Source organism: Iodobacter sp. CM08 (assembly GCF_033446605.1).
GTDB lineage: Bacteria > Pseudomonadota > Gammaproteobacteria > Burkholderiales > Chitinibacteraceae > Iodobacter.
The window spans coordinates 1-54,924 of sequence record NZ_JAWQUO010000032.1; the positions used below are offsets into that span (position 1 = coordinate 1).

The 54,924-nt window shown below is 47.2% G+C and carries 48 protein-coding genes, 1 pseudogene and 1 riboswitch; of the genes and pseudogenes, 27 read left to right on the top strand and 22 right to left on the bottom strand.

Features of this window, described 5'->3' with window-relative positions; all coding sequences use genetic code 11:
- Nucleotides 1-117: 117 nt before the first annotated feature.
- A complete protein-coding gene (locus R6242_RS16635; protein ID WP_318428888.1) occupies nt 118-597 on the bottom strand; it encodes a hypothetical protein in 480 nt (159 codons plus the stop codon).
- 826 nt (nt 598-1,423) lie between these two features.
- Here R6242_RS16635 and R6242_RS16640 point away from each other — a divergent pair.
- Entirely contained in the window at nt 1,424-1,933 is a 510-nt protein-coding gene (locus tag R6242_RS16640) for a DUF6471 domain-containing protein (protein WP_318428890.1), read from the top strand.
- Between the two features lie 402 nt (nt 1,934-2,335).
- On the opposite strand, the gene glmS is transcribed toward R6242_RS16640, so the two are convergent.
- Nucleotides 2,336-4,153 carry a glutamine--fructose-6-phosphate transaminase (isomerizing) gene (glmS, locus tag R6242_RS16645; RefSeq protein ID WP_318428893.1) on the bottom strand — a complete coding sequence of 606 codons (1,818 nt, stop codon included), beginning with the start codon at nt 4,151-4,153 and terminating at the stop codon, nt 2,336-2,338.
- Between the two features lie 240 nt (nt 4,154-4,393).
- Between glmS and R6242_RS16650 the strand changes: the two genes are divergently transcribed.
- Nucleotides 4,394-4,864: an Lrp/AsnC family transcriptional regulator gene (locus R6242_RS16650; protein ID WP_293932977.1), complete on the top strand. Its 471-nt coding sequence runs from the start codon at nt 4,394-4,396 to the stop codon at nt 4,862-4,864.
- Nucleotides 4,865-4,953: 89 nt separating this feature from the next.
- On the opposite strand, the gene R6242_RS16655 is transcribed toward R6242_RS16650, so the two are convergent.
- A complete protein-coding gene (locus R6242_RS16655) occupies nt 4,954-5,712 on the bottom strand; it encodes a M48 family metallopeptidase (protein ID WP_293932976.1) in 759 nt (252 codons plus the stop codon).
- A 1,546-nt stretch (nt 5,713-7,258) separates the two neighbouring features.
- Between R6242_RS16655 and fliW the strand changes: the two genes are divergently transcribed.
- From fliW to tilS, 3 genes are all read left to right on the top strand, one after another.
- Nucleotides 7,259-7,675 carry a flagellar assembly protein FliW gene (gene fliW, locus R6242_RS16660; RefSeq protein WP_318428896.1) on the top strand — a complete coding sequence of 139 codons (417 nt, stop codon included), beginning with the start codon at nt 7,259-7,261 and terminating at the stop codon, nt 7,673-7,675.
- Between the two features lie 139 nt (nt 7,676-7,814).
- Entirely contained in the window at nt 7,815-8,783 is a 969-nt protein-coding gene (locus R6242_RS16665; protein ID WP_318428898.1) for an acetyl-CoA carboxylase carboxyltransferase subunit alpha, read from the top strand.
- Entirely contained in the window at nt 8,752-10,092 is a 1,341-nt protein-coding gene (gene tilS / locus R6242_RS16670) for a tRNA lysidine(34) synthetase TilS (RefSeq protein WP_318428900.1), read from the top strand. The genes R6242_RS16665 and tilS overlap by 32 nt, the downstream gene beginning before the upstream one ends.
- A gap of 65 nt (nt 10,093-10,157) precedes the next feature.
- Here the strand turns inward: tilS and R6242_RS16675 are convergent, their stop codons facing one another.
- Together R6242_RS16675 and R6242_RS16680 are read right to left on the bottom strand one after the other, a co-directional pair.
- On the bottom strand, nt 10,158-11,423 hold the full coding sequence (locus tag R6242_RS16675; protein WP_318428902.1) for a L,D-transpeptidase family protein: 1,266 nt from the start codon (nt 11,421-11,423) through the stop codon (nt 10,158-10,160).
- A 6-nt stretch (nt 11,424-11,429) separates the two neighbouring features.
- On the bottom strand, nt 11,430-12,491 hold the full coding sequence (locus tag R6242_RS16680) for a tetratricopeptide repeat protein (protein WP_318428904.1): 1,062 nt from the start codon (nt 12,489-12,491) through the stop codon (nt 11,430-11,432).
- Between the two features lie 53 nt (nt 12,492-12,544).
- On the opposite strand from R6242_RS16680, the gene R6242_RS16685 reads away from it, so the two are divergent.
- From R6242_RS16685 to R6242_RS16695, 3 genes are all read left to right on the top strand, one after another.
- Nucleotides 12,545-12,913, top strand: a complete 369-nt coding sequence (locus tag R6242_RS16685; protein ID WP_318428906.1) for a DMT family protein — start codon at nt 12,545-12,547, stop codon at nt 12,911-12,913.
- Between the two features lie 141 nt (nt 12,914-13,054).
- Complete coding sequence (gene upp / locus R6242_RS16690; protein ID WP_293938217.1) at nt 13,055-13,684, top strand: uracil phosphoribosyltransferase; 630 nt, start codon at nt 13,055-13,057, stop codon at nt 13,682-13,684.
- A gap of 233 nt (nt 13,685-13,917) precedes the next feature.
- Nucleotides 13,918-15,138: a uracil-xanthine permease family protein gene (locus R6242_RS16695; protein WP_293938219.1), complete on the top strand. Its 1,221-nt coding sequence runs from the start codon at nt 13,918-13,920 to the stop codon at nt 15,136-15,138.
- A 47-nt stretch (nt 15,139-15,185) separates the two neighbouring features.
- Here the strand turns inward: R6242_RS16695 and R6242_RS16700 are convergent, their stop codons facing one another.
- Entirely contained in the window at nt 15,186-15,626 is a 441-nt protein-coding gene (locus R6242_RS16700; protein ID WP_318428909.1) for a hypothetical protein, read from the bottom strand.
- Between the two features lie 144 nt (nt 15,627-15,770).
- Entirely contained in the window at nt 15,771-16,739 is a 969-nt protein-coding gene (locus R6242_RS16705) for a spermidine/putrescine ABC transporter substrate-binding protein (RefSeq protein ID WP_318428912.1), read from the bottom strand.
- 307 nt (nt 16,740-17,046) lie between these two features.
- Here R6242_RS16705 and R6242_RS16710 point away from each other — a divergent pair, with 307 nt between their 5' ends.
- The 4 genes from R6242_RS16710 (at nt 17,047) to R6242_RS16725 (ending at nt 22,787) form a co-directional block, all read left to right on the top strand.
- Nucleotides 17,047-18,738 carry a glutamine--tRNA ligase/YqeY domain fusion protein gene (locus R6242_RS16710; RefSeq protein ID WP_318428914.1) on the top strand — a complete coding sequence of 564 codons (1,692 nt, stop codon included), beginning with the start codon at nt 17,047-17,049 and terminating at the stop codon, nt 18,736-18,738.
- Nucleotides 18,735-19,124, top strand: coding sequence for a hypothetical protein (locus tag R6242_RS16715; protein WP_318428916.1), 390 nt, complete (start codon nt 18,735-18,737; stop codon nt 19,122-19,124). Before R6242_RS16710 ends, R6242_RS16715 begins: the two co-directional genes overlap by 4 nt.
- Before the next feature lie 114 nt (nt 19,125-19,238).
- Nucleotides 19,239-20,312, top strand: a complete 1,074-nt coding sequence (gene hemE, locus R6242_RS16720; RefSeq protein WP_318428919.1) for a uroporphyrinogen decarboxylase — start codon at nt 19,239-19,241, stop codon at nt 20,310-20,312.
- A 291-nt stretch (nt 20,313-20,603) separates the two neighbouring features.
- Nucleotides 20,604-22,787 (top strand): primosomal protein N', encoded by a 2,184-nt coding sequence (locus R6242_RS16725; protein ID WP_318428921.1) that lies wholly within the window; start codon nt 20,604-20,606, stop codon nt 22,785-22,787.
- An 84-nt stretch (nt 22,788-22,871) separates the two neighbouring features.
- On the opposite strand, the gene R6242_RS16730 is transcribed toward R6242_RS16725, so the two are convergent.
- Both R6242_RS16730 and R6242_RS16735 read right to left on the bottom strand, forming a co-directional pair.
- Nucleotides 22,872-23,672: an amino acid ABC transporter permease gene (locus tag R6242_RS16730; protein ID WP_318428924.1), complete on the bottom strand. Its 801-nt coding sequence runs from the start codon at nt 23,670-23,672 to the stop codon at nt 22,872-22,874.
- Nucleotides 23,673-23,764: 92 nt separating this feature from the next.
- On the bottom strand, nt 23,765-24,511 hold the full coding sequence (locus R6242_RS16735; RefSeq protein ID WP_293938233.1) for a basic amino acid ABC transporter substrate-binding protein: 747 nt from the start codon (nt 24,509-24,511) through the stop codon (nt 23,765-23,767).
- 247 nt (nt 24,512-24,758) lie between these two features.
- On the opposite strand from R6242_RS16735, the pseudogene R6242_RS16740 reads away from it, so the two are divergent.
- Nucleotides 24,759-25,732, top strand: a pseudogene (locus R6242_RS16740) (IS1595 family transposase).
- Nucleotides 25,733-25,816: 84 nt separating this feature from the next.
- Here the strand turns inward: R6242_RS16740 and R6242_RS16745 are convergent.
- From R6242_RS16745 to R6242_RS16760, 4 genes are all read right to left on the bottom strand, one after another.
- On the bottom strand, nt 25,817-26,644 hold the full coding sequence (locus tag R6242_RS16745; protein ID WP_318428932.1) for an HDOD domain-containing protein: 828 nt from the start codon (nt 26,642-26,644) through the stop codon (nt 25,817-25,819).
- Between the two features lie 170 nt (nt 26,645-26,814).
- Nucleotides 26,815-28,020, bottom strand: a complete 1,206-nt coding sequence (locus R6242_RS16750) for a branched-chain amino acid ABC transporter substrate-binding protein (protein ID WP_318428935.1) — start codon at nt 28,018-28,020, stop codon at nt 26,815-26,817.
- A 229-nt stretch (nt 28,021-28,249) separates the two neighbouring features.
- Nucleotides 28,250-28,924 carry a RadC family protein gene (radC, locus tag R6242_RS16755; RefSeq protein ID WP_318428938.1) on the bottom strand — a complete coding sequence of 225 codons (675 nt, stop codon included), beginning with the start codon at nt 28,922-28,924 and terminating at the stop codon, nt 28,250-28,252.
- Nucleotides 28,925-29,038: 114 nt separating this feature from the next.
- A complete protein-coding gene (locus tag R6242_RS16760) occupies nt 29,039-31,003 on the bottom strand; it encodes a TonB-dependent receptor domain-containing protein (protein ID WP_318428941.1) in 1,965 nt (654 codons plus the stop codon).
- 177 nt (nt 31,004-31,180) lie between these two features.
- Here R6242_RS16760 and R6242_RS16765 point away from each other — a divergent pair, with 177 nt between their 5' ends.
- From R6242_RS16765 to dut, 3 genes are all read left to right on the top strand, one after another.
- Nucleotides 31,181-32,119, top strand: coding sequence for an AraC family transcriptional regulator (locus R6242_RS16765; RefSeq protein ID WP_318428944.1), 939 nt, complete (start codon nt 31,181-31,183; stop codon nt 32,117-32,119).
- A gap of 322 nt (nt 32,120-32,441) precedes the next feature.
- Nucleotides 32,442-33,623: a bifunctional phosphopantothenoylcysteine decarboxylase/phosphopantothenate--cysteine ligase CoaBC gene (gene coaBC / locus R6242_RS16770; RefSeq protein WP_318428947.1), complete on the top strand. Its 1,182-nt coding sequence runs from the start codon at nt 32,442-32,444 to the stop codon at nt 33,621-33,623.
- A gap of 5 nt (nt 33,624-33,628) precedes the next feature.
- On the top strand, nt 33,629-34,078 hold the full coding sequence (dut, locus tag R6242_RS16775) for a dUTP diphosphatase (protein ID WP_318428950.1): 450 nt from the start codon (nt 33,629-33,631) through the stop codon (nt 34,076-34,078).
- A gap of 64 nt (nt 34,079-34,142) precedes the next feature.
- On the opposite strand, the gene bfr (R6242_RS16780) is transcribed toward dut, so the two are convergent.
- On the bottom strand, nt 34,143-34,610 hold the full coding sequence (gene bfr, locus R6242_RS16780) for a bacterioferritin (RefSeq protein WP_293938249.1): 468 nt from the start codon (nt 34,608-34,610) through the stop codon (nt 34,143-34,145).
- A gap of 11 nt (nt 34,611-34,621) precedes the next feature.
- Entirely contained in the window at nt 34,622-35,092 is a 471-nt protein-coding gene (bfr, locus tag R6242_RS16785) for a bacterioferritin (protein ID WP_293938251.1), read from the bottom strand.
- Nucleotides 35,093-35,442: 350 nt separating this feature from the next.
- Here bfr (R6242_RS16785) and R6242_RS16790 point away from each other — a divergent pair, with 350 nt between their 5' ends.
- Nucleotides 35,443-36,219 (top strand): inositol monophosphatase family protein, encoded by a 777-nt coding sequence (locus R6242_RS16790; protein ID WP_318428954.1) that lies wholly within the window; start codon nt 35,443-35,445, stop codon nt 36,217-36,219.
- Between the two features lie 32 nt (nt 36,220-36,251).
- Nucleotides 36,252-36,449, top strand: coding sequence for a DUF3460 family protein (locus R6242_RS16795; protein WP_318428957.1), 198 nt, complete (start codon nt 36,252-36,254; stop codon nt 36,447-36,449).
- Between the two features lie 73 nt (nt 36,450-36,522).
- Here the strand turns inward: R6242_RS16795 and R6242_RS16800 are convergent, their stop codons facing one another.
- The 3 genes from R6242_RS16800 to purT all read right to left on the bottom strand — a co-directional run bounded on the left by R6242_RS16800 (nt 36,523) and on the right by purT (nt 40,038).
- Nucleotides 36,523-38,154, bottom strand: a complete 1,632-nt coding sequence (locus tag R6242_RS16800; protein ID WP_318428960.1) for a methyl-accepting chemotaxis protein — start codon at nt 38,152-38,154, stop codon at nt 36,523-36,525.
- Between the two features lie 255 nt (nt 38,155-38,409).
- A complete protein-coding gene (locus R6242_RS16805; RefSeq protein WP_318428962.1) occupies nt 38,410-38,799 on the bottom strand; it encodes a group II truncated hemoglobin in 390 nt (129 codons plus the stop codon).
- A gap of 3 nt (nt 38,800-38,802) precedes the next feature.
- Nucleotides 38,803-40,038: a formate-dependent phosphoribosylglycinamide formyltransferase gene (gene purT / locus R6242_RS16810; RefSeq protein WP_318428965.1), complete on the bottom strand. Its 1,236-nt coding sequence runs from the start codon at nt 40,036-40,038 to the stop codon at nt 38,803-38,805.
- A gap of 392 nt (nt 40,039-40,430) precedes the next feature.
- On the opposite strand from purT, the gene R6242_RS16815 reads away from it, so the two are divergent.
- Both R6242_RS16815 and R6242_RS16820 read left to right on the top strand, forming a co-directional pair.
- The gene (locus R6242_RS16815) at nt 40,431-41,228 is read left to right on the top strand and encodes an outer membrane protein OmpK (protein WP_318428968.1); all 798 of its coding nucleotides are present in this window, start codon (nt 40,431-40,433) and stop codon (nt 41,226-41,228) included.
- 468 nt (nt 41,229-41,696) lie between these two features.
- The gene (locus R6242_RS16820; RefSeq protein WP_318428971.1) at nt 41,697-42,116 is read left to right on the top strand and encodes a hypothetical protein; all 420 of its coding nucleotides are present in this window, start codon (nt 41,697-41,699) and stop codon (nt 42,114-42,116) included.
- A 323-nt stretch (nt 42,117-42,439) separates the two neighbouring features.
- On the opposite strand, the gene R6242_RS16825 is transcribed toward R6242_RS16820, so the two are convergent.
- Entirely contained in the window at nt 42,440-42,658 is a 219-nt protein-coding gene (locus tag R6242_RS16825; RefSeq protein WP_318428974.1) for a DUF1653 domain-containing protein, read from the bottom strand.
- A 232-nt stretch (nt 42,659-42,890) separates the two neighbouring features.
- Between R6242_RS16825 and leuB the strand changes: the two genes are divergently transcribed.
- From leuB to R6242_RS16845, 4 genes are all read left to right on the top strand, one after another.
- Nucleotides 42,891-43,955, top strand: coding sequence for a 3-isopropylmalate dehydrogenase (leuB, locus tag R6242_RS16830; RefSeq protein WP_318428976.1), 1,065 nt, complete (start codon nt 42,891-42,893; stop codon nt 43,953-43,955).
- A gap of 274 nt (nt 43,956-44,229) precedes the next feature.
- Complete coding sequence (locus R6242_RS16835) at nt 44,230-45,192, top strand: Asd/ArgC dimerization domain-containing protein (RefSeq protein ID WP_318428979.1); 963 nt, start codon at nt 44,230-44,232, stop codon at nt 45,190-45,192.
- A 484-nt stretch (nt 45,193-45,676) separates the two neighbouring features.
- Entirely contained in the window at nt 45,677-46,339 is a 663-nt protein-coding gene (locus R6242_RS16840; protein ID WP_318428981.1) for a DUF1345 domain-containing protein, read from the top strand.
- Between the two features lie 288 nt (nt 46,340-46,627).
- Nucleotides 46,628-47,674 carry a phospholipase A gene (locus tag R6242_RS16845; protein ID WP_318428983.1) on the top strand — a complete coding sequence of 349 codons (1,047 nt, stop codon included), beginning with the start codon at nt 46,628-46,630 and terminating at the stop codon, nt 47,672-47,674.
- Between the two features lie 132 nt (nt 47,675-47,806).
- Here the strand turns inward: R6242_RS16845 and R6242_RS16850 are convergent, their stop codons facing one another.
- The 3 genes from R6242_RS16850 to R6242_RS16860 form a co-directional block, all read right to left on the bottom strand.
- Nucleotides 47,807-48,301 carry a hypothetical protein gene (locus R6242_RS16850; RefSeq protein ID WP_318428985.1) on the bottom strand — a complete coding sequence of 165 codons (495 nt, stop codon included), beginning with the start codon at nt 48,299-48,301 and terminating at the stop codon, nt 47,807-47,809.
- Nucleotides 48,302-48,581: 280 nt separating this feature from the next.
- Nucleotides 48,582-49,121: an NADPH-dependent FMN reductase gene (locus tag R6242_RS16855; protein WP_318428987.1), complete on the bottom strand. Its 540-nt coding sequence runs from the start codon at nt 49,119-49,121 to the stop codon at nt 48,582-48,584.
- A 113-nt stretch (nt 49,122-49,234) separates the two neighbouring features.
- Entirely contained in the window at nt 49,235-50,227 is a 993-nt protein-coding gene (locus R6242_RS16860) for a sodium:calcium antiporter (protein ID WP_318428989.1), read from the bottom strand.
- A gap of 94 nt (nt 50,228-50,321) precedes the next feature.
- A riboswitch (yybP-ykoY riboswitch) is annotated at nt 50,322-50,435 on the bottom strand.
- Nucleotides 50,436-50,732: 297 nt separating this feature from the next.
- On the opposite strand from R6242_RS16860, the gene R6242_RS16865 reads away from it, so the two are divergent.
- The 3 genes from R6242_RS16865 to R6242_RS16875 all read left to right on the top strand — a co-directional run bounded on the left by R6242_RS16865 (nt 50,733) and on the right by R6242_RS16875 (nt 54,523).
- Nucleotides 50,733-51,803 carry a hypothetical protein gene (locus R6242_RS16865; protein ID WP_318428992.1) on the top strand — a complete coding sequence of 357 codons (1,071 nt, stop codon included), beginning with the start codon at nt 50,733-50,735 and terminating at the stop codon, nt 51,801-51,803.
- A gap of 7 nt (nt 51,804-51,810) precedes the next feature.
- Nucleotides 51,811-53,331: an ATP-binding protein gene (locus R6242_RS16870; RefSeq protein WP_318428994.1), complete on the top strand. Its 1,521-nt coding sequence runs from the start codon at nt 51,811-51,813 to the stop codon at nt 53,329-53,331.
- A 178-nt stretch (nt 53,332-53,509) separates the two neighbouring features.
- Nucleotides 53,510-54,523: a substrate-binding domain-containing protein gene (locus tag R6242_RS16875; protein WP_293935622.1), complete on the top strand. Its 1,014-nt coding sequence runs from the start codon at nt 53,510-53,512 to the stop codon at nt 54,521-54,523.
- The last annotated feature ends 401 nt before the right edge of the window (nt 54,524-54,924 follow it).

Below are 54,924 nucleotides of genomic sequence, written 5' to 3' on the forward strand. Positions count from 1 at the left end.
GAAAAACTCCCGACTTGGCCCAATAGCCGAATTGACGAGCTGCTGCCATTTGTTAAAGATCAGAGCCCACAAGATAACGAAGGCTAAAGCAGCTGGCTAGGTGGGAGGGCTGAGCGCTTACAATGCACTGCGCCCCATTAAAGAGGGGCCGGTAACCGTAAAACACCCTTCACCAATTGCACGTGTAGACTGCGGCATCGGTTTGAGTGCCTGCCCAGAAAATACTTGGCGATTGGAATAAAATGAAACTCGATAACTAGGGTTGTTAAAGTCACGGTCCGCAAATAAGCGCCGAATACTGGCTAAAATGTTAGCCGTGAATTCCATCATTTTTGCATTTGGCAAAAATGCGTCTTTAATATCAAACAAAACATCTAGTTTTGCGGCAGGGTCGATGACTTTGTCGTATTCGCCATACGGAATACTTCTGTACGACAACTCAGCACAAATTTCGTCAAGGCTCCTAAAGCGCAATAGAGCTGAAAGCGAGTCAAAACCGAATGTTCGTTCAAGAGTGGCGCCGGATGGACTGACGTGATTCTGTGAATTTGCTTCTGGGGCCGGTGATGTAACTGGAAGTTGATGAGGCGTATTCATGCTAAGCCTCCCAGTGATTGAGACTGGAAAAGCTTTATTCTTGAAGTTAAAAGCTGCTTGGGCGCGGCTAAACACGCTCCAGAAGATTGGGCCCTTTTGTAGTGGCATTGAATTGCCGCTAATTGACGCGGGAAGGCTAGGTCCGCGTCCTTTGAAATAAAAGACGACATGAGGTTTCTCACACACATCCCCATGCGCACCCCAAAAAGGGGCACCCACGAGTGATTGACAAGACAACCTCGATATGAGAGCCTACACGCGTTGTAGGTGCGCGTAGTTCTCTTACGAGATAGTCACCGGACGGTGGATTGGGGGGGAACCCAATCCACCGTTTTCATTTGTACTGCTTAAAACTGAAACTCTTTAAAAGTGGCGGTTTTAGCTGAGTAAGTGCGCTTTTGCGTGTCCTTTCCTTTGTAAATGTTAAATTGGTATACCATAGAATGCCCTTTTTGCTTGCAAATTGAGTTTTCTCCCTGTTAAAATAGGGGTTCAGCTAGGGCTCTATGTTGAAAATATACGAGCAAGGCTGCCGATACTACTAGAATTAATTTTTCATTTCAAGCACACGTAACTATACGTGTGCTTTGTCACGTCCTTTTAATATGTTTTTACTTGCAAAGCACGGACACCACAAGCATCTAAGTTGGTGTGCGTAGTTTGCAGGTTCCTTGCCTTCAAAAGAAGACTTTAGTTCTTAATTCTTCTACAATTTCACAATACACCTCCTTAGTAAAAACAAGCCTAATTGCCATTCATAAACGGCAATATTTATTGCTGTTTTTACGCTAGTAAACAAGCTCTGACTATGCAAGGATTTTTGTGGATGGAAACGGATACTCGTTGGGTCGAGTTAGCTGCGCGCGTCGTGCGTGTTGCGTTGGCGCGTAAGAACTGTAGTTATGCTGAACTCTCAACAGCCCTTGAGAAAGCAGGAGTCCTTGAGAGTGAACGAGGTCTTGCAACACGAGTTTCGCGGGGTCGGATTAAAGCCGCACTGTTGTTTCAAATTATTGATGTGATTCACGCAAAGCTACCTTTGAATTGGGAAACTTCTATCGTGTGCTGCCTTACTTGGGAGGCTAAGGTTCGAGCAGTAATAAGTATTGAGCTTGCCCGTCATCCTAGTGTGACAATTAATGAATTGGCACAAAGGATGATTCGATTGGGTGCCAATATGACAGAAAAAACTCTGGTGATTCATCTACAGTCAGGAAGTATTTCTTTGCCAGAATTGCTGCAGTGCCTTGTTGCTCTGGGAAGCTCAAGTCTTGAGCTTTATATCGATTATGAAGACTTATTGGCAGTAGCCTACGACAGCGTGACTCCAGTCTGAAATTAATGGGTTTGGTTGTGTTTCAATGCCAAATGATGTTCGATTTGCAATAAAAAAGAGCGATAAATATCGCTCTTTTTTATTGCATAAAATCTGTAGCTTAAGAAGCCGTTATTAGGTGTCACGTTTCTTGCCGTATTTAAGCATAGGGGCAGACTTGAAGTTGGCTTAATAGTTGCACTACCAAGGGTTTGGCGATACTGAAACTACAAAAAAATAGTGGGTTTGAGGGGGTAATGATGAGAGCGCTATCCTGTAAAAGTCCTTGGAAATAAAAGAGTACTATTTCTAGTCTGGATGCGGGTTACAGCCAGAAACTACCCCTTCGTTTTTTTAAAAAAAACGAAGTATAAAAGCACTTCTATTTCTCAAGGACAAATCACAAAAATTAAGTAATCGCCCTCACTCCACCGTAACACTCTTGGCTAAATTCCTCGGCTTATCTACATCCGTCCCGCGTGCTAGTGCCGTGTGGTAGGCCAGTAGTTGTAAGGGCACGGTGTGTAGGATGGGGGAGAGTAGGCCGTAGTGTTCGGGTAGGCGGATGACGTGGACGCCTTCGCTGGCGGTGATGCGGGAATCAGCGTCGGCAAATACATATAGCTCGCCGCCTCGGGCGCGCACTTCTTGCATATTGGATTTTAGTTTTTCGATCAGGGTGTCGTTAGGGGCTACGGTAACCACAGGCATTTCTTTGGTGACCAGCGCCAGCGGGCCGTGTTTTAGCTCGCCAGCGGGGTAGGCTTCGGCATGGATGTAGGAGATTTCTTTGAGCTTAAGCGCGCCTTCTAGGGCAATGGGGTAGTGCAGACCACGGCCTAGGAAGAGGGCGTTTTCTTTGCTGGCAAATTGCTCGGCCCAGGCAATGATTTGTGGCTCTAGCGCCAGCACGGCGCTAATGGCGACTGGCAGGTGGCGCATGGCTTTGATGTGCTCGGCTTCTTGCTCGTCACTGAGTAAGCCTTTTACCTGGGCTAAAGAAAGCGCCAGTAAGAATAATGCGGCCAGCTGGGTGGTAAATGCTTTGGTTGATGCCACACCGATTTCTACCCCTGCATGGGTGATATAGGCTAGCTCGCATTCGCGCACCATAGCGCTGGTGGACACATTACACACGGTAAGGGTGTGCGGCATACCTAAGCTTCTGGCGTGCTTTAGCGCGGCGAGGGTGTCGGCGGTTTCGCCGCTTTGGCTGATGGTGACGACTAGGCTTTTAGGATTGGGCACGCTATCGCGATAGCGGTATTCGCTGGCGATTTCTACATTCACCGGAATTTTGGCGATGGATTCAATCCAGTATTTAGCGGTTAGCCCTGCGTAATAGCTGGTGCCGCAGGCCAAGATGAGTACCGAATCAATTTCTTTGAAGATGCCGTAAGCTTTATCGCCAAATAGCTCAGGCATGATATTGGCTACGCCCTCTAGCGTGTCGGCAATGGCGCGTGGCTGCTCAAAGATTTCTTTTTGCATATAGTGGCGGTAAGGGCCTAGCTCTGCGCCGCCGCTGTGGGCTTGCACGGTGCGTACTTCCCGCGTCACGGGTTTGCCTTCGCTATCTACAATCCAGCATTTCTGTAATTGCAGATCAACCACATCGCCTTCTTCCAGATAAATAATTTGATCCGTGGTGCCTGCGATAGCCATCGCGTCCGATGCTAAGAAGTTTTCTCCTTGGCCAACGCCCACAATCAGCGGCGATCCTAAACGCGCACCCACCACGCGGTGCGGCTCGTCGCGGCAAAATACGGCAATGGCAAATGCGCCGCTCAGGCGTTTGACGGCTTGCTGTACGGAAGCAAATAAATCGCCTTGGTAGAGATGATCGATTAAGTGGGCGATCACTTCGGTATCGGTTTGGCTTTCAAATACATAGCCAGCTGCGGTTAGCTCGGCACGTAGCTCTTCGTGGTTTTCGATAATACCGTTGTGCACCAGCGCAATGCGTTCCTTTGAAAAATGCGGGTGAGCATTGGCTGATGAGGGCACGCCGTGGGTGGCCCAGCGGGTGTGGGCAATGCCGGTAAAGCCGGCTAAGCCAGTCTGATCGATTTGCGCTTGCAGCTCGGTCACGCGGGAGGTGCTGCGCGAGCGCTGCAATTTGCCATCCACATGCAAGGCCACGCCGCAGGAATCGTAACCACGGTATTCAAGCCGCTTAAGCCCTTCTAACAAAATAGGGGTGATATTACGTTGAGCAACTGCGCCGACAATACCGCACATAGAAACCTCGGGGGATAAGATAAATGAAAAGGTTGTAAATCATGTAGGGCAGGCGTACCCCGCGAGTAATGCTGAAAAGACGCGGGTTGCATCCACCCTACATCATGTATGGAGCAATCTTTTCATCCTAAATGGTTTGATGTGAATATATCTTTCAAAATTTAATATATTATGAAATAAATAGATTTCCATCTATTTTTGTAAATTTTTATTTCATATTTATGATAATTGTGAATTTTTATGACATCGATCACGGTATTAGATGAGCTGGATAAGCGTATCTTGCAACAATTACAGCAAGATTCTTCTCTCAGTAATCAAGATTTGGCCGCTAAAGTTCACGCCTCGCCGCCTACCTGTTTGCGGCGGGTTAAGCGTTTATGGGAAGAGGGCGTGATTGCCAAGCAGGTTGCCATCCTTGCCCCAGATAAAGTGGGCGCAGGCTTAACCGCGATTGTAGAAATCACGCTGGATATTCAGACCACGGAAAAGATGCTGGAATTCGAAAAACTAGCTGCAGGGGAGTTTGCGGTGCAGCAGTGCTATCGCGTTTCGCCGGGGCCAGATTTTGTGCTGATTATTCAGGTGGCAGATATGAATGCTTATCACCAACTAGCCCATCGCCTGTTTGCTACGCAATCGAATATTCGCAATGTAAGAAGCTTTTTTTCAATCTTTAGAAGTAAGTTTGAGACGTATCTGGCGGTTTGATGTGGTGTTTGCTTAGGTAGGATATTGCTGTGTTCGTTTTTGTAGGGCAATAAAAAAGAGGATGGCCAAGGCCATCCCCTGATTAATGCTTACTTCTTGCTGCTTTCAATTTTTGCTTGAATGTTTTTAGCGCGATCTGCAGATGCAGGGTGCGAGCTGAGCATGCTGTGCTCGCCGCCACCCAGCTTTTCTAGCTTCTGGAAGGCTGAAGCCAAGGCTTCACGGTTTAATTTTTTCTGAGTTAATACATCAAAAGAAAAATTATCTGCGTCAGATTCTTGCGATTGCGAGAACTGAGCATTTACAAGGCTTTCAGTAAACTCGCCTAGATTAGAGCCGCTTAATTGAGCTACGGTGGCATTGCCCGCCGAGCCTGCTGCGGTGCGTGCTGCTGTAACAGCGTAGGCAGTTTGCATGGCTTTTTTGCTGTGGCCCAGTGCGACGTGGCCCATTTCGTGGCCCAGTACGCCAATCACTTCATCGTCTGTCATTAAATCCATCAGGCCGCTGTAAACACGGATGCAGCCATTGGCCATGGCCCATGCATTCACATCTTTGGTTAGGTAAACCTTGTAATTAACGGGCTGGCCATTGATATCGCTGCCTAGTTTTTTAGCAATAATATCCAAGCGTTTGCTGTATTTGTTTTTGGCTGGAGCAATGGATGATTCAGAATCGCTTTGTACACAGGCTTGATTTGCCAGCGATTTTACATCGGCATCAGATAAGGTAGCTGCTTGCAGGGCTTGTTCGCCTGCTTTCATTAAACCGCCTAAATCAAAGGCCGATGCAGCTGGGGCAAGTAAGCAGGTAAACAGGCCGCTAAGGGCAAGGGCACGTAGTTTCATATTATTTCCTTTGGGGTATTTAAGGTGATGATTTATTTACCAATAAATTGAATGGTAGAGATAAACGCCAGAATTATTATTTTTATACAGCCAAAGTATTATGGCTATTTAAAGAACTGCGGTTTATTTTCCACAAAATAGATGGAATTTATCTGCGGCGGTGCGCAGAGCCATTTGTTTAGGGCGTGATTTATAATACAACGGCATTGTGCTGTATATAGGTAATCCGCTTTATACCTTGAATCCCTAGGAGAAATATTTAGGATTTTTTTTGGCTTATTTTCTGTGATTTTGTAAAGCGACAAATATTTAAAGCAGAATTACTATGGTGATGATATTTTAGATTAATTGCATTTTTGCTGGCAGTTAGCATCATGCGCTTGCTGGATCAGTGCCAATAGATAAATAGTCTGATATATTAATTCCTGATTATGCCTCTTGCTCACATTCATCATAAATAGCGCATATTGGGTGAAATCCTTGTGTTTGTTGAGGATTGTTCGCGGGTTTTATCCCAACCCTATCAACATAAGGGCGCTGTTGATCGTTAAACCTTAAGTAATCAACTTAGATCTATCTATTGCAAGCGTTGAAACATCGTAGGGCGAGCGAAACCCAATCCTATCAACTTAAGGGGAATGTTTTAATTGTTACACAGGCTTCAACTTGGATTGCACTATTGCAAGCATGTTAAAACATTGTAGGGTGGGTGCGTTTTTTGCCCACGCCGCGTATCCGCGTGGGCAAGATAAACCGCCTTGTCCACCCTACATGTTGGTTAAATCTTAAGTTGATAGGATTAGGTTTTATCCAGCTTACAAAAACAAAGTGCGGTTCTAAAAAATTTATTGACATTGGTGTTACTGAGCAAGAGGCATAATCAGGTATTAATTTATAAGGGGCTAGATAATTTCCCCTTCTTGGTTTGGCTCTAGGTTTTTCCAATCGCTAGTCATGACTAATTACTTTAGCGTATCTGGGTTTATGGGCTTACTCTAATCATGACGGCAGACCATGTGGCCGATATCAACAAATTAGTTAATTTATTGATTTGATCAGCATTTCCTTCAGTGCCTTCTAAAAAAATGAGTCGATATCTGGCCTATAATAAGCATTCCTGATTATGTCTCTTGCTCAAAAAAAGCCATATATGACATGTAGGCCAATATTCTGTAGGGGCGCTGCTTGCTGCGCCCTGTTCAGCGAGGGCGCAGCAAGCAGCGCCCCTACGAGTTAACTCGATTCACGTTGATATTCCAGCCCAACGACAAAAAATGAGCAAGAGACATAATCAGGTAAGCATTTACTTGCGGGGCAAGAGCGGTGATGTTTTTGGGCATGAAGAGCGTATTCAATTTTTTTGATTTAGTCTGCAAGTTTGGTTTTTAAGTATGGCCTGAATAAGCCACCTCCCAGTGCATAAGCAGGTAGCTCAACATAAACGCTGCTGGAAGTGATCTACCAGAATAAACTAGAGCAATGTCTTACGCTGGTTGTTGCTTTAGTTGTGTATATATTGTCTTTTAACTTTCTACAGGCTCAGATCATGCAAACATTAAATACGCGTTTTGGTGAAATAGATATTGATCCAGAAACGGTGCTGACTTTCCCTTTGGGGATGCCAGGCTTTGAAAAGTGCACGCGCTATAAGCTGCTGCATGAAGAGCAGCCTAATCCACGTGTGCGTTGGTTGCAGTCTCTGGATGACGCGGATTTAAGCTTTAGCCTAGTGCAGGTGGAGCATCTGGGACTGAGCTATGAAGTGGAGCTGAGCGATGAAGAGTGTGCTTTGATTGAGTTGGAAGATACCGCCGATGCAATTTTGTTACTTTTGCTCTCGCGCCCTTTAGAAGAAGGTCGTGAAATTTCTGCAAACACCCAAGCACCTGTAGTGCTCAACATCAAGAGCCGTAAGGCTTTGCAGAAAGTAGGTATCCGCGCTGATATTGTGTTCCGTAGTTAATTTTTCAAATTTATAGAGATTTAGTGGTGCTTAGCGGTATGAGTATCTTGGGTGCTTGCTCTGCTTGCTGTATGATCCACGAATTTTTCGGGCAGCCTACTTTAAGGTTGTCATTAGTCGCGCGCAGCAGGAGAGCAGCATGAAAACGACCTTCCTCGATTTCGAGCAGCCGATCGCGGAGCTTGAAAACAAAATCGAAGAATTGCGCTTCGTTCAAGACGATTCCGCCGTTGATATTTCTGTAGAGATTGGCCATCTCGAAAAAAAGAGCCGAGAATTAACCAAGACAATTTACTCGAAATTGGCAACTTGGCAGATTTCGCAGGTGGCCCGCCATCCGCAACGGCCTTACACCTTGGATTATATTAAGGCTCTGTTTACCGATTTTGAAGAGCTACACGGTGATCGAAGCTACGCTGATGATGCAGCGATTGTGGGTGGCTTGGCCCGTTTTAATGGTCAATCAGTCATGGTGATTGGGCATCAAAAGGGTAGAGATACTAAAGATCGGCAGTACCGTAACTTTGGTATGCCGCGTCCAGAAGGCTATCGCAAGGCTTTACGCCTGATGAAGCTGGCGGAAAAATTTAATATCCCGCTGATTACCTTTATCGATACCCCAGGGGCTTATCCGGGGGTTGGCGCTGAAGAGCGTGGGCAATCAGAGGCGATTGGTCGTAATCTGTTTGAAATGGCCAAGTTACGTATACCGGTGATTTGTACTGTTATTGGTGAAGGCGGCTCAGGCGGTGCTTTAGCGATTGCGGTGGGAGACGTGGTGCAGATGTTGCAGTACGCCACTTACTCTGTGATTACGCCAGAAGGCTGCGCGTCTATTCTGTGGAAAACCGCAGAAAAAGCTCCCGAGGCGGCTGAAGCTTTGGGGATTACCGCAAACCGTTTAAAAACGCTGGATATCATCGATAAGGTGATTGCTGAGCCTTTAGGCGGCGCTCACCGTGATTATCAGCAAATGATGGTAACGATGAGAAAAAACCTAGCTGATGCTTTGAAGAACTTGCAAGCTAAGTCGATTGATGAGCTGTTAGATGCAAGGTTTGAGCGAGCGATGAGTTATGGCAAGTTTAAGGAAGAGTCTGTTTCCTGATGCATTGTCGCTGCGGGTAGAGCAAATACTCGAACGCCGCTTGTTTTCCATGAGCCCTCCTGATAAACCCATCCTCTGCGTGGGTTTATCAGGAGGGCTCGATTCAGTTGTACTCCTGCATTTGTTGGCTGGTTTATGCCAGCAGCGATTTGTGCTGCGCGCCATTCATGTTCACCACGGTTTATCGGCTAATGCCGATGCTTGGGCGCAGTTTGCACAAGCGCTATGTAATCGGCTGGATGTGGAGTGCGCGGTGGAGCGGGTTTCACTCTTGCCCTATGCAGGAATGGGCGTCGAAGGCGCGGCACGGGCAGCAAGGTATGGCGCTTTTGAGCGGCAAGCTTGCGACGTGCTGCTGTTGGCTCAGCATAAAAATGATCAGGCAGAAACGGTGCTGCTTAATTTGCTACGCGGAAGCGGCTTGCGTGGTTTGGCGGCCATGCCTGAGTGGCGTATGCAAAATACGCAGATGGGTATTTTGCGCCCCTTATTGGATTTTACTCGGCAGGATCTAGCTGATTACGCCAAGCAATATGGTTTGGAGTGGATCGAGGACGAAAGCAATCAGGATTCGCGCTACGATCGAAATTTTTTACGTAATCAAATTATTCCCCAGTTAGAAACGGTGTGGCCTAGTGCAAGCGCTACCTTGGCTCGGGTGGCGCAGCACGCGGCAGAGGCAGATGATTTGTTGCAGGAGCTTGCTGCTGGGGATTTAGAGCATGCCGTGCAGGGTGATGCTTTTGATTTACGCGTGGCTTTATCGCCGCTGCGCTTACGTCATGTTTTGCGTTATTGGTTGACTCGCCACGGTTTGCAGCTGGATACGCGGGCTTTTGAGGAATTGCTGCGGGTGGCGTTTACTGCGGGCGAGGATGCTCAGCCCGCTTTGCATTGGCGTGATCGTGCGATTCGGCGCTATCAGTACCGGCTTTTTATCACTCCATCGCAAATCCCAATCGGTCAGGCGCTTGCATTGCCTTGGGTGATGCAATCTAAGGTGGATGCGTGGCATGGGGTGCTCAGCTGGCAAGCCAGTGAGCAGGGTATCGCGGCAAAACGGCTTAGCCAAGCGGTGTTGGAATTGCGCCCTCGCTTGGGGGGCGAATCATTACGGCTAGTTAAAAATGGCCCAAGCCGCGCTTTAAAACAGCTTTACCAAGAAGCGAAAATACCACCGTGGCAAAGGCAATCTAACCCGCTTATTTATCTAGATGGGGTATTGGCTGCGGTGCCAGGCGTGGGTGTGGCCAGCGTGTTTAGGGCCGAGGGCGAAGCTGGGTTTATGCCTCTGTGGCGCTTGCTGTGAGTGCTGAGCGGGCATAAAAAAGCCCCAAGCGTTAAATGCTCGGGGCTTTTTTTGGTATATGTGGTTTAAGTGGCGGCACCTTCATAAATGATTTTCCATGCGCCATCTTCTTGTTGCCAGTATTGGCGCTTTTTCATCTGATTATCTAGATTGTTGCTGCGATAATCTTGTTTAAAGCTGGTGGTTAAGCGTGGATTAGGCCCGCCGCTGGCAAAGATGCTGAGATCATCAAGCCGAACTTTACTCCAGCTTTTACTTGCGCTCACCGAGGTTTTTTGGCGGCTCCAAGTGGCAAGGTCTTGCCCATCGTCACTCTTAAATTGTTTGCCATATCGGCTTAAATAGGGCTGAGTCTTCAGTGATTCCCATTCTTCGCGCCAGTCGTCAATCAGGCTGAGCGCAGCATCGTGCCTAGATTGCCATTCTACTTTGCTGACCCATTCGGCCTTAGGAACGATCACGACGGGGGTTTGGCCAATTTGAATATATTGCGCGATATCGAGCATTTCTTCATTGGTCATGGCCACGCAGCCATTGGATGCCCAAGGCGCACGCGCGTAAGTGTTGGCTGGAACGCCATGTAGCCAAATGCCAGAACCAGTGCGTCCTTCGCTTTTATCGATCTCATTGGGGAAAGAAATCGGCCATGCGCCTACGCCGTATAAATCAGCCTGAGCGCCACGGGTTTTATCCAGATAAGGGCGTGTCAGGTGGCTGGTCACAAAGTACACCCCGAGAGGTGTGCGTTGATCGCCTTCTTTAAATTTATCTGCCCCTAGCTTGCCGATGGTGGCGTAGTGATCGGTGACATAGCTAGGTACGCCATCTACATTTTTAAACACATACACACGGGATGCCGCAGCATCGACCAAAATGGCATATTGCTGGCCAGGGGCAAACACCAGTAAGTGAGCGGGCAATAAGCTGTGTGGCTCGCTACTTTGGCGGCTACTGATCCGTGCAAGCGCCTCTTTACGTAGATCATCCAGCTTGTCGCTTGAGGGGCTGCTCGCTCCTGCGCCAATATTATTCAGTGGCATAGTGCGCATTGCGTATAGATCGCCAGAAAGCAGATGGGCGAGGCGATAATTGGGGTGTTCTAGCAATAAAGCATTGACGGTGGCGCGCGCATCCGCCAGTTTGCCGTGACGAATATGGTCAATGGCCGCCAAGATTCTTTGCTCAGGCGAGCCAAGGCTCGCGTTGCCTATTTTCTCTTCCAGAAAACGGGGTTTGGCGGGGTCCGAAACAATAGGGCGAGCAGGTGGCGCAAGCATCAGTAGGGCAAGTAGGCAAGCACTACGCTTGCCCCAGATAAACAAACTACGCATACGTGATTAGGAGCCTGTTCGCTCTTCTCGGATCAGCCAACGGCCGCCCGATTTTGCTAGGATTAAAGTTTTACCAGTCGTACTCGATAAGTGACTGGCCTTATAAGACTGGCGAAAGCGTGCTTTGGCCGTACTATCGTCATTGATCTCTATTTTTAAATCAGAGATTTTTACTTCGATTGATTTAGGGCTGTTAATTCGATTACGGCGCTCTGCCCCCCATGCGCTAAATTTTTGCCCGCCAGGGGTCTTAAAATCATTGCCATAAGCGGCTAGATAGCCGTTCACATTTTGCTTACTCCATGCCTGCGCCCAGCCTTCAACCGCAGCGGCAATTTGTTGCTTATCTGCATCATGAGTTTCAAGCTTCGGTGCTGGAGTAGGGGCAAGTGTTGGGGCAGGCGTGGCTTTAACAACTGGTGCTGGTGTGGCAGTTGGCTTGGCAGGCACAGGGCTTGGTGTAGTTAATGGTTTTGCGGTTGGCGTGACTATGGCGACCACGTCCGCTGGTTTAGCCGCTGGGGTGACTATTGCTACTTTGGCGCTAGACGCTTTGCTTGGGGCTATTGGGTTACCAAAAAGGCTGCCTACCATTTTTAATTTGGTTTGCACCGTTGGATTGCTTCCCTCTAATTGCAGTGCTTTGTCATAAGCTTGGGAAGCGAGGCGTGCGTATAGATCACCTAGGTTTTCATGCGCAGTGGCATAAGCGGGGTTGGTTTGTATTGCCATCAGCAGGGCCGCACGCGCTTTATCTAATTGGTTTTGCTGAGCGTAAAGCACTGCTAAGTTATTATATGGTTCAGGAAGCTGTGGGTTGTCTGCAGAAAGCTGAGTAAAGGCTTTGATGCCTTCATCGGTTCTGCCCATTTCTGTCAGAATAATGCCGCGCAAAAAGCGAATGGATGGCTCTTTAGGGGATTTGATCAGGGCTTTATCCGCACGATCCAGCGCCTGCGGTAATTGCTTGGATTTAAGTAACTGCTGAATATCCTCAGCATCCCCAGCGAGCACGTTTAGGGATAAAAAAAGAGGCACAAGGGCTAAGGCAATGCTACGCAGTGTCATATGTGTGTCCAAAACAGTTGGTCAGGCGCTAAACTGGGCGAGTTTAACAAAAAATGAGCGTCCTTGCCGCAATGAACCTGCCCCCATCTATTATATCTATCCTACTTTTGATTGCATCCAATGTGTTTATGACTGTGGCTTGGTATGGGCACTTGAAGTACGCCCATAGCAAACCTTGGTTATTGGCTGCGCTATTGAGCTGGGGTATCGCTTTATTTGAGTATTTATTACAGGTGCCCGCCAATCGAATCGGGATTGGTGTTTATACATTGCCTCAGTTGAAAATCATTCAAGAGGTTATTAGCTTGTCGGTGTTTATTCCGTTTGCTGTATTTTATATGAATCAACCACTTAAGCTGGATTTTCTATGGGCAGGCTTATGTTTGTTAGGCGCGGTCTATTTTATGTTTCGTGGTGCTTGATAGCGTTATATTTATTGTTTGATATTAAATCCTAATGAAGTGAAACGATTTATTCTGTATGCAAGTTGTATTTTCACCGATGCGCTTTTGTGTAAGGAGCGCTACACTGAAATGTTAATATTTGTTTTTTTGGGCGCCGTCATGCAAATTACCGTTGTAAAACACCCCTTGGTGCAACACAAACTGGCGCTACTTCGCGCAGAAAACGTCAGCACTAATAAATTTCGATTGCTTACAGAAGAGCTGGCTCGTTTGTTGGCCTATGAAGCAACGCGTGATTTGCCATTAGAAACCACCCTGATTGCTGGCTGGTGTGGCCCTGTAGAAGTTCAGCAGGTAAAAGGTAAAAAGCTCACCGTTGTGCCTATTTTGCGTGCGGGTATTGGCATGCTCAATGGTGTACTAGATTTAGTGCCTTCGGCCAAAATCAGCGTAGTGGGTTTAGCGCGTAATGAAGAAACACTGCAGCCTGAGCCTTACTTTGAAAAATTTGTCGGCAATCTAGAAGATCGCCTCGCCTTGATCATCGATCCTATGCTGGCCACGGGTGGCTCTTTAGTTGCAACCATCGATATGCTTAAGCGCAATGGCTGTAAAGATATCAAAGCGATTGTAATGGTGGCCGCTCCTGAGGGCGTGAAACTGGTTAATGATGCTCACCCTGATGTAGAAATCGTGGCCGCCTCGCTAGATAGCCACTTAAATGAGCAGGGCTACATTATTCCTGGGCTTGGGGATGCTGGAGATAAGATTTTTGGTACAACAAAGTAATCTGAGTTTTAAGTTTTAAATCATCCCCCTCGCAGAAGGGGGATTTTTGTATCTTGTAGCCTGTCGGACTTAGACGATCGTCACGAAACAATGACCAGTTCGAGACAGATTTCATGCATTTTTGAGGCGAATAGCGAGCTATTTAACGAGAAGATGCGTGAAATATGGCCGAATTAGGCATTTTTGCAGTAGGTCGGCCCTAAGTCCGGCAGGCTGCTATGGGAGCGGTGTTTATGTGGTTTGCCTTAAAGCAGTTTGTTTCGGGAGCGCAGATTTTATTTGTAGCGTTTGGTGCTTTGGTGTTGGTGCCTTTGCTAACAGGATTGAATCCTGCGATGGCCCTTTTGGGCGCGGGGGTAGGCACTTTGGTATTTCAATGGCTTACTGGCCGTAAAGTCCCCATCTTTTTAGGCTCTTCCTTTGCCTTTATTGGGCCGATTATTTTTGCCATGCATACTTGGGGGCAAGCCGCGACGCAGTTTGGCCTATTTGCGGCCGGTTTTATGTATTTTGTCATTGCGGGCTTGATCAAATGGCGCGGCATGGGTTTTATTCATAAATTGCTACCGCCGGTAGTGATTGGCCCCGTGATTATGGTGATTGGTTTGTCGGTTGCGGTGGCGGCGTCAGGTATGGCAATGGGGCAGGGCGGTGGTAAGCAGCTGGTGGCCTACAACACTTCTTTATTCTTGGCGGCAATTTCTCTGGGTACAACAATTATTGTTTCGGTATTTGCTGGCGGAATGCTACGCCTAGTGCCTATTTTATCTGGTGTAGTGGTGGGCTATATTTCCGCCATTTTTATGGGCGTAATTGATTTTACGGCGATTGCTGCTGCGCCATGGTTTGCGATGCCGCATTTTGTGACGCCAGAGGTAAACTGGGCTGCAGCGTTATTTATGCTGCCTGTGGCGATTGCACCAACGATTGAGCATATTGGCGCGGTGATGGCGGTGGGGCAGGTAACGGGGGATGATTACACCAAATCACCTGGTTTGCACCGCACCTTGGCGGGTGATGGTTTTGGTGTGTGCTTTGCTGGGCTGATTGGTGGCCCGCCGATCACCACTTATTCAGAAGTCACCGGTGCGCTGATGATTACCCGAAACTTTAATCCTGTCATCATGACTTGGGCGGCCGTTTTGGCGGTTATTCTGGCGTTTTTTGGTAAATTTAATGCGCTGTTGCAATCGATTCCTCTGCCAGTAATGGGCGGGATTATGGTGCTCTTATTCGGTACGATTGCGAGTATTGGTCTGAAAACCCTGATAGATGCAAAGCTAAACCTGATGGCTCCGCGTAATTTGGTGATTGTGTCTGTGGTGCTCACCTGCGGGATTGGTGGCTTGATGCTGAAGATTGGTGATTTTAATCTGGCAGGGGTAGGTTTGGTGAGTGTGTTGGCCATTCTGATCAACTTGCTGTTGCCTGCTGAGCAAGAGGCGATTGCATAAATAGTTTATAAAGCTTTTTGGCGTGGGCTTTGGGCCCACGCTATTGATTATAGATTTGAATGTAAGCTGTGCCGAAGTTTGATCGCCGCTTCTACGCCTTCTTCTAGCTCGGGCACGGTATCAAATTGCACTACACCGTAGATTCGCCAGCCGCCAGCCCCACGCTTCACATGGTAGCAAGTGCCGTATTGCCAAGCGGCCATATCTAGGCGCGTGACCGACCAGATGAGATTGACGCTTGCAAAATCAGGGCTGATACAGAGTACGTCCTTAATTGTATAACTTGCACTAAGAAAACCCTGTTGTTCAAACCAGCCTAGTAAGCTTGCAGTTGCAGGCAGCAATAAATCCATCGTTTCCCAAACGGTTCCTTGGCCTTGATGAATGGTCATAAAGGGCAAGGCAAACATGGATGAGACTGCGTTTGCATCTAAGGCAGAATACGCTTGCCCATATTGCTCAAAAAATACCTCTAATCCTTCGTCCACTTTCTAACTCCAGTATCTAAATGCCTCTGGTTGTATACATTACATGGCACTTTAGATAGATACAATCATTTACGTACGGGGGTGAGTGGGGGAAATGGTGTGGTTTAAAAGTATTCTTCCCCGTTGATTCTTACATGGTCTAAATTAATGTACTTTGATGGCGGTCCAATAACGGCTTAATAAGCGTCGTTCATTGGCGTTATAAGCGCGCATTAATGTCCACTTGGCAAAGTCTTGGGGCTTTGGGTTGAGTACGGGGTGTTGGCTGAGTTCTGGGTCTAGAAAAGCTGCTGCAGTGCTGACGGGGCTAATGCCGCCGCTGGCTTTAGCTTGCGCCGCTGCCGTTTTGCCTTCTAGCAAAAAATCGATAAATTGATGGGCTAGATCTGGCCTTGGTGCATCACGCATAATGGCGACGGTATCCATCCACCATTCATTGCCTTCTTTTTGCGCGGTAAACTCAAGCTTAAATTTGCGTTTGGTTTCTCTGACTTCGCGGCGCGCCTGAAATAAATCTGAGCTATTACCCATCGCCAACCAGATATTGCCATTGGCAAGTTGGCGGCTGTAACTGTCGTTGTTAAACGCCGCCCAATAAGGCTTAGCTTTGCGAATCACTTCGCTGGCGGCAGCAAGGTCTTCTTGCGTGCCAGAATTAGGGTCTTTGCCAAGATACATTAGCGCGGCTGCAAATAACTCACGCGAGCTATCCAAAACAGTTACTTTATTGCGGATTTTTTTGAGCTGCTCTGGGTCAAAAATCGCTGCCCAGCTGCTTGGGTCAACTCCTGCAGCTTTTAGTTTTTCTGCGTTATAGCCCAGCAGCGTCACGCCGATCATAAAGGGCTCATGGTAGGCGTTGTTATTATCGTAAGGCACGCGTAGAAAAGCGGGGAGGATATCTTTGCTGTGTGGCAGCTTGCTTTTATCCAGCTGCATCAGCTTATTTGGGCCGATCAGGGCGGGCAAAACAAAGGTGGAGGGGAAAATAAGGTCGTAACCCTTAGCGCCAGCGGCAAGTTTTGCGAGTAGTTCTTCATTATCACCATAAAAGCTTTGCTCTACACGGCATTGGCAGCGTGCTTCAAATGCTTGGATGGTACTGGCAGGCATGGAGTTGCTCCATACATAGATCGACAGTTTGTCAGTTGCATTCGCCCAGGACACATGAAGTAAAAAACCTAAAAATAACCATTTCCACATTGTATTTATTCCTTTAAATGAGTTTGATAATTTGGGTGTTGCTGGCTTTATCTGTACTTGAGTGTGCTTGTTTTTATTGAATAAGCAGCAAAAAGGGCGCAAAGATAGCATGCAAGTGGTAATCGTAGCACTCTGAGCCGCTGCGGCTAGACCCCAATTAGCACTCGGTTACGGTAGAATAGCCCTTGTCCAAATACCATTGAACCCTATTCAAGATATGAGCAAAGAAGCCTCGGTTCCTACTGTCAGCAATTTTATTCGTAGCACGATTGAAAGCGACCTTGCCAGCGGCAAGCATTCGTCGATCCAAACGCGCTTTCCGCCTGAGCCAAATGGCTATCTGCATGTAGGCCATGCTAAGTCGATTTGCTTGAATTTCGGTGTGGCCGAGGATTATCAGGGTCAGTGCAATTTGCGCATGGACGACACTAACCCCGAAAGAGAAAACGAAGAATTCGCGCAAGCGATTGCCAACGATGTGAAATGGCTGGGCTTTGAATGGGCGGGCGAGATTCGCCATGCCGCTGATTACTTTGATCAGCTTTATGCTTACGCCGAAGAGCTTATCCAAGCAGGCAAGGCCTTTGTTTGTGAGCTAAATGCCGAGCAAATGCGCGAATACCGTGGCAATTTTGAAGTGCCGGGTAAAAATAGCCCTCACCGCGATCGCGCTACTGAAGACAATTTAGATTTATTCCGCCGTATGAAAGCCGGTGAGTTTGCTGACGGCAGCAAAACACTGCGCTTAAAAATTGATATGGCCGCGCCTAATTTGAATTTGCGTGATCCAGTGATCTATCGCATTAAGCGCGCACACCATATCCGCACCGGCGATAAATGGTGTATCTACCCGATGTACGATTACACCCACTGCATCTCGGATGCGCTGGAAGGCATTACGCATAGCCTGTGTACACTCGAATTTGCCGACCATCGCCCGCTCTACGATTGGGTGCTGGATAATATCAGCATAGATTGCCACCCACAGCAGATCGAATTCTCACGCTTAGAGCTACTCTACACTATGACCTCTAAGCGTAAGCTGGCGGCGCTGGTGAATGAAGGCTTGGTATCTGGCTGGGATGATCCGCGTATGCCTACCGTGGTTGGTATGCGACGCCGTGGTTATACGCCAGAGGGCATTAAGCTATTCGCCCAACGTGTGGGTGTGTCTAAGTCAGAAAATGTGGTTGATTTAAGTATTTTGGAGGGCGCCGTTCGCGAGCAGTTAGAAAGCAGCTGCCCGCGGATTATGGCCGTGCTGCGCCCGTTGAAAGTGACACTGACTAATTATGAGGAAGGCGTAACCGCTTCGCGCGCAGCGCCTTATCACCCACAGCACCCAGAATTTGGCGAGCGTAATGTACCAATTAGCCGCGAGATTTGGGTGGAGCAAGACGATTTCGCCGAAGTTGCCCCAGCAGGCTGGCAACGTCTGACCGTAGGTAGCGAAGTACGCTTACGTTATTCCTACGTGATGAAGTGTGATGAAGTGGTGAAAGACGCCACTGGTAAGGTGATTGAGCTTAAATGCAGCTTAGATCCTGAAACACTGGGCCAAAACCCAGTGGGCCGTAAGGTAAAAGGCGTGATTCACTGGTTGTCTGCCGAACACGCAGTGCCCGCTGAAGTGCGTTTATACGATCGCCTGTTTACTGAAGCCCGCCCAGATGCAGTGCGCGGTGCGGATGGCGAATACCTAGATTTCCGCCAGTTTATTAATCTAGAATCTTTGGAAGTGGTCACTGCATATGTCGAGCCTGTAGCGCGTGATTTAGCCCCTGAAACGCGCTATCAGTTCGAGCGCCTAGGTTATTTTGTGACGGATCGCAAAGACCATATCACGGGTGAAAAGATTGTGTTCAATCGTGCTGTAACGCTTAAAGATACTTGGAAAAGCACAACATGAAAAAATGGCTAGCACTGATATTATTGGCGTGTAGTGGGGCGGTGTTTTCTGCTGCGCCTTCTGCAGCGCCAGCTGTAGTTTATAAGGGTGAAGTAGGCCAGCCTCCGGTGCAAGTGGCGTTGGCTTATCTCAAAGATAAAATCAGCAACTCCTCAGGGCAGTTTGAATATCAGGGTTTGGATATTAAGCAGCGCTCGCAGGGGGAGGATTTTTCCCATACTCAGCTAAGTGTAGAAATCAAAGGCTTGATGGACGATAGCGTGGCCAGCGAGCGTTATCGCTTTAAAATGGCGATTGTTGATTCCGTGTGGGTGATTACGGCAGAGCAAAAAGATCAGCGCTGCCGTCGTGGCATAAAAGGCTACACCCAAAAGCTTTGCCCTTAAGCGTTTGTATATCTGTTTCTTGGGGGCGGCTTTGCCCGCCTCGTTCTTCTGCAAATAGCCTTAGCTGCCTAACAAGCAGCGAGGGCTATTGTGCTTTAAAGGAAGCCTAATTAAATGAGCCAATTACAAAACGATACGTTCTTACGCGCGCTATGCCGTGAGCCAGTTGAATACACCCCAGTTTGGTTGATGCGCCAAGCCGGGCGTTATTTGCCTGAATACTGTGCCACTCGCAAAGTGGCGGGTTCATTTTTACAGCTGTGTAAAAACACTGAGCTAGCCACTGAAGTCACCTTACAGCCACTAGAGCGCTATCCGCTAGATGCCGCTATTTTATTTAGCGATATTCTAACCGTGCCTGATGCCATGGGCTTGGGGCTATATTTTGCAGAAGGTGAAGGGCCTAAGTTTGAGCGTCCGCTGCGGGAAGAGCGCGATATTCTGGCGCTAACTGTGCCAGATGTAGGCACGGAGCTGCGCTATGTGACCGATGCTGTGTCATCTATTCGTAAGGCTTTAAAAGGCAGTGTGCCCTTGATTGGTTTTTCTGGCAGCCCGTTTACTTTGGCCTGCTATATGATCGAAGGCGCTGGCTCGGCGACCTTTAGCCGCGTTAAAACCATGCTTTATGATCGACCAGACCTCTTGCACCATATCTTGGATGTGAATGCGCGCACGGTGATTGATTATCTAAACGCGCAAATTGAAGCCGGTGCGCAAGCGGTGCAGATTTTTGATACTTGGGGTGGTGCGCTGGCCTATGGCAAGTATCAGGAATTCTCGCTGAATTATATGAAGCAGGTGATTGCTGGTCTCAAGCGTGAACACGATGGCCGTAAAGTGCCGGTGATTGTGTTTACCAAAGGGGGTGGTCTGTGGCTCGAAGATATCGCTGCCAGCGGCTGCGATGCGGTGGGCTTGGATTGGACGGTGGATCTGGCTGATGCACGCCGCCGTATTGGCGATAAAGTGGCTTTGCAGGGCAATTTTGATCCAAATGCTTTGTTTGCTAACCCTGTGGCGATTGAAGCTGAGGTTGATCGCTTGCTGGCGAGCTTTGGAGAGGGGGAAGGGCATGTGTTTAATTTAGGGCACGGCATTTCTCAATTCACTAATCCTGAGCATGTAACGACATTAGTGAATAGTGTACATAAACTGTCACGAAACTATCATAAAATTAGCAAATAAAACAAGGGCTTATGTCGATGTTTTGTATTGATTGTGTCGATATAAGCCTGAGTTATACACACGAAAATGGTTAAGAAGTGTGGATTGTCAAGTATTAAAGAAAAATTAATCCATTGTTACGTGTTTTTGTAAGTGATTGATTTTAAATGATTTAATTTAAAGTTCAAAAAATAGGCAAGCTAAGCACATCCCCGATTCTATTGGGGTTTTGCCACTTATTCGCAGTTAATCCACAAAGTTATCCACACAATCTGTGGGTAGTCTTGTTTGGCTCATGTTTGCAGGGTACGTATGACCGGAATATTAAAGAATAGTTGCTATTTAACTGTCGCTCTTGATGTTCCGCTTACACGCTCTTTTGAATATAGCTTTACAAATGAGATTGTGCCAATGGTGGGCGAGCGGGTGATTGTGCCCTTTGGCCCACGCAGTTTGGCAGGCGTGGTGCTGGCGGTATCGTCTGAAACGCAGTTTGATAGCAGCAAAATTCGCCAGATCACAGCCCTGCCTAGGGATATGCCGCCACTGCCCGCCGATATACTGGCGCTGAGCCGCTTTTGCGCAGAATACTATGGCCACCCCTTAGGGCAAGTGCTCGCAACGGCCTTGCCCGTGGCTTTGCGCCAGCCTAAGGCGTTTATTCCTCCTGAGCCGAGCGGTGTGTACCAAGCGAGCGATGTAGCGCTGCTATTGGCTAATATATCGGCTCGCGCCCCCTTGCAAAGGCGGCTGGCGGAGATGCTGGCACAGCCAATGGCGCGTGCCGAGCTGGCGGCGGTGTCGCCAAGCGCTATGAAGTGGTTAAAAGCATGGCTAGAGGCAGGCTGGATAAGCTTTACTGCCGCCTTGCCCGATGCGATTCCCCTGCCACTCGCGGCGGCGCTTGCCAATAGTGACCAGCAGGCGGCAATTGATCAGATTGTGGGTGCAGCAGGCTTTGCCGCTTTCCTTCTATTTGGGATTACCGGTAGCGGTAAAACTGAAGTCTATTTGCAGGCGATTGCCCATTGTCTGGCCCAGGGCCGTCAAGCCTTGGTGCTGGTGCCAGAAATTAACTTAACTCCGCAGCTAGAGGCGCGTTTTAGGGCGCGTTTTCCTACCGCGCGCATAGTGGCCTTGCATAGTGGCTTAAGCGATAAAGAACGGGTGGTGAGTTGGCTTTCAGCCAGCCGAGGTGAGGCGCATATTGTGCTTGGCACGCGGCTGGCGGTATTCACCCCCATGCCAAGGCTGGGTATGATTGTGGTGGATGAGGAGCACGATGCTTCATTTAAGCAGCAAGAAGGTCTACGCTATTCGGCGCGTGATGCGGCAGTGTACCGTGCGCATCAACGGCAGGTGCCGGTGGTGCTCGGCTCGGCTACGCCAGGCTTAGAGACTTGGCATAATGCTCGCCAAGGTCGTTATCGCCTGATTGCCCTGCAACACCGCGCTGTGGGTGGCGCCATGCCACCGCAAATTGAAATTATCCCCATGCACCGCGCCAAGACGGTAGAGGGCTTGCATCAGGCCACCTTAAATATCATGCGGGATCATCTGGCATCGGGGCAGCAGGTGCTGGTGTTTATTAATCGCCGTGGTTACGCGCCGGTATTGTCTTGCGGCGAATGTGGCTGGTTGGCGGAGTGCAAACGCTGCTCGGCCAAATTGGTGCTGCACTTAAAAGAGCGACGTTTGCGCTGCCACCATTGTGGCTATGAAGAGCAGATTCCTGCTGCTTGCCCAGATTGTGGTAATCAAGATTTACGCCCACTAGGGCAGGGCACACAGCGGGTAGAAACGGCTTTAGAAGGCTTGTTTCCTGAGGCGAAAATCTTACGTATTGATCGAGATAACACACGGCGTAAAGGCAGCTTGCAAGAAATGCTGCGCCAAGTGAGTGCGGGCGAGGCTAATTTACTGGTTGGTACGCAAATGATGGCGAAGGGGCATGATTTTCCATCGCTTAATTTAGTGGTGGTGCTCAATGCCGATGCTGGCTTGTTTAGTGTGGATTTCCGTGGTGAAGAGCGTATGTATGCACAGCTCTTGCAGGTGGCGGGCCGTGCTGGGAGGGCGGGTACACAGGGACGGGTGTTGATTCAAACCGGCTATCACGATCATCCTTTTTACAGCCAACTTTTGGCGCAGGATTACGCGGCTTTTGCTGATAGCCAGTTGGATGAGCGGCGCAGTATGCAGCTGCCCCCGTTTGCTGCTTATGCCTTGCTACGCGCCGAAGCAGAAGATGGGGCCTTGGCAAAAGCGTTCCTTGCTGAGCTACAAAGTGTTTTGGCTGATGCACCTGGCGTGCAGATGTTTGATCCTATCGCGGCCAGTATGCAGCGCAAAGCGGGGATGGAGCGTTGGCAGCTATTGGTGATGTCTGATGCCCGCCATCCTTTGGTGAATGCACTGAAGCGGATTATGCCCATGCTGGAGGCGCGCAATAATAAGGTGCGCTGTATTTTAGATGTGGACCCGATCGAGCTTTAAAATAACCCAATCTGTATTGAGCATGCGTAAGTAAAAAAGGCCTTCCACTCTGGGTGGAAGGCCTTTTGCATTTGGCTTAGGGCATTAATGAATGCCGCCGCTCGCTTGGAAGTGTTTCTCTAGTTTATTTACCCCTGCCGCCATAAGTAACGTGAGGATTAAATACAGGAAAGAAATGGTCAGGTACGGCTCCCAATAGCGGGAGTAGGCTCCAGCCACGGTTCGGGCTGCATAGGCTAGCTCAGCAAGTCCAATGGCGGAAACCAGTGAGCTATCTTTGAGCAGCATAATGGCTTCATTACCCAGCGGTGGCAACATGCGTCTGAAGGCTTGCGGGATAATCACAAAGCGCATGGTTTGCCAGTAGTTCATCCCTAAGGAGCGTGATGCTTCAAACTGCCCTTTGGCAATGGACTGAATCCCTGCACGGAAAATCTCGGTGATATACGCGCCAGCATTGAGGGTAAGCGCCACAAGGCCAGACATAAATGCGCCGTAATCTTGGCGCATGGTTGCTGCTAAATCGCCACTAATCAATAAGCCATCCGTGGGGTGAACCAACATCGGCATGACGGCAAAGTGGGTGAGTAAGATCTGTACAAATAAGGGCGTGCCACGAAAAAATGTGACGTAAGCGGATGATGGCCAGCGGATAAGAAAGCGAACGGGGTATTTCCAGATTCCATGTTTAACATCAGCAAGGCGGGCCATCCCTGCAAATAGGCCGATTAAAGTACCAAAAACCACCGCAATAAGAGTAATACCAATGGTCATTTGCATGCCATCGATAAACAGTGAGCGATATTCCCAAACAATCTGTAATTGAAAGTTAGATAGAAGGGGAACTGCGGTTTGCATCTGTTGCCAGAATGTAATGAAGTCCATTGTCATGCCATATTCAGATTGCAGAATAAAAAAGCGCAAGCCAGCAGGATTGCGCTTCTGAAAGATATACGCCCGATTTTAAATGATTAAGCTTAGTTTCCGAAGTACTTCTTGTGGATTTTGTCGTAAGTGCCATCGGCTTTAATGGCAGCGATGCCTTTATTAAGCTTTTCTATTAGCTCTTTATTACCTTTCTTTACGGCAAAGCCATAGTATTCTTTTGCGAAAGTTGCATCATCAATGGTTTTTAGACTAGATGACTTATTATTGGCAATAAAGTTAATCACTACACCATTATCAGCAACAACGGCATCAACCCCGCCATTTTGCAACTCTTTAATCGCCAGTGGGGTAGATTCAAAGCGCTTGATATTAGGATTTGTTTTACCAAGCAGTTTTTGTACGATCTCGTCACCCGTGGTGCCCGTTTGTACCCCCACTTTTTTATCTTTCAGTGCTGTAAAGTTAGTAATGTTACTTTTTTTACCAATAGCAATGAGTTGTTTAGCTTCAAAGTAAGGGTCAGAGAAGTCCATGCTTTGTTTGCGTTCAGGCGTAATGGTTACGGCGGAGGCTACTAAATCACGATCACCTGAGCTAAGCGTCGCAAAAATACCTTCCCAAGGGGTGTTGTGCAGTTGAACTTCTATGCCAGCTTTTGAGGCTACTGCTTTAATGACATCCATATCGAAGCCAACGATTTCTTTCTTCTCGTTTACAGACTCAAATGGTGCGTAGGCCGCATCCGTTGCAACTTGATAAACCTTGGCTGCATAGGCTTGCGTGGAGAGCAGTGTTGCACTGGCAAGCAATAGAATTATATTTTTTTTGCTGAACATATTGTGATCTCTCTGCATTTGAGTGGTTTACCGATTCTGTGCCGTAACGCATTCGGTAAGGTAAGACTAAGTGCTGGGTTCTTATTTGAATATCAGGCTATTCCCGCATTTTAAACAGCATAAATGAGCGGTTTTATTTTGCAAGTAGGGGCTTGATATACCCCAATAAAAAAGGCTCTGTCTGCGTTAACAGTTGAAATACGTTCTTCTCGCTATACTGAAATATAGGTCGCAAGGAGAAAGCATCATGAAATCTTCTGTATTTCACGAATGGATGAAATCTTTGCCGCAATTGAGTCGCGTGCAGCGGATTCATCTACTCGAAGCGGTCAATTTATCGATCAACCAAGATGAGATCGCTTCCAGTCTTGAAGAGAACAACATACCGCAGTGCAATCGCTGCGGCGGCTCACACTATTACCGCTGGGGGAAGCAAGCGGGATTGCAGCGTTATCGTTGCCGTGATTGCCGACATACCTACACCGTTTTATCCGGCACGCCGCTGGCACGACTGCGGCACAAAGACCAATGGCTGCAATACAGCAAAGCCTTGATTCAGGGGCTAACTGTTCGTGCCGCAGCCACTGAATGTGGGGTACACAAAAACACGAGCTTCCGTTGGCGGCACCGTTTTTTGACGCTTCCTTCGCGCCTTAAACCCCGATTATTACAAGGTATCGTTGAGGCTGATGAGACCTATTTTCCTTTGTCTTTCAAGGGTTCACGCCATCTGCCACGTCCCGTACATCGGCGCGGGCATGCGCTCCGAAAAAAAGGGACGGGCAAAGATCAAGTCCCCGTTTTGGTGTTACGCAATCGGCAAGGAGTTACCACCGATTTTAAATTACTCGTTGCGAATACGAAGAGTATCGAGCCGGTACTGTCTGCTGTTCTGGCTCCTGATGTCATGCTGTGCAGTGATGGCGCGGCGGCCTATCGTTTGGCAACAGCACACTTAGGCCTCAGCCACTGTGCCGTGAATCTCAGCCAAGGCATCCGTGTTCGAGGGGCTTATCATGTGCAAAATGTGAATGCATATGATAGTCGACTCAAAAATTGGATGACTCGTTTTCATGGCGTAGCCACCAAATACTTAGAAAGCTATTTAGGCTGGCGGCGATGGTTAGACCGTGCAGGCAAAAATATCACAGCAAAATCAGGGATTGAGCAGGCGATAGGAAAAAATATCCTTTTCAACTATTAATGCAGACAGAGCCATAAAAAACCGGCAAATGTAGTGGCCGGTTTTTTATTGGGTGATTGCTGTCTGGATTATTGCAGCAAAGTAGTGATTAACTTGAGGGGTTAAGCAATCATTTCTTCCATGCCTGAGCCTAGGTCGGTGATTTCTTCTAGTTGAAGGCTAAATGCGGCTAGATCCATGTTTAAGAAGGCAAAGGAAGCTGTTGGCAAGCTTGCCGCCCATTCTTCGCTGGTACTAAGGTCGGATTCTTTTTGGGCGATATGCAGGGCAATATGCAGAATATGGCTTAATTTAGTTGGTGGTTCTTGCTCGTTGGGCGTGTTTTGGTATTTCACGGCCATTTGGATGTCCACTGGAAAATTCCAACGTCTAGCCAGCTCTTCACCCACCATCACATAGTCAAAGCCAATGTTGTTGGTTTCTAGGGCGACACGATCTGCTGCACCATTGTCTACATATTGATCAATTTTTACGGCTAGCTCTGGTGCCACAATATGAATGAGCATCTCACCAATGCTATGAATCATGCCGGTGGTGAAGGCGATTTCACCATTAAATTTGGCTGATTTAGAGATCCATTTAGCCAGTGTTGCAACGCGCAGGCTATGTTTCCAGAAACGTTTGCGATCAAAGCCGGGCGTGGTGATAAAAGCGCCCGTTACACCAGAGGCCACCACCAAAGTGCGTACGGTGTTAAATCCGAGCACCACAACGGCATCGTTGACAGAGGCAATTTGTCTGGAAGCACCAAAGTGGGCAGAATTAGCTAAACGTAGCACTTTTGCGGTAATGACTTGATCTAGGGCGATTTTTTTTGCAATTGTTTCGATATCAATATCATCTTTACTAAAGCTATCTATTAGCTCTTGAACAACTTTGGGTATGGTGGGTAATTTGTGTGTTTGTTCGAAAACTTCTTCAAGTTTCATGCTGCTCTCCCGTATTGCCTGCATTTTATGTTAATGCCGTCTTTATCCTAGAACAAGCCTAGGCTCTTCGCTAGCCACTGACTAGGCTTAAGCGGCTATTGTTTTGTAATTTAAAAAAAAGGCGACGCAAGGGTCGCCTTTTTTGATGGCATTGGTATGAAAGCTATATATTACTTAGCTTCACCTGCAACGACTTCAATGACTTCCCACTTGCCGCTCTTAACTTGGTAGACAGTGATTGGGCCGTTTTTGATATCGCCTTTTTCATCAAAGCTGATGACGCCGGTTACGCCCTTGTATTCAATTTTTTGTAATTCAGGCAGGTATTTTGCGGGCTCAGTGGAGCCGGCTTTTTTCATGGCCTCAATCATTACTTTGGTAGCATCATAATTGTAAGGTGCGTAGAGATTAACTTCTACACCAAACTTAGCTTTAAATTTGGCTAAGAATTCTGCGCCACCTGGCATGCTTTCTTTGGATTGGCCTGGGCTTGAAGAAATCATGCCTTCAGAGTCAGCACCCGCTAATTTAATAAATTCTGGAGTTTGTGTACCATCGCCGCCCATGATTTTGGCGGCAATACCCAGCTTTTTAGCTTGTTTTTTAAGGGGGGCGGCTTGAGCATCCATACCACCGTAAAACACGAGGTCAGGTTTTGCACCTTTAATGCTGGTCAAAATAGCGTTGAAGTCGGTTTCTTGGTTGGTGGTGAATTCGCGTTTCACTACTTCCGCCCCTGCGGCTTTGGCTGCTTTTTCGAACTCATCAGCCAAGCCTTGGCCGTAAGCCGTGCGGTCATCAATGATGGCTACTTTCTTAGCTGCCAATTTTTTAACTGCAAAGTCACCCAATACCTTGCCCTGCTGCGCATCATTACTCATCACGCGAAAAGCGGATTTAAAGCCTTGAGCGGTATAAGCCACGGCGGTAGCGGATGGGGAGATTTGTGGAATACCGGCGTCAGCGTAGATTTTTGAAGCGGGGATGGTGGTGCCAGAATTCATGTGGCCGATAATCCCTGCCACTTTCATATCGACAAAGCGTTGAGCCACGGTGGTCGCTGTTTTAGGATCGGCCTGATCGTCTTCTGAAACCAATTCAAATTTGATTTTCTTGCCGCCAATATCGGCACCGCCTTCAGCGTTGACTTCGTCGATGGCCATACGCGTGCCATTTTCGTTGTCTTTACCAAAGTGGGCGTTATTACCGGTAAGCGGTGCAGAGTGGGCGATTTTTACGGTGTCACCGCTGCTGGTGGTGGGTTTCGCTGTTTCAGCGGCTGCTTGGCTGGCGACTTCCTTGGGGGCTTCTTGTTTGCCACATGCGCCTAAAGTCAGGATGGCTGCCGCGATAAGGCTGTAACGTGCAAAAGTCATATCATTTCTTCCTTGGTGTTTATGATTGCGTCGCAGGCCGATGCCTGCCTTATTAAAGGCTATTCACTATTACGCTCGCAATCGAATTTCGGGAAATAGCAGTGAGCTGTATCTAAGGCGCAACAGAGTCTTTTGCTTGGTATTTTTACCCATGTGGCATGTGTCGTAGAGATTGAGGCTGATTTAGCCCCTGCCTAGCTAAGGAGTGTGGTTGTTTGGCCTTGTTGACTTAGAGTAGGCCCTGTTCTGCCATAGAAATGACCTGATGTGCAGCAACAATGCAGTGGTCGAGTAAGCTCACGTCGATAATCTCTAAAGTATGGCGCAATTGTTGGGTGATATGGATATCCGCATCCGATGGCTTGGGGCTGCCTGAGGGGTGGTTATGCGCCACGATCACTGCTGCAGCATTGAGCGCTAAGGCGCGCCTTGCCACTTCTCGCGGGTAGATGCGTGTTTCTGACAGCGAGCCTTTAAATAAGGTTTCCGCGCTGATGAGCTGGTGTGCGGTATTTAGAAATAGCGCATGAAACTCTTCATGATCTAGCCCGCGTAAGCGCAGCTGCAAAAATGCTTTTACTGAGGCGGGGGAGGTAAAGGCATCGACAGTGCGTAGTTTCTCACTTAAAGCGCGTTTCGCCATTTCTAATACGGCTTGCAATTGGCAGTATTTAGCGGCACCCATGCCGTGTACTTGGCAAAGCGTATCGAGTGGCGCTTGGAATAGTTTTTCTAATGAGCCAAAGTGCAGCAGTAAATCGCGGGCTAAATCAACCGCGCTTTTGCCTTTTACCCCAACGCGTAAAAATAAAGCCAATAGCTCGGCATCACTGAGGCTTTCAGCACCATGTGCTAAGAGCTTTTCTCGGGGCCGCTCATCTTCGGGCCAATCGGTAATTGCCATTACGTAAACGCCGTTATATCCAGCACTTAGTGTAGGTGTTTAAGTGAGTTGCTGCGCATAGGCGCAGCAACTCTCCCTATCAGCGTTGTTTGTACTTAGGGGATAAACGCAGGTTTAAAACTTATAGCTGGCCTCAATACGGATATCGCGGCCTGCTTCAGGGTGGCCTAAGACTTTTTTCAAGCGGGCATGATAGGCAAAGGTGGCTTGATCGTAATACTGCTGATCAAACACATTCTTAACGGCAAAGCGCAGATTAAGCGTGTCTTTTTTGAGTGGCTGCCAGTTTACATACAGATCGTTTACGCCAAAGCCTGCTTTGGTCATCGGCGTAGTGCTGGCGACGGGGGTGTAGTCTAAAGCTTCAACAAAACGACCTTGCCAGCCAAGTTGCAGGCTATAAGTAGGGATGTCGTAAGCAGCATGGGTCGTCCATGAGCGGCCATAGCTGGTACCTAAGCCCTGATCACCATCGCTAAATGGCTTACCATCGCGATCACTTTTGCTTTCTGCAATAGATAGGCCGATACGCAAATTACCCTCGCGATATTCAGAACGCAGCTCGTAGCCCTTGATGTCCACATCGGCCACATTCATACGGCAATCTGCATCGGGGTTAGCCGTGCAAGTGTCGACATCAATGAAGTTGTCGATATTTTGTTGGAATAAATTACCGCTCAGAGTGAAGCCTTTGTTTGTAAAAACAAAGCCCACTTCAGAATTACTGGCTTTTTCTGCCTCAATTTTTGGCGCATTTGCCCAAGCAATCATATCGAGTAAAAAGACTTCATTTAAGCCTACGCCACGCAATGCCTTAGCGTAGCCTGCTTTTAGCTGCAGGCTATCGATGACTTGCCAGCTCACTCCGGCGCTTGGTGAGAAGCCGTTACTTTTGAAGTTTTGATTATGGTTATCAGTGTAGTCGTAGCGATCATAGCGCAGACCTGCAGACACATTTACCTTGCCAAAGTCGAGTAGACCTTCAACATAGCCACCCGCAACGGTGCTTTCTTCTTTACCTGAGCCAGTATTTTGGTAAGGGTCACGGATTTGATTGGTTTGTGAGTTTTCTTTGCGTAAGTTTACGCCGTACTTAAGCAGGTGCTCGCCAATGGCGCTTTTTAAGCCAATATCTAGGCCTTGGGTGGTGATGGATTCACTGCTGTATTCACCGGCTTTATTGGTGCGATCGCCTTCTACTTTGGATTGATAAAGGGTCGCTTCAATGCGGGAGATCGGGCCAAAGTCTTTGCCATCATATTTTAATGAGGTGGTGTTGCGCAGCAGGCTTTGCGGCATGGCTTCGTTAGGTAAAACGGGGTGCTTAAAGCCGACCATATTGGCACGTAGATAGCGGGTGCCTTTGTCTTCCGTGGCTTGATGGCTGAGCGAGAGGCGTTGGCTTTCGCTGATATTTGCGCCCAATTTAATTAATAGATTGCGCTGTTTGGAGCCGGAATTTATTTCATCAATCCCACCGCCGCTTTGGTAGTCGGATAAATCTAGATGGCTGGCAGATATTAAGCCATCTACGCTGCCAAAGCGGCCGTAAACGGTGGCTCCGGTTTTCCAGCCCTTATTACTCATTAGGCCACCAGAGAGCAGTGCGCCGGTGTTTTGGCCTTCGCTTAATAAATCGCTGGCATCAAGGGTGAGCACACGAATCGCCCCGCCTAAAGCACCAGGCCCTGCACTGGCTGCCGCCGTGCCTTTTTCGATTTCGACGCGCTTAATTAAAGCCGGATCAATCACCAGAGTGCTTTGGTGATGGTAGAGGTGATTATTTTGTGTGGCACCATCAATCGATACATTCAGCATCGATTCTTCCATGCCGCGGATATAAACCTTTTGCGCGACAGGATTGCTACCGCCACTGACGCTGATTTCTGCGTCTTGCTTAAACATATCGTGCAAATCACGCGCTTGGCTTTCTTTTAGCTGAGCGCGCTCTACTGTGCCGTCTTGGCTGGGGGTTTGTGCAATAGCCTGTACGGCTGGCAATTGCACGATATCTTCAGCATAAACATTGAATGCAAGGGGTAAGAGCACAACTAAGCTGCGTAAGGGTAAAGGGGGCATAGCAAACACTCCGTAAGCATTCTTATCTTTTAAATGAGAATTGTTTTCATTAGAATGATGGCATTTTTACACAAGCTGTGCAGGCTGTCCTTTGCGTAAGACAACAAAATCTTTGCGTGGAGAGTGGTTTTTCTTTCTATCGCTTGTTGATTGCGGGCATAAAAACTAGGTTAGGAAATGGGTAAACGTGAGGTTGATTTTCATCAGGCTGACTTAGATCATTTGTTTGGCGATGAAGCGCAGAATGTGCCGCAGCAGGGGGCCTTACTTCGTGGGCGGTTTATTGTCGAAGATTTACGACCAGGGCTGTCTTTGCACGGTAATGAAGTCGAGTTTTTACAGGCGCACGATAGTGAGGGGCCGCTAAGCCCAGGGCTAAGGCTAATCATTATGCTGGAGGGTAAAGTGGATGCCTGCTTTGGCCCGCTATCATTAGAATTGGGAGGAAGTAATCGTTGCTTGCTGGTGTCTAGTGTGGAGGATGAGCTACTGAAGCGGCAGATTGCGCAAGGTGGGTATCAGCGACAGATTGTGCTTGCCTTGGAGCAAAGCTGGTTTGAGGAGGGGGGGCTATCCTCAATGGCGGATTTTAAAAGTGTGGAGTGCTTCTGCTCACAACACTTAGCCCATCGCACGCTGCATCCTGATCGGGCATTATTACAGCTTGCCGAAGGCCTACTACAGCCCTCATACGATAGCCCGTATTTACAAAAAATTTACCGTGAATGCCATTCACTTGAGCTGATTCTGTTTGCCTTGAATCAGCTTAAACAAGCCGTGCCACTGAAGGCCCGTTCACGGCATCGGGCGGCTCAGCTATTGGAATTATTACAATCCGATGCGGCTGGCCAAATGTCGCTAGAGCAAATGGCGCAGAATTTAGGGAGTAACACCACCACATTACAAAGAGAGTTTCGTGCGATATATGGCGTAAGTATTATTACTTGGTTACGGCGGCATAAATTACAGGAGGCACGCCAAGTGCTTGAACGTGATTCATGCAGCGTGTTAGACGCCGCTTTGCTTGCGGGCTATAACAGCCCCGCAAACTTTGCGACGGCGTTTAAGCGCGAGTTTGGATTTACACCTAGGCAGGTGGGGCAGCGGTTTATGTAACTTCGGTTATGCACAGCGATGTTTAGCCCATGAAAAGTACTCAATATTATAATTAGGTCTTTTCTTGATTTGTTTTTATATTAAGTGGTTGATTTAAAACGAATCACAATGCGTTGTTTGTTTGTATTTTTTGAGTTTTATAAATAATTTATTGTTTATCTTGTTGTTATGTCATCAAAACAGCCACTTATAATAAATGTTAAATAGCTTAGGGCTACAGCTTGTTGACTAAAATCTTGCATTGCAAAATATTATTACGGTTAATGCCATGGTCTATCCTCAGTTAAACTAATGGCTGTATATGATTGAAAAGGTGCTTACTATGAGCCAAAAACGCATCGTACTTGGGGTAACGGGTGGTGTTGCCGCTTATAAATCGGTTGAGCTGGTGCGCTTGCTGACCAAAGCGTCTTATGAAGTGCAGGTGGTGATGACGGAAGCTGCGACCCAATTTGTGGGGCCGGTGACGTTTCAAGCGGTATCGGGCCGCCCTGTTTTTGTGGATTTATGGGATGGGCGTGCGCCTAATAATATGGCGCATATTGATTTAACCCGTGGTGCCCATGCCATTGTGGTGGCACCAGCGACGGCTGATTTTATGGCCAAGGTGGCTCAGGGCTTTGCCAATGATTTGTTGTCTACGATGGTGGCCGCAAGAGATTGTCCGCTATTGCTGGCCCCCGCTATGAATCGGCAAATGTGGGAGAACCCACCTAATCAGCGCAATGTGGCGCAGTTGATGGCTGATGGCGTGCAAATTTTAGGGCCGGGAGAGGGTGAGCAGGCCTGTGGTGAGGTGGGGCTTGGGCGAATGCTAGAGCCAGATGACTTGCTGCAGCATATTGAGGCTTTTTTTCAGCTGAAGTTATTGGCAGGTAAACGGGTGTTGATTACCGCTGGGCCTACGTTTGAGCGGATTGATGCAGTGCGCGGTATTACTAATAGTAGCTCGGGTAAGATGGGCTACGCCATTGCGCGTGCGGCTTGGGAATCTGGTGCAGATGTGGTGCTGGTTTCAGGGGAAACTGCCTTGGCTGCGCCTTTAGGCTGCCGACGGATTGACGTGCAAAGTGCGGAGGAAATGTTGCAAGCGGTGAATGCCGAGGTGGATGAGGCAGATATTTTTATTAGTGTTGCGGCGGTATCTGATTACTATGTGCTCAATCCATCTGAGCAAAAAATTAAAAAAGACGCACATATTCTGACGTTGGAGCTAGGGCCAAATCCAGATATTTTGGCTAATATCACCGCCAGAGATAATCCACCCTTTTGTGTGGGCTTTGCTGCGGAGTCTGAAAACCTGTTGGAATACGCTGAAGCTAAGCGTCGGCGTAAAAAACTACCACTACTCGCGGCCAATTTAGTGCAAAACGCGATGGGCGCAGATGATAATGAAATTATTTTGCTTGATGATGACGGAGAAACCCGTTTAACTCGCGCCCCTAAGCTGGATGTGGCGCGTCGTTTGATCGCTCATATCGCTCGGTTGTATCAAAAAAGGTAAACAAAATGTCTGTTATCGATGTAAAAATTTTAGATACGCGGCTGAGAGAAAACCTGCCGCAATATGCAACCAAAGGTTCGGCTGGCTTGGATCTGCGTGCTTGCCTTGATGTACCTATGGTGCTGGCGCCTGGTGCTACTCAGCTGGTGCCAACGGGTATGGCGCTTCATTTGGGTGATCCGGGCTTGGCGGCGATGATCTTGCCTCGCTCTGGCTTAGGACATAAACACGGGATTGTGTTGGGTAACTTGGTGGGTTTGATTGATTCAGATTATCAAGGGCAGATTTTTGTCTCGGTATGGAATCGTAGCCAAGTGCCTTTTACTATTCAGCCAATGGAGCGCATCGCGCAGCTGGTGATTGTGCCTGTGGTACAGGTGGATTTTAATCTGGTGGATGAATTTTCTGAATCAGATCGCGGTGCGGGTGGTTTTGGTAGCACAGGTAAGCATTAATTGTTGTGAAGCATAAAAAAACGGGCGTAAGGCCCGTTTTTTTATGCTTGAAAGAAAGTAAGTCTTATAACTGGGATTGCAAATAATTAGGTAGGCCAATGGCCTTGATTAGGCCCAATTGTTGTTCTAACCAATGCGCATGATCTTGTTCGGTATCATCTAAAAGTTTGATCAACATATTACGGGTAACGTAATCTTGTTCTTGCTCGCAGATGGCAATAACGCGTTTTAGTGCGGTAGCTACATCATATTCAGTGAGTAGATCGTTATGCAGCATGGCAGGTACATCTGCACCAATGCGTAACGCGTCACGGCCAGCAACATCAGGGATCCCGCCTAAGAATAAAATGCGTGCAATAAGCAGCGTGGAATGGCCAATTTCATCTTGGCGCTCATGATCGATGCGCTCATAGAGCTTGCTATAGCCCCAATTATGATACATCTGGCTATGTACAAAATACTGGTCAACAGAAGTCAGTTCAGTGACCAGTAGCTCTTTTAAGCCTGCGATTACATTGTTTTTGCCTTGCATGATGATCTTCCTTAGGCTTCGATTTGTGATTGGAGATAATTAGGTAAGCCCAGCGAAACTTGTAGCTCGGCTTGGGTTTCTAGCCAATCAACGTATTCTTCTTCGTCCTCAAGGAGATCTTCTAGGATATCGCGTGAGACATAATCTTGCTCTAGCTCACAGGTTTCAATGGCTAGCCGTAAAGTGGTGAGGTGGGCGCTGACGAGTTTTAAATCACACGCTAGCATTTCAGGGGTATTTTCGCCGATATAGAGCTTGCCGAGCTGTTGTAGATTAGGCAGGCCTTCTAGCATCAGGATGCGCGTAATCAGCTTGTCTGCGCGTTTCATGGCATCAATCGATTCGTGATAAACCGCATCATTTAGCTTTTTTAAGCCCCAGTTGCGGTACATACGTGCGTGTAAGAAAAATTGATTGATGGCGATTAATTCATTGCCAAGTACGCTATTGAGCGAGCTTAAGACGAGTTTGCTACCTTGCATTATGTATTCTCCAAAGTATCAAATCTAATTAATTCTTAATTAGATTTGATTTGATTTCAGGGGTTTTCTCCCTTTTTATATGGAATATAGCTTTTTATAATTTTACTGCTAACGGGGTATTTTATTCTTTTTTTTGTATTTTGCCACTGTTTATTGTGCCGTTAAGCATTTGTTTTATGTATTAAGAATTATTCTTTTTTTTCGTTCAACAAAATGGTTGATTATGGTGGGTAATATTTAATTCATTATTAAAAATAATGCATTCAATCTATTTCTAAATAAAAACCATTATTATTTCGACGTGGTTTATGTTATTTTTTGTGCCTATTGATGATTGCTTTGGAGTTGAAATGCGCTTGCCTGATGAAATGATTGCTCTTGCACAGCAGCTGGCGGAGCTGAGTGCTGCGGTGATTCGCCCTTATTTTCGTCATCCTTTAGTGATTGACGATAAAAATGATCACAGCCCTGTGACGATTGCGGATCAAGAAGCCGAGCGTGTGATGCGTGAGCTGATTCAAAAAACGCGCCCACAAGATGGCATTATTGGTGAAGAATTTGGGTGTGAGCATGAAGACGCTGAGTGGGTGTGGGTGCTAGACCCAATTGATGGCACTAAATCGTTTACGGTGGGGCGAGCATTGTTTGTTACGCTGATTGGCTTGCTGCATTACGGCAAGCCTGTGTTGGGCGTGATTAACCAGCCTATTCAAAATGAGCGTTGGTTGGGGATTACAGATCAAGGTGCATGGCTCAATGGTGTGCCGGTGGTGGCAAATCAAATTGCGCAGTTGCAAGCGGCAAGGCTGGGCACTACAGGGCCGCAATATTTGGATGTGGGGGCGGCTGCTTTTGCGCGTTTATCTGAGCAATGTCGTTTTAATACTTATGGTGGTGATGGCTATTTGTATGCGCAGGTGGCTAGTGGTTGGTTAGAGTTGGTGGTGGAAGAGGGCTTAAAGCTGCATGATTTTGCTGCATTAGCGCCGGTGGTGAATGGTGCAGGGGGCAGAATGACCGATTGGCAGGGAAAAGACTTAGATATTCATAGTGAAGGACGGGTATTAGCAGCGGCTAACTCAATATTACACGCGGCAGCGCTGCCATTTTTTCTGAACGCGGTATAATGAATGTATTCGTCACACTAACGTGGATTGCCATGTTTAAGAACACACAATACGTTTCAGATTTTACGCAATTTATGCAAGGCTATTTGGGTGATAATCCTGAAGTTGCTCAGGGCCAGCTTGAAGGCCGCGCGCTTCTTTGGGATAAAGCGCCCCTAGATCTAGACGAGTGTTCGCGCTCTGCAGAGTCTAAAGTGCAGCAAAAGCCTTATCCTTATCAAGCTGATTAAGTTTTAAGCTTTCCCCAATAAAAAACACCGCCGTTTGCATAAATGGCGGTGTTTTTTTTGGTAAGTGTAGTTATTAGGTATGGTATTGGCTGATTAAGGTATTGAGCGTAACGGCAATCTGGCGAAGCTCTTCGGATAGCTCGCTCGTGCTGCTCGCCGTAGCGTGATTTTCTTCGCTGGCCTGGGCGATTCTTTCAATATTATTGGCAATATCTTGGCTGGCGGAGCTTTGTTCTCCAATGGCATCGGCCATCTGGGCAATGTCGCTCACCGTATTTTTGGATTGCTGCTCCAGATGTGCTAATGATTCGGCCACGCTTTGTGTGTTACGCACGCCACTTTCAACCATGCGGCTGGCGTGTTGCATGCCCTCTGATGCGGTGCTGGTGTCTCTTTGTACCGCTTCGATCTTGGCGGTTATTTCGCTGGTGGCCTGCGTGGTGCGCTCGGCCAGTTTTCTGACTTCATCGGCTACCACGGCAAAGCCACGGCCTAAATCTCCTGCACGGGCGGCCTCAATGGCGGCATTCAAGGCCAGAAGATTGGTTTGATCGGCAATATCTTTAATGACCATGACGATACTGCCAATTTCACCCGAACGCTGGTTGAGTTGGTCGATTACGGCTGCTGAGCGATTGATATTTTCGGCGATTTGACGGATTTCATCGGCGGTACGGTTAGCAGAAAGAGCGCCTTCGGCAGCGGTAGAGGCACCTTGTCTTGCCTCGGTGTTTAAGCCTTCTGCACTGGATGAAATCATATTTACACTAACAGATAGCTCTTCAACCGCCGCTGCTGTGGCGCTCGATGCGGAAGATTGTATTTCGGACGAGTCCGTCATTTGTTTTGCTGCTGTTGAGAGGGCTCCAGCAGAGCTAAGTAGCTGGCTAGAGTTCTTGCGTGATTCACTAATGACTTTACTCATATTAATGAGGAGACGATTAATGACTGCAGAGGACTGGCTAATTTCATCCACCCCAGCTTGGTCAAGCCTGAGTGTTAAATTGCCAGTTTGATCGATTTCGCTAATGGTGGCTTGTAATGCGGCGAGTGGTTTGCGGATGCTACGAATAATAATGAAAGCACTGGCTATGCCAATTAATACGGCAATAAACATTAAAGTAATAGAGATGCTAATTGTGGCTGTGGTAATGGAGTCAAGGGTTTTTTCCATGCCTTTTGCTTTAGCGATGGCTTCATCCGCTAAGGTGGTTAGCCCTTCTTGCATAGCACGAACAGGTTCTTTATATTTTGAAAACTCGGCGTTAATATCTGCAGCTTTTTGATACTTTTGGGCTTCTACCTCATCGGCGATACGATTAAAACCATCGGAATAAGTTTTGAGGTTTTGCGATAGCTCATTTAATTTTTGTACGTCGCCAGCGCTGGCATTGGCTGAGCCGCTTTTAATGGCGGCGTTGGCTTTTTCTAGAGCGGTATCCCATTTTTGATTGTATTCTTTAATTTTTTCAATATTTTCAAAATTTAGAAAAATATCTTTTTCAAAGCGCCTTAAATCAGTGACTTGATGGCGGGCTTCGATCAGGTCTAGCGAGTAGTTTAAATCATGTTGCAACATATTTTCTGTGAGGCTAGCTTGCCGATTTAGCCCCCATAGCCCGAGTGCACCCACGCTGATGAGTAAGATAAGAAGTAGGGCAAATCCACCTACTAGCCTTGCGGCGATTGTAAATTTAGATAGCATGGAAGACTCCAAAGGAACGCAGTTGTTTTAGATTGTAGAGTTGATTTTGCGTATTGCTAGCAAAAAGCACGCTAAGTCGATAAAAAGTTAAGGTGGGTATTTAATTTATTATTTATGGGTAAAAAAAATACCGTATTCAATTGTATGAATACGGTATTGGCAGAGGCGTTTGGCGTCTATCAGGTGTTAATTGCAGACGCTTAATTTAAATGAGTTTATTGCATGCTTGGTTAGCGTTTTTTAAGGTGATTTCCCTTATTTATTACGCATGAAGTCAGCTGTTCGATAAAAAGCATCTTCTAAGTGATCACGTAATGCGTTTTCCATCGGGATTTCTGCCATTGCCTGAAACATGCACATCAGCCACTGATCGCGCTCATCTTCGCCAATGGCAAACGGCATGTGCCGCGCACGCAGCATAGGGTGGCCATGTTTTTCAATAAAGCGCTGTGGCCCGCCTAGCCAGCCAGATAAAAAATCAAAGAATTTATCCCGAATTAGACTGCTGTCGTTGGCGTGCATGGCACGTATGCCGCTAGCGCGTGGGTCGGTATACATAATGTCGTAAAAACGATCAACCAGCTGGCGTAAGACGGCATCACCGCCTAATAGCTGGTAGGGTGTCATGGTCGCTACTTCTTGCATGCTTTAACCCTTAACTGGCTTAACTAAACTGGCGGCTAGCTTGGCGCGCTCACGCGCTTCATCTGTGCTTAATCCCGCGGCTAAAGCCACACCCATGCGGCGGCGGCTAAAGCTTTCTGGTTTGCCAAATAGGCGTAGATCGGCACGGGGTACGGCTAGGGCTTGTTCGATGCCTTCGAAGGCAATGCCGGTTTCTTCTAGATCGCCATAAATCACCGCGCTGGCTGCTGGCTCGCGCAGGCTGGCATCGATCGGTAAATTTAAAATGGCGCGGGCGTGTAGTTCAAATTCTGAAAAGCGCTGGCTAGATAAGGTAACAAGGCCGGTGTCGTGGGGGCGTGGGCTGACTTCAGAAAACCATACCTCGTCGCCTTTTACAAATAGCTCAACGCCAAATAGACCGCGGCCACCTAAATCAGTGGTGATTTTCTGTGCAATATCGCGTGCGCGTTCTAATGCCAGTGGGCGCATCGCTTGCGGCTGCCAGCTTTCTACGTAGTCACCATTTTTCTGGATGTGGCCGATGGGCTCGCAGAAAAAGGTTTCGATTTCTCCAGACGCTCCTAAGGCGCGTACAGTCAGTAGGGTGATTTCATAATCAAAATCCACAAAGCCTTCTACAATGACGCGGCCCTGATTCACACGGCTACCGCTGGCGGCGTATTCCCATGCGGCGTCAATTTCAGCCGCTTCGCGAATAAAAGACTGGCCCTTGCCCGATGATGACATCACCGGCTTGATTAGGCAGGGCAGGCCAATTGCAGCGATGGCAGAACGCATTTCAGCAAGGGACGAGGCAAATTGATAGCTGGAGGTCGGCAAACCTAGCTCTTCTGCGGCAAGGCGGCGAATGCCTTCACGGTTCATCGTGAGGTGGGTAGCGCGGGCGCTTGGAATAACGGTAGCAAGACCATCGGCTTCAATCTCAAGTAGGGCGCTGGTAGCAATCGCTTCAATTTCTGGCACGATTAAATGTGGGCGCTCCAACTCTACCAGTGCGCGTAGTGCGATAGGATCGGCCATATTGATCACATGGCTGCGATGCGCCACTTGCATGCCGGGTGCATCGGCGTAGCGATCGACGGCGATCACTTCCACGCCTAGTCTTTGTAAAGCAATGATGACTTCTTTACCAAGCTCGCCGCTGCCAAGCAGCATAACTTTAGTGGCTGAGGCTGAAAGAGGTGTGCCGATCCGCATGGTTTTTTCCAGAGCATTGAATGCGGCGGATTTTAGCATGTGGCGCCGTTTTGGTGGTTTGGAAGTAAGCGTGTGCGGGCTAATTAGGCCCTTGTAGGCTGCGTGGCCTATAGGGCTTGATCTTGTTGTTTGCCATCATTGAGTTAATGAAGAATAGCGTGCAATATATAAGGGTATTAATCTATTGTAATTATTTAAAAAATAAAATATTAATATGTCATTTTATTTGTTTGTCATGCGTTATTTTTGGGCTAGGGTAATAATCCGCATTTCTTATGTTTTATCAATAATATTCACAGCAAAATCAATTAATCTGGTTTTTAAACGTATTTTATTTACTGGCGTAAATAAACTCGTTATGCTGCGCTCCCCTAGCTGGCTTAGAGGGATGCGTATCTACAGATTTCTATTGAATTAATGACGAGCTTATTATGAAACTTCGCAATATTTTAATCGCAGCCAGTATTTTGGCTACCCCTGCTGCCTTTGCTGGCAATGACTGGTCATTTAAAAATGTCAGTGTCAACTACCTAGACTGGTCTAATGGCACTGAGCAGCGCACCAACGCAGGCGCATTTGCCGGTAAAAAAGATTTTGCCCTTTTAGAGATTGAGGGTGGTTTTGGTGGCGATTGGGGCGAGGCATATGGTTTCTTTGATGTAGAAAACCCAACAAAGGGCACAGACGAAACTGATGCGCGTGAGAATCGTCGTCTTGTTGTTAAAGCGGTGGGTCGTTTTAATTTAGTACAATTAGGTGCCGTACCGCTTCAGGCTTACGTGCATATTTATGATTTGCGTGATACCGGTTCATCATTCTTTACCCAAAATCGCGTGCTAGGTTTAGGTACTAGCCTTTCCAGTGGCAATTTCTGGATTAAGCCATTTATTGGTGGTCATCAGCAGTTTGAGAGCAATATTGGCGCACACGCTAACGGCGTGATGGCGGGTTATGTTGCGGGTTATAGCTTCCAAATGTTTGGTCAATCATTTATGGCTACACAATGGCATGAAACAGAATTTAATCGTGATGATAAATACTTGACCATGGGCAGCCCAGCAGGTGGCGTGACTAAGGGTAATGCAACAGGCCAAAATGGTGCGGTTTCCCTTTGGTGGAATGTCAGCAAAGAGTTTACCACTGGTGTGCAATACCGTTATGCGGATCAGAAGCTAGGCTCTGCTTCTTACCAAAATGCCATGATTTACACTGCAAAATACAATTTCTAATTGTTGTTAATGCACATAAAAAAACCCGCTACGGCGGGTTTTTTTATGTGCTCAATAATTGTTTATTTGCTTGGCCTTCTTATCGCGTTGATCTTTTCTCATTGCTGTGAAAACGGTAATTTATCGTGTAAGCGCGTTTTTTATGGTGTTTCAGCAACAATATTTTGTACCTTGCCTATTTGTTTCTGCATCGCTCATTTTTGTTTTAAATGGCGATTAAATGCGCTGGTTTGCTTTCTTGCCTATATTGTTTGTCTATCAATAGACCATACTTAAGCCGATATTTTTTATGGTGCACAGGCATAGTTGTAATGCGGTATTTGAAGCTTCTCCTCGGCTGGGGCAGAATTTGATATTCTTTTGCTTTGAAACCGTGGCATATTTTTTAAACGTTTCAAAGCAGGCAAGGCAAAGAGCCAAAGAGGGTGGGGTTTGTCTTGTTTTTCTCATTTTTTGAAAGGTATGAACATGAAAAAAATCGTGTCTCTTTTATCGCTCTGCTTTTTGTTTGGCTGCGCCAATCCTGTGCGGGATGGCATTAATAATTTACGTACTTCAGTACGTAATGGGTTTCAAGATATCAAAATTGAAGTAAGCCCTGATGTTTCTAAAATTGCCACTTTAGAAGAATTAAAGCTAGAAGCTACATTGAGCGATCGGTTTGATTTAAATGGCTATGTGACCTACTCAAAATCGTGCAATTTATTTTTAACGATGGATGTGCGTTTTTATAGTGCAGATGGATCATCCATTGGTAATAGCATCGCCATGTCTAAAGCGTACAAGTCAGGCGAGCGGGCAAAATTTAAAGCGTCATCCAAGCAAATTGCAAAAGATAGAAGTGAGCTGATTAGTAAGGTGCTTGTGACAAACTTAAAATGCACATAGTTGCTATCGTCTGAAAGATAGTTTTGTCTCCAAATTTAAAAAAGGAAGCCAAGTGGCTTCCTTTTCATTTATACGCCCTTGCTTAGCAAAAGGCCTAGGCTGGGGGGAGGTAAGAACTTATTAAGTCTTCCTGATTATGTCTCTTGCTCATTTTTTGTTGTTTGTCTGAGCATATCAACGTTAATAGAGTTAACTCGTAGGGGCGCTGCTTGCTGCGCCCTCTCTGAGCAGGGCGCAGCAAGCAGCGCCCCTACAGTAGATTGGCCTACATGTCATATATAGCTTTGTTTGAGCAATAGGGATAATCAGGTAAGTCTTTGTATTTACTTAGAATGCCAGCGAAAGCGTGGAATGCTTTCGCCATCAATGGTTAGGATTTCAGTAAACATGGCTAAAGGGCGCACCCAAAGATCAAAGTCGCCATAAAGGCAGCGATAAACCACCATTTCTTCTTCCGTTTCGCTGTGTTTGGCAAGGCCAATCACTTGATAAAGTGGGCCTTTGTAGTGCTGGTAAATCCCGTTTTTTATGCTACTCATCATCTCTACTTTTGTATTGTGTATGTAAGGTGGCACGGCATGACTTCTTGGCGTGTCAGGGGATAGCAGGTAAGATCCGAGGCGAATCTTTACGCGTATTGTATTTCGCTTTGCTGCATTTGTAATTGGGCTTTATTTGCAGGATGCAGCAGTGGGGCAGGCGCTGGCCAGAAAATTGACGCGAATATTGGGTAGCGTTGATCATCCATTTAAATGATTAGCAGAGGTTGATTGTATGAAGATTGCAGTATTGCCAGGCGATGGCATTGGCCCAGAAATTGTTGCTCAGGCGAGAAAAGTGCTGAATGTTTTGCAGCAAGAAGGCCTTGTGATGGAGCTGACCGAAGCGCCACTGGGTGGTGCTGCTTACGATCAATACGGCTCGCCCTATCCTGAAGTCACCCAACAGCTAGCGCGGGAAGCAGATGCGGTGTTGCTGGGTGCGGTGGGAGGCCCTGCTTACGATAATCTAGACCGCCCTTTGCGCCCAGAGCGCGGCCTGCTGGCTATCCGTAAAGATTTACAATTATTTGCCAATTTGCGCCCAGCCATTTTGTATCCAGAGCTGGCCAATGCTTCCACACTGAAGCCTGAAGTGGTAAGCGGCCTAGATATTATGATTGTGCGTGAGCTGACCGGCGATATTTACTTTGGCCAGCCCCGTGGTATCCGTATCAATGAAGCGGGTGAGCGGGAAGGCTTTAACACCATGCTTTACGCCGAATCCGAAGTGCGCCGTATTGCACATGTGGCCTTTAATATTGCCATGAAGCGCAATAAAAAATTGTGTTCGGTGGATAAAGCCAACGTGCTGGAAACCACCGAATTCTGGAAAGAAATCATGATTGATGTGGCTAAGGAATACCCTGAGGTCACGTTGACGCATATGTATGTTGATAACGCCGCTATGCAGCTGGTGCGTAACCCTAAGCAGTTTGATGTGATGGTCACTGGCAATATCTTTGGCGATATCTTAAGTGATGAAGCCTCTATGCTGACTGGCTCGATTGGCATGCTGCCTTCGGCGTCGCTTGATAAAAATCACAAAGGCTTGTACGAACCTAGCCATGGCTCTGCGCCGGATATCGCGGGTAAAAATATTGCTAATCCGCTGGCGACTATTTTATCGGTGGCCATGATGATGCGTTACAGCTTTAATCTGGAAGCAGTTGCGCTACGTATTGAAAACGCCGTGAAAAAAGTATTGGCCGATGGCCTGCGCACCGCCGATATTTACGAAGAAGGCACCCGCAAAGTCAGCTGCTCAGAAATGGGCGATGCCGTGGTGGTGGCGCTTTAAGTCTTTAGCACGCCGATAAGTACTAAGGCATAAGTTATCGTGTATTAGGACAATTAGCAGCGTCATTCCCGCGTAGGCGGGAATCCAGCTACGCTGATGGATCCCCGATAAAAAAACTCGGGGACGACGCTTTGCATGTATTTAAAATTTGAAATAATTTTTGCTGGGCTACCCCGCTAATTAGGATAAGGCTTGTAAAATAAGCAGCTGGACGCATTTATAAGCAGGGCGCATATTGCGCCCTGTTTGTTTTAGTAAATTAAAGGACTGGATCATGGCAACAAAACCACTTTCTCTAGCGGTAATCGGCGCTAATAGCACTTCGGGCGAAACATTATTGGAGGTGTTGGGAGCAACGTCCCAGTCATTCTCTACTTTTTTCCCTTTAGCGCTGGAAGACGAAGGCGAGATGGTGGAGTTTCGCGGCCAAGATTTCCCAATTCTTGCCCTGGATGAATTTAACTGGCAAGTGCCCGATTTAGTGGTGTTTTGTGGCGAAGATACTGCCGCCGCAGCGCAATATGCCACGATAGCGGCCGAATCAGGTGCGGCAGTGGTAGATTTAAGCGGCGGTGCGGACGCGCCATTGGCAGAAGCAGATGCTCGGCTAAAGAAAGGTGGCGTGGCACGTTTGCCGCATCAAGTCACCACCATTTTGTTGCCTGTGCTCAAGGCCTTGGCTAAAGCAGCACCCTTCTCTGGCTTAACCGTTACGGCTATGTTGTCGGTATCGCAAGACGGTAAGGCGGCGATTGATGAGCTATCTGAGCAGACCCGCGCCCTGTTTGCCCAAAGTGAAGTACAAAGCCATGTTTATCCAAAGCGCATGGCGTTTAATTTGCACCCGGTGGCAGGCGCTGTGGATGAGTACGGTGCAAGCGTGGAAGAGCAGCGCATCATTGGCGAAGTGGCCAGCATATTTACTGACGTGCCAATATCCTTAACGTGTGCCCGCGTGCCAATGTTTTTTGGCCACGGCATCAGCTTAAATGTGCGCTTTGCCGAAGATATCAGCTTAAACACATTAAAAGCGGCATTGAGCGATGCAGAAGGCGTGTACTTCTTAGAGGCGCAGGGTAGCGCTGGCTTAGCTACACCACAGGACGTAATTGGTGGCGATAAAGTTTGGGTAAGCCGCGTGCGTGCCAGTGGTCAAGGTGTATCTATGTGGCTGGCAGGAGATAACACCCGTCTTGGCGCTATGGCTGTATTACGTTTATTAGGCGCAGCGGCCTGATAAAGGCAAAAGCTGTGTTTTATATGGCACAGGCTTAGCTGTTTTAATTGCAGTTTAATTTAATCGTAGCGTCATAAATAGGACGCTACGATTTTTTTGCGTGTTATTTAATATTGGCAAATATGCTTTGATATGTAGAATGCCAATTTAGCTAAATTAATGGCGCTCATGCACTTAACGCGTTTTAAATCTACTCTGCTTTGGTGTAAAAAATAACGCCCTATTTAAGACCGGTATGTTGCTATTGATGGGGCATCAGTTCAGTAGAGGAAACCTCGGAAAATCCATCTTTGCTCATAATACTGCATTGCGCATTAAAAAATATCCTTACATATATGTGGCGTCTAGTTGTTAACACGCGTCTTGCCTTATTTAGAAGTATAGGTTTTTTGATACTTCCTAAAGTATATTTAAAAATGAGTAGATCAATGCACTTTTAAATATACTAATGTGTGTTGGTAGTTTAAGTGGGGTACTATTTTTTATGAATTTTAAAAATAATTTATTTGTGTTTACACAAACAAGGCCACGGCTTATTTTAGCTGTTCTGGCTGGGCTGATTTGTTTTGTTTTTTTACCCAAAGAGTTGTCTGCATTGAGCCGGGGAATTGTCAGTTGGAATGTATTAGCGTGGTTTTATTTGATGACACTTTGGTGGCTTATGCTGCGGGCAGACCCTCAACATATTCGTAAAATTGCTCGGATTCAGGATGAAAGCGCTTTTTTGGTACTGATTTTGGTTTGTGTCGGGAGTATAGTAAGCCTGTTGGCTATTTTATTAGAAATAAGCTCAGTTAATCAATTACGGAGCTTAGAAAAAACATTCAGCATTGCGCTGACTTTTTTTACCTTGGCGGCATCTTGGCTATTATTGCCCACCGCTTTTGCTCTGCATTATGCGCATATATTTTATTTGTCTGGGGTGGGGGCTAAGCCACTGTTGTTTCCTGATCATCCACCAGAGCCCTCTTATTGGGATTTCCTCTATTTTTCATTTACTATTGCGGTTGCTTCGCAAACGGCAGATGTAGCCATTGCTAGCCCTAAAGTGCGGCAAATTGCTTTGCTGCAGTCAGTATTATCTTTTTTGTTTAACATGAGTATATTGGGCTTGTCTATTAATGTTGGGGCAGGGTTATTAGGCTGATGCTAATTTTTAGTATGAGAAGAGCGATATTGAATGTACTGCCTATTGATGTATAAGTAGAAAATAACAAGTTTTTATGAATTTCAAGCAGATTAAAAAAGCGCCATCCCCGCTCCCGCTCCCGACTAAAGTATTCGAGGACAGGCTCTACGCGGGAATGGCGACACTGATTTTAGTTATTTTCGGAGGCTTATGAGCCGTGATCAGTGTGGGCGCTTACTGAGTTATTGATCTCTTGGTATTTAACGCAAGCTTGATTTTTAAATTGATTAATAAACTGGATTAAACATGAAATCGTCTCAGAATAGACTTTGCCTTAGTGCACTTTTTTTTACTACGGCGGCTTGTAGTAGCTTTGCTCAGGTTGAACCAACCACGGCAGTGGATTGCAGAAAGATTACTGCTAGAGTAGAGCGCTTGGCTTGCTACGATTTATTAGCCGAGCGTTTTGATAAGCCAGAGGCTACGGTAGCGGCTAGCCTAGTACCCGCCTTAAATGTGGCTGAAGCGCCGAAAGTTGAATCTGTGCGTGCGGATCCAAGCATTGTTTCAGTGATTGATGCTGCTTGGGGCTTTGATCCTTTATCTGACCCATACAAAATATCATTTTTTAGAGAAAATTACTTTTTGCTTGGGCGTTATTCAAATAATCCTAATAATGCCCCTTATCGCACCTCTGCTGATGAAAAATATAATTTAAATAAGGTTGAGGCAAAATTTCAGCTGAGTTTTAAAAACCGTCTTTGGACGACGGATGATAGGCGCTGGGGTATATGGGCTGCGTATACTCAGCAAAGCCATTGGCAATTGTATAATAGTGAAGTTTCACGGCCATTTCGTGATAGCAATTATATGCCCGAATTAATTGTGAGCTATCGCCCAAATCTAGATTTAGGAGCTGGCGTTAAGTGGATGCTATTAAATGGAGGATTTATCCATGAATCTAATGGGCGTTCAGACTCTATTTCACGTAGTTGGAATCGGTTTTATTCTGAAGTGGGCGTAGAAAAAGGTAATCTTGCATTGTTTGGTACAGTTTGGTATCGGGTCAAAGAAAATGCCGATACAGATGATAACCCAGATATTGTTGATTATTTAGGACATGGAAAACTAAGTGCGGTCTATCGCTGGCAAGGCAATAGCTTTACGGGTGAGCTGCGCGGTAACCTAAGTACCGGTAAGGGGGCAATCAAGGCGGGGTGGTTTACGCCGCCTGTGCTTGGGCCATTACGTGGCTACGTGCAGGTTTTTAGTGGCTATGGTGAAAGTATGATTGATTATAATTGGAAGCAAACCACGATTGGCGTTGGACTTGCCATTAATGATGGCTTTTAATTGTTAAATTAGCGTTATTTAAAGTAAATTTAATGGGATTTAGCCTAGAAAAATAAAAATACATCAATAATTTTTTGATTAAACAGCGCCGCAAATAAGGGCTTATTTGCGGCGCTGTTTTTTTTGCCAAAATTAGTGATTGGCACAACTTGTTGCGGCAGCAAGGCCAAGGGTTTGGCAAAGCGTCATAAAACGCTCAAGCTTATTGCTGCGCACCAGCAGAATTTGCATTTCGTTTGCAATGTTCTTGCTGAAATTAATCAGTGTAAAGGCAGGGGCAAGTTCGTTTTGAATGCGGCTAAGCGCACCGGCTGTGGTCAGTGCCGTGAGTGCATCGGCGCTGAGCTCTAGCTCGCCTTCGCCAAAGGCATCTTCAATTTGCTTGTATAGCGCTTCTGCTTGGGATGATTTAAAAATCAGGCCATCTTCAAGTTGCTCAAGCAATACCCATTCCCAGAGTGGAATAGCAAACTCTTCTTTGTAGCTACTTGCTGGATCATTGGCGAGGTAGCTCTGAGCATCGGCATGTGCTTTGATCACTTCAGCGCTCATTGCAGCGATGTCGTTTTCTTCTAGGCCGCCGTCGGCGATGATTTCGAATAATTCGGTGATTAGAGCGTGATTCATTGGGTAATCCTGATAAAAAAATGCGGTCAAACGCTAGCTTTAGTTGATGCTTACAACAGCTGCTTGAAATTAAGCCTAGGCACTAATTGGCCTTGGCGCTTTGCGGCCCAAAAAAAGTAGGGCTGCTATATGCGCTGGTGGCAGATGATAAAGGGATTTACCCGCCAGCGTTATCACTTATGTGTTTATTAATGCCGCTTAACTGAGTTTTGTGGTGCTTTAATAGGGGCTAAAGGCGTTTGAGCTACCCTCTAAACTATGTATTTGACCATTTCACGGCTCAGTTCTTAAATCTTTCAATCTCATTTGTAAAGCATATTAGGGCCAAGCTGATTGCGCTATGGCATACCTTATCCGCCACAATATCTGCTGCCGTTTCAATGGCTCCAATAATGGGGAGGGTAATAGAGGCATCAGCTATCCAGTGTGCCGACATCATTTTGAGTATTTCTTGTAGTGAGTCAAAAGCGTGATGGGCGCGTGGCGCTGCGTTGAGGGTGATGACGGGCTTATTGACCAGTGCGGGGGTATTTACTAGCCAATCTAGGGCATTTTTGAGTGCACCGCTCACACCGTGCGCATATTCTGGGCTGGCGATAATAAGGCCGTCGGCTTGGATGATTTGGTCTCTTAAATGGGCAATGATGGGGAACTCGTCGATACCTAAATCGGGGTTGAATGCGGGAATCAGCGCGAGCTGCTGATATAGCGTGATATTGATGTTTGCGGGGGCAAGCTGCTGCATGGCTCTTAGCAAGGCAGTATTGCGCGAAGCGGCTCGCAGGCTGCCGGATAGGGCGATCAGTTTGGTTTTTTGCATATTTATAATCAAGGTATCAACACCATAAATTATGCCTAAGTAGTGGCTTTGCTTGTGCACTTTAATGCGCCAGCAGCATGTTTAAACTATGCCCTTGCTAAAGACCATTCCATCTATAAATATAGCCCCAAGCCAAGCGCAAATACGCCATAGAGTAACCCTATGCAGCTGAGTTGTTTGCAGTTTACGTGCCCGCGCCTAAACATTTGCCATAGCAGCACAATGGCAATTGTGGTGACAATACCAGAGGCCAGTAGCGGGCCATCAAAGCGCCAAGGGGTGAAGAAAATACCCAGTGCGCTTGGAATAGTGGCCTGAATCATCATGGCGCCAGAGATATTGGCCAGTGCTAGCCGCTCCTTGCCTTGGCGTACCCAAATTAGGGTGTTCATGATTTCTGGTAGCTCGGTGGCAACGGGGCTGAGTAAGAGCGCTACTAAATGCGGGGATAAACCAAGTAGCGCGCCTAAGCTTTCTAATTGGGCGACAAAAACATGCGAGGCAAAAGCGATAACGGCCAGTGCTAAGGTTACTTGTAAAGCGGCCCAGCGCCAGTTATGACTATTGGGGCGTAGCTTGAGCGGCTCTAGCTCTTCTTCCTCCGCTGCGGTTTCGGCGCTATTAATCTCACGCCATACATAGACGGCGTAGGCGAGTAAAAAGATCAGCCCTAGATAAGGTTTATAGGCAAACGCCACTAAACCAAGGGCCACTTTAAATACAAAAATAGCTAAAAAAGCCAATTGATCTTGGCTAAGGCGCACTTGATCAACTTGAACTAAATAATCTTTGCGCGCTAATCGCTGCCGATTACGCCATAGCGCTAAGCCAACTACCGCATAGGCAATGGTGGCCAAAACCAAGGGGCCACCCATGGCTGCACCAACCCCGATTTCTTTTTGTTCGGGTGTGCTACCCAATACTACGGCGGTAAAAGTGACGGCGCTTTCTGGTAAGGCGGTGCCAAAAGCAGCTAAGACCGAGCCCACGGCAGTTGCGCCTAATTTCATATGTCGGCCACACCATTCAATGGCGTTAACGAAATAATCACAGGCTAAATAGATGGCAATGGCGGAGCAAAAAAACAGCAGTAGGGTAAGTAACATGCAAAATCACAATGCCGGGCAAGCAATTAAAACCAATGGCGCAACGATACGGCTTGCCCGGCAGGCAAACGCATCGAGGCCAAAGGTCTCGCTGGGTAATCCGCTATTCGCCGATTACTAATGACGCCATGCAGCAAGAGGCTGCAAGTTTGTTGACGTCACCTCCCTCGCTTTGCGCGAAAGATAGCTACTCCCCAATGACAGGAGGGCAAATTTTGGCAGAGAGGGTGAGGCTGAGCAAGGTGCTTGTTTACACTTTATAGCCTTGTGTCTTTTTACTATCGTGCAGTATATGGGATTGATGTGAGGGCGGTCATTACGGACTAAAGAGAATGAGTCTGTTTAATTGCTGTCTTTATACTGACTTATTTTTCTGTTTTTTTATGGGATTTAATTTATTTACTTGTTTTAATGTCATGGTAGCTTGAAATAATTTAGAAAGAATTATGCAAGTAGTGGCATCTCGCTTAAACTTTAAAGAAGCTAAATCTAGGAGCGATATTTCATGAGTATTAAGACTGAATCCATAGGTAGCATACCGCGGTCGGCCAAATTGCAACGCGCGTTAGTTTTGTACGAGCAGGGTGAGCTGAACGATGTTGAAATGGAGGTCTTTTACAATGAAGCCGTCAAAGATACGGTGATGAAGCTAGAGGCCATTGGCTCGCCTGTGCTGGGCGATGGCGAGCAGCGTAAAACCCATAGCTTTGCCACATACGGGGTTGAAGGCAATGAAAATATGGCCCCAGACGGTTTGTGTATTCCTTTTCATGACGGGCATATTCGCCAGCTGCCACGCTTAACCCGTGGACCTTTTCGTTTTGCTCGTTTTGCGCATGAAACCATTGGCTTGGCCCGTCAATATACGGATAAGCCTTTTAAGCAAGCCATTATCTCGGCCTCGGCATTGAGCCTGCTGTATCCCGCACAGGGGCTGGCTGATTATCCCCGCGATGAGTTTGTGGCTGATTTATTAGCAGAGCAGGAAAAAGAAATTCGCGGCTGCTTTGCCCAAGGCGCGAGTAAAGTGCAGCTCGATTTTACAGAAGGGCGGCTCTCGGTAAAGTTGGACCCAAGCGGACATATTCTGCGTAGCTTTATTGATATCAATAATATGCTGCTGGATCGGTTTAGCCCTAAAGAACGGCAAAAAATTGGCATTCATACCTGCGCAGGAAGCGATCATGATTCCACCCATAGCGCCGATGTGGATTACGCCGAATTATTGCCCAGCTTATTTGAAATCAAAGCAGGGTGTTTTTATATTGCCTTGGCTTGTGAGAAAGACCCTGAAAGGGTGCTGAAAATTATTCAGCAATATCGCAAACCCGATCAAGTCATTTTTGTGGGAGTGATCGACGTGATTGACCCGCAAATTGAAACGGCGCAGTTGGTCTGCGACAGAGTCTTGCAAGCGGCGCGGTATATACCGCACCCTTATCTGGCAACCACTGATGATTGCGGCTTTTCGCCTTTTTGCGATGACACTAGCACCAGCCGTGAAACTGCTTTCGCCAAAATTGCCGCCCGTATTGAAGGCACCGCACTTGCGGCAAGCCAGCTAGGCTACGCCTGAGATTATCGTGATTCTGCATAGCTATTCATTGTTTGATAAAGCCGGCTGCTTGCAGGATTGGAATACTGTTTTTGCCAAAGAGTTTGCCGCAGTTCATTTGTACTCGGGCATGAGTATTGATGTCATTCTTATCGAGTGCCAAGCTGCGGTTTTATCTTGTGATTTAGGCCCGTTTTATTACTCCAGTGCCTTGTTTTTGGTAGAAGGCGATGTGCAGCTAACAAGCCTTGGCCTGTTTGTGCGTATGGCTCACTTAAACCAAGTAGTGGTGCTGGATCAAGCCAGCTTATTACGCTCGGCTGCGATGCAAATGTCGAATACCATTGTGGCCGAGCGCGCCAATCAGGAAGAAGCCTTGCGGCGGGCTAAAAATGAAGCTGATGCCGCAAATCACGCAAAAAGTCAGTTTCTGGCTACCATGAGTCATGAAATTCGCACCCCACTTAACGGTATTTTGGGTATGGCGCAGCTGCTTTTGCTGGATGATCTAGATAAAGATGAGCGGCTAAGCTATGCGCAAATTATTTTAAAATCCGGCCAAAGCCTATTAACGCTACTTAATGATATTCTGGATTTATCTAAGGTAGAGGCGGGTAAATTTGAGCTTAATATGGCTTTGTTTGAGCCAGAAAAACTGATAGATGATGTGTTGTCTTTATTCTCTTACAGCCTTACACAAAAAAATATCAGCGTACGCCGCAGCTGGCGTAAGCCACTAGATAATCCGCGCTATCTGGGCGATGCACTACGTTTACGGCAAATGCTCGCTAATTTGCTGGGTAATGCGGTGAAATTTACAGAATCTGGCACGGTCACCGTAGAGGCTTATGAAAGCAGCCGCGAAAAAGACCACGCCATACTGATGTTTAAAGTTTATGACTCGGGTATTGGCCTTAGCCAAGAGCAGCAATCGGTGCTATTTCTGCCTTTTTCTCAGATTGACAATAGCAATACGCGTAAATACGGTGGCAGCGGGCTGGGGCTATCCATTGTGCGCGAGTTGGCTAGGTTAATGGAGGGTGAGGTAGGGCTGGAAAGCGAGCTTGGCAAGGGCTCCTGCTTTTGGTTTTGTATCCGTGTAGAGTTGGATTTTTCTGCACCTAGCCACGTGCCCGCTAAGGCACTGTATGCAAGCCCCGCTGCAAAGTGTGCACTGCCTATTTTGGTGGTCGACGATAACCCGCTTAATTTAACCGTTATCAAAACAATTTTATCTAAGTTGGGCTTTGCGCTGAAGCTGGCAGAGGATGGGCGCGAAGCGATTGCGCAGATTGCCGATGGCGCTAAGCTTGCCCTGATTTTTATGGATTGCCAGATGCCGGATATTGATGGCTTTGAAGCCACGCGGCAGATTCGCCAGCTAGAAATCACCATGCAACGCCCCCGCACTCCCATTATTGCCTTAAGCGCGGGTGTATTTGAGCAAGATCGCCAACAGTGCCTTGACGCAGGTATGGATGATTTTCTCGCTAAACCCATTAATATCGAGGCCCTGCAAGCCACGCTTAAAAAATGGTTGGCGGCATAATATCGCGCTATTTAAGGCCTGCATTGGTCTATGAATCCATTTTTGAATCAGTGCGGACTAATTCAGTTTGCTTTTTTTAGGTGATATTCGCATTTGCACTCTTCAGAATTTTGAATTCTGGCGTAATCGACTGGCAGCGTGGTATAAGCTCAATGATCAAAATCTTACAGTACACATAATGAACTTGCGGGAATTGGCTCTGCTACTGAATTTATCGCCAACGACGGTAAGCCGCGCTTTAAATGGCTTTTCTGATGTCAGTGAAAAAACGCGGCTAAAAGTAGCTGCAGCGGCTGAGCGGCATGGGTATCGCCCCAATAGTACCGCCAGAAAACTGGCGCTGGGCCGCACCGATTGCGTTGGAATGATTTATCCACTGCAACCCAATGATTTAAATGACCCTGTTTTTCATGCCATTGTTGGCGGGATGACCGATCAGTTTAATGATGCGGGTATCGATCTGATGCTGATCTCAGCCGATAATCATAATGAGCTACAGACTTACCAGCGTATTACGGCAGGCCACAGGGTGGATGGGCTGATTGTGGCCCGCACCTGTGTATTTGATGAGCGATTACGCTATTTACAATCGTGCCAGTTTCCTTTTGTGGCGCATGGCCGTTCACAAATGGATACGCCTTATCCTTGGTTTGATTACGATAATGATGCGGGCACACGTGCTGCAGTAGCGCGCTTGCTGGCACTGGGGCATAAGCGAATCGCCCTGATTTCTGCGCCCTTGGCGCTTAATTTTGCCATGCAGCGTAAGCAGGGATTTGTGGCTGCGATGCAGGCCGCGAATGTGACGATTGATCCGGCCTTACTACAAGAAGGCGCACTGACGGCGCAAATGGGCGAGGCACTAATGCATCGTCTACTTAAGCAAAGCCTGCGGCCAACTGCGGTGGTGGTGGATAATAATCTGGCGGCGATGGGGGTGTTAACGGCCTTGCGCCAAGCTGAATTAAGGGCTGGAACGGATATTTCATTGATTGTCTTTGGTGGCGTAGCTCCTGAGCTGGCTATGGGGCAAAACATTACCGCCATCCGCCAACCTGAACCGCGTGAAGCGGGTGTAACGCTGGCAACGCTGATGTTGGCACGGCTAAGAGGGGAAGACCCTGCATCCCTGCAAGTGCTTTGGCCAACCGTATTGCAGCCAGGCACCAGTGATCAGGCGTGCTTGATTTAAGTGGGCTGCTTGTTAAAACTCAAATCTTAAAACACGGAGGAAAGGAGAACACGGAGGGGCACGGAGAAAACCTAAGGTCTTGGCAGTTCAAGAAAGGAAGGCCCCCGCGGTGGCTAACCGCTCCAAAATCAACGTGCCGAAGGCACTAAAAAGGTCTTTTTGACTTTGGTTAGCCCATCTGGGGTGAAACCCGCCAGACTTTGACATGAAACGCTAGAAAGCGGCAGGTTTCACCCGCCCTATAAAAAAGCGTGCCCATGCCATTGGCATAGGTTGACCTGACTATGTCTCTTGCTCAAAAAAAGCCATATATGACATGTAGGTCAATATTCTGTAGATACCGTCTTGCCGGTCAAGCATTTTGATACTCAGCTTGATATTTTTTTTGTGTTTTCAGGACG

Coding starts and splice junctions, on each gene's coding strand:
- R6242_RS16735 (WP_293938233.1), bottom strand. CDS start 24,511: ATGTTCAGCAAAAAAAATATAATTCTATTGCTTGCCAGTGCAACACTG.
- R6242_RS16875 (WP_293935622.1), top strand. CDS start 53,510: ATGAACTTGCGGGAATTGGCTCTGCTACTGAATTTATCGCCAACGACG.
- radC (WP_318428938.1), bottom strand. CDS start 28,924: ATGGCAATTACCGATTGGCCCGAAGATGAGCGGCCCCGAGAAAAGCTC.
- R6242_RS16825 (WP_318428974.1), bottom strand. CDS start 42,658: ATGATGAGTAGCATAAAAAACGGGATTTACCAGCACTACAAAGGCCCA.
- R6242_RS16855 (WP_318428987.1), bottom strand. CDS start 49,121: ATGCAAAAAACCAAACTGATCGCCCTATCCGGCAGCCTGCGAGCCGCT.
- R6242_RS16790 (WP_318428954.1), top strand. CDS start 35,443: ATGCGCTTGCCTGATGAAATGATTGCTCTTGCACAGCAGCTGGCGGAG.
- R6242_RS16655 (WP_293932976.1), bottom strand. CDS start 5,712: ATGAAACTACGTGCCCTTGCCCTTAGCGGCCTGTTTACCTGCTTACTT.
- R6242_RS16840 (WP_318428981.1), top strand. CDS start 45,677: ATGAATTTTAAAAATAATTTATTTGTGTTTACACAAACAAGGCCACGG.
- R6242_RS16650 (WP_293932977.1), top strand. CDS start 4,394: ATGACATCGATCACGGTATTAGATGAGCTGGATAAGCGTATCTTGCAA.
- R6242_RS16820 (WP_318428971.1), top strand. CDS start 41,697: ATGAAAAAAATCGTGTCTCTTTTATCGCTCTGCTTTTTGTTTGGCTGC.
- bfr (WP_293938249.1), bottom strand. CDS start 34,610: ATGCAAGGCAAAAACAATGTAATCGCAGGCTTAAAAGAGCTACTGGTC.
- R6242_RS16765 (WP_318428944.1), top strand. CDS start 31,181: ATGGGTAAACGTGAGGTTGATTTTCATCAGGCTGACTTAGATCATTTG.
- upp (WP_293938217.1), top strand. CDS start 13,055: ATGCAAATTACCGTTGTAAAACACCCCTTGGTGCAACACAAACTGGCG.
- R6242_RS16705 (WP_318428912.1), bottom strand. CDS start 16,739: ATGCCTGCCAGTACCATCCAAGCATTTGAAGCACGCTGCCAATGCCGT.
- R6242_RS16865 (WP_318428992.1), top strand. CDS start 50,733: ATGAGTATTAAGACTGAATCCATAGGTAGCATACCGCGGTCGGCCAAA.
- R6242_RS16800 (WP_318428960.1), bottom strand. CDS start 38,154: ATGCTATCTAAATTTACAATCGCCGCAAGGCTAGTAGGTGGATTTGCC.
- fliW (WP_318428896.1), top strand. CDS start 7,259: ATGCAAACATTAAATACGCGTTTTGGTGAAATAGATATTGATCCAGAA.
- R6242_RS16730 (WP_318428924.1), bottom strand. CDS start 23,672: ATGGACTTCATTACATTCTGGCAACAGATGCAAACCGCAGTTCCCCTT.
- R6242_RS16760 (WP_318428941.1), bottom strand. CDS start 31,003: ATGCCCCCTTTACCCTTACGCAGCTTAGTTGTGCTCTTACCCCTTGCA.
- hemE (WP_318428919.1), top strand. CDS start 19,239: ATGAGCCAATTACAAAACGATACGTTCTTACGCGCGCTATGCCGTGAG.
- R6242_RS16815 (WP_318428968.1), top strand. CDS start 40,431: ATGAAACTTCGCAATATTTTAATCGCAGCCAGTATTTTGGCTACCCCT.
- R6242_RS16725 (WP_318428921.1), top strand. CDS start 20,604: ATGACCGGAATATTAAAGAATAGTTGCTATTTAACTGTCGCTCTTGAT.
- R6242_RS16640 (WP_318428890.1), top strand. CDS start 1,424: ATGGAAACGGATACTCGTTGGGTCGAGTTAGCTGCGCGCGTCGTGCGT.
- R6242_RS16835 (WP_318428979.1), top strand. CDS start 44,230: ATGGCAACAAAACCACTTTCTCTAGCGGTAATCGGCGCTAATAGCACT.
- R6242_RS16680 (WP_318428904.1), bottom strand. CDS start 12,491: ATGACACTGCGTAGCATTGCCTTAGCCCTTGTGCCTCTTTTTTTATCC.
- R6242_RS16695 (WP_293938219.1), top strand. CDS start 13,918: ATGTGGTTTGCCTTAAAGCAGTTTGTTTCGGGAGCGCAGATTTTATTT.
- R6242_RS16805 (WP_318428962.1), bottom strand. CDS start 38,799: ATGCAAGAAGTAGCGACCATGACACCCTACCAGCTATTAGGCGGTGAT.
- R6242_RS16845 (WP_318428983.1), top strand. CDS start 46,628: ATGAAATCGTCTCAGAATAGACTTTGCCTTAGTGCACTTTTTTTTACT.
- R6242_RS16685 (WP_318428906.1), top strand. CDS start 12,545: ATGAGCGTCCTTGCCGCAATGAACCTGCCCCCATCTATTATATCTATC.
- bfr (WP_293938251.1), bottom strand. CDS start 35,092: ATGCAAGGTAGCAAACTCGTCTTAAGCTCGCTCAATAGCGTACTTGGC.
- R6242_RS16665 (WP_318428898.1), top strand. CDS start 7,815: ATGAAAACGACCTTCCTCGATTTCGAGCAGCCGATCGCGGAGCTTGAA.
- glmS (WP_318428893.1), bottom strand. CDS start 4,153: ATGTGCGGTATTGTCGGCGCAGTTGCTCAACGTAATATCACCCCTATT.
- coaBC (WP_318428947.1), top strand. CDS start 32,442: ATGAGCCAAAAACGCATCGTACTTGGGGTAACGGGTGGTGTTGCCGCT.
- tilS (WP_318428900.1), top strand. CDS start 8,752: ATGGCAAGTTTAAGGAAGAGTCTGTTTCCTGATGCATTGTCGCTGCGG.
- R6242_RS16675 (WP_318428902.1), bottom strand. CDS start 11,423: ATGCGTAGTTTGTTTATCTGGGGCAAGCGTAGTGCTTGCCTACTTGCC.
- R6242_RS16710 (WP_318428914.1), top strand. CDS start 17,047: ATGAGCAAAGAAGCCTCGGTTCCTACTGTCAGCAATTTTATTCGTAGC.
- R6242_RS16850 (WP_318428985.1), bottom strand. CDS start 48,301: ATGAATCACGCTCTAATCACCGAATTATTCGAAATCATCGCCGACGGC.
- R6242_RS16635 (WP_318428888.1), bottom strand. CDS start 597: ATGAATACGCCTCATCAACTTCCAGTTACATCACCGGCCCCAGAAGCA.
- R6242_RS16715 (WP_318428916.1), top strand. CDS start 18,735: ATGAAAAAATGGCTAGCACTGATATTATTGGCGTGTAGTGGGGCGGTG.
- leuB (WP_318428976.1), top strand. CDS start 42,891: ATGAAGATTGCAGTATTGCCAGGCGATGGCATTGGCCCAGAAATTGTT.
- R6242_RS16745 (WP_318428932.1), bottom strand. CDS start 26,644: ATGAAACTTGAAGAAGTTTTCGAACAAACACACAAATTACCCACCATA.
- R6242_RS16795 (WP_318428957.1), top strand. CDS start 36,252: ATGTTTAAGAACACACAATACGTTTCAGATTTTACGCAATTTATGCAA.
- purT (WP_318428965.1), bottom strand. CDS start 40,038: ATGCTAAAATCCGCCGCATTCAATGCTCTGGAAAAAACCATGCGGATC.
- dut (WP_318428950.1), top strand. CDS start 33,629: ATGTCTGTTATCGATGTAAAAATTTTAGATACGCGGCTGAGAGAAAAC.
- R6242_RS16750 (WP_318428935.1), bottom strand. CDS start 28,020: ATGACTTTTGCACGTTACAGCCTTATCGCGGCAGCCATCCTGACTTTA.
- R6242_RS16860 (WP_318428989.1), bottom strand. CDS start 50,227: ATGTTACTTACCCTACTGCTGTTTTTTTGCTCCGCCATTGCCATCTAT.